The 57,671-nt window shown below is 40.6% G+C and carries 41 protein-coding genes, 2 pseudogenes and 2 CRISPR repeat arrays (1 of these 45 running past the window's edge); of the genes and pseudogenes, 18 read left to right on the top strand and 25 right to left on the bottom strand.

Going from position 1 to position 57,671, the window contains the following annotated elements:
• Positions 1-1,489 (bottom strand): energy transducer TonB (locus VB836_RS01460; protein WP_323217678.1); only part of this gene is annotated, 1,489 nt, incomplete at its 3' end.
• A gap of 331 nt (positions 1,490-1,820) precedes the next feature.
• On the opposite strand from VB836_RS01460, the gene VB836_RS01465 reads away from it, so the two are divergent.
• On the top strand, positions 1,821-3,059 hold the full coding sequence (locus VB836_RS01465; RefSeq protein ID WP_323217679.1) for an RNA-guided endonuclease InsQ/TnpB family protein: 1,239 nt from the start codon (positions 1,821-1,823) through the stop codon (positions 3,057-3,059).
• Here VB836_RS01465 and VB836_RS01470 read toward each other — a convergent pair.
• The 4 genes from VB836_RS01470 to VB836_RS01485 all read right to left on the bottom strand — a co-directional run bounded on the left by VB836_RS01470 (position 3,023) and on the right by VB836_RS01485 (position 7,267).
• Entirely contained in the window at positions 3,023-3,748 is a 726-nt protein-coding gene (locus VB836_RS01470; RefSeq protein WP_323217680.1) for a precorrin-2 C(20)-methyltransferase, read from the bottom strand. The two genes, VB836_RS01465 and VB836_RS01470, sit on opposite strands and share 37 nt — an antisense overlap.
• A gap of 301 nt (positions 3,749-4,049) precedes the next feature.
• Positions 4,050-4,994: a homoserine kinase gene (thrB, locus tag VB836_RS01475; protein ID WP_323217681.1), complete on the bottom strand. Its 945-nt coding sequence runs from the start codon at positions 4,992-4,994 to the stop codon at positions 4,050-4,052.
• Positions 4,995-5,056: 62 nt separating this feature from the next.
• On the bottom strand, positions 5,057-5,320 hold the full coding sequence (locus tag VB836_RS01480) for a DUF7219 family protein (RefSeq protein ID WP_046279923.1): 264 nt from the start codon (positions 5,318-5,320) through the stop codon (positions 5,057-5,059).
• Between the two features lie 636 nt (positions 5,321-5,956).
• Entirely contained in the window at positions 5,957-7,267 is a 1,311-nt protein-coding gene (locus VB836_RS01485; protein ID WP_323217682.1) for an aminopeptidase P N-terminal domain-containing protein, read from the bottom strand.
• A 253-nt stretch (positions 7,268-7,520) separates the two neighbouring features.
• Here VB836_RS01485 and VB836_RS01490 point away from each other — a divergent pair, with 253 nt between their 5' ends.
• Positions 7,521-7,844, top strand: a complete 324-nt coding sequence (locus VB836_RS01490; protein ID WP_323217683.1) for a hypothetical protein — start codon at positions 7,521-7,523, stop codon at positions 7,842-7,844.
• Between the two features lie 181 nt (positions 7,845-8,025).
• Here VB836_RS01490 and glyQ read toward each other — a convergent pair whose 3' ends face one another.
• Positions 8,026-8,898, bottom strand: a complete 873-nt coding sequence (gene glyQ, locus VB836_RS01495) for a glycine--tRNA ligase subunit alpha (RefSeq protein WP_046277962.1) — start codon at positions 8,896-8,898, stop codon at positions 8,026-8,028.
• A gap of 185 nt (positions 8,899-9,083) precedes the next feature.
• Between glyQ and VB836_RS01500 the strand changes: the two genes are divergently transcribed.
• Complete coding sequence (locus VB836_RS01500) at positions 9,084-10,274, top strand: RNA-guided endonuclease InsQ/TnpB family protein (RefSeq protein ID WP_323217684.1); 1,191 nt, start codon at positions 9,084-9,086, stop codon at positions 10,272-10,274.
• 169 nt (positions 10,275-10,443) lie between these two features.
• Here the strand turns inward: VB836_RS01500 and VB836_RS01505 are convergent, their stop codons facing one another.
• Positions 10,444-11,037 carry a pseudouridine synthase gene (locus tag VB836_RS01505; RefSeq protein ID WP_046281340.1) on the bottom strand — a complete coding sequence of 198 codons (594 nt, stop codon included), beginning with the start codon at positions 11,035-11,037 and terminating at the stop codon, positions 10,444-10,446.
• A gap of 512 nt (positions 11,038-11,549) precedes the next feature.
• Between VB836_RS01505 and VB836_RS01510 the strand changes: the two genes are divergently transcribed.
• The gene (locus VB836_RS01510) at positions 11,550-11,786 is read left to right on the top strand and encodes an NfeD family protein (RefSeq protein WP_046281341.1); all 237 of its coding nucleotides are present in this window, start codon (positions 11,550-11,552) and stop codon (positions 11,784-11,786) included.
• Between the two features lie 330 nt (positions 11,787-12,116).
• Positions 12,117-12,668, top strand: a complete 552-nt coding sequence (locus tag VB836_RS01515; protein ID WP_323217685.1) for a GAF domain-containing protein — start codon at positions 12,117-12,119, stop codon at positions 12,666-12,668.
• Positions 12,669-12,683: 15 nt separating this feature from the next.
• Here the strand turns inward: VB836_RS01515 and VB836_RS01520 are convergent, their stop codons facing one another.
• Both VB836_RS01520 and VB836_RS01525 read right to left on the bottom strand, forming a co-directional pair.
• A complete protein-coding gene (locus VB836_RS01520) occupies positions 12,684-18,206 on the bottom strand; it encodes a trifunctional serine/threonine-protein kinase/ATP-binding protein/sensor histidine kinase (RefSeq protein ID WP_323217686.1) in 5,523 nt (1,840 codons plus the stop codon).
• Between the two features lie 729 nt (positions 18,207-18,935).
• A complete protein-coding gene (locus VB836_RS01525; protein WP_323217687.1) occupies positions 18,936-19,976 on the bottom strand; it encodes a glycosyltransferase family 4 protein in 1,041 nt (346 codons plus the stop codon).
• Positions 19,977-20,887: 911 nt separating this feature from the next.
• Between VB836_RS01525 and VB836_RS01530 the strand changes: the two genes are divergently transcribed.
• Together VB836_RS01530 and VB836_RS01535 are read left to right on the top strand one after the other, a co-directional pair.
• Positions 20,888-21,670, top strand: a complete 783-nt coding sequence (locus tag VB836_RS01530) for a PEP-CTERM sorting domain-containing protein (protein ID WP_323217688.1) — start codon at positions 20,888-20,890, stop codon at positions 21,668-21,670.
• A gap of 467 nt (positions 21,671-22,137) precedes the next feature.
• A pseudogene (locus tag VB836_RS01535) lies at positions 22,138-22,296 on the top strand (IS701 family transposase); the annotation flags it as partial.
• A 201-nt stretch (positions 22,297-22,497) separates the two neighbouring features.
• Here VB836_RS01535 and VB836_RS01540 read toward each other — a convergent pair.
• Positions 22,498-22,692: a hypothetical protein gene (locus tag VB836_RS01540; RefSeq protein WP_323217689.1), complete on the bottom strand. Its 195-nt coding sequence runs from the start codon at positions 22,690-22,692 to the stop codon at positions 22,498-22,500.
• A 140-nt stretch (positions 22,693-22,832) separates the two neighbouring features.
• On the opposite strand from VB836_RS01540, the gene VB836_RS01545 reads away from it, so the two are divergent.
• From VB836_RS01545 to VB836_RS01580, 8 genes are all read left to right on the top strand, one after another.
• Positions 22,833-23,666, top strand: coding sequence for a LamG domain-containing protein (locus VB836_RS01545; protein ID WP_323217690.1), 834 nt, complete (start codon positions 22,833-22,835; stop codon positions 23,664-23,666).
• A gap of 483 nt (positions 23,667-24,149) precedes the next feature.
• Positions 24,150-25,748: a Cas10/Cmr2 second palm domain-containing protein gene (locus VB836_RS01550; RefSeq protein ID WP_323217691.1), complete on the top strand. Its 1,599-nt coding sequence runs from the start codon at positions 24,150-24,152 to the stop codon at positions 25,746-25,748.
• Between the two features lie 3 nt (positions 25,749-25,751).
• Complete coding sequence (locus VB836_RS01555; RefSeq protein WP_323217692.1) at positions 25,752-26,846, top strand: CRISPR-associated protein; 1,095 nt, start codon at positions 25,752-25,754, stop codon at positions 26,844-26,846.
• Complete coding sequence (locus VB836_RS01560) at positions 26,846-27,652, top strand: RAMP superfamily CRISPR-associated protein (RefSeq protein WP_323217693.1); 807 nt, start codon at positions 26,846-26,848, stop codon at positions 27,650-27,652. Before VB836_RS01555 ends, VB836_RS01560 begins: the two co-directional genes overlap by 1 nt.
• 2 nt (positions 27,653-27,654) lie before the next feature.
• Positions 27,655-28,059: a hypothetical protein gene (locus VB836_RS01565; protein WP_323217694.1), complete on the top strand. Its 405-nt coding sequence runs from the start codon at positions 27,655-27,657 to the stop codon at positions 28,057-28,059.
• Positions 28,052-29,665, top strand: coding sequence for a hypothetical protein (locus tag VB836_RS01570; RefSeq protein WP_323217695.1), 1,614 nt, complete (start codon positions 28,052-28,054; stop codon positions 29,663-29,665). The genes VB836_RS01565 and VB836_RS01570 overlap by 8 nt, the downstream gene beginning before the upstream one ends.
• A gap of 111 nt (positions 29,666-29,776) precedes the next feature.
• Entirely contained in the window at positions 29,777-31,309 is a 1,533-nt protein-coding gene (locus VB836_RS01575; RefSeq protein ID WP_323217696.1) for a hypothetical protein, read from the top strand.
• A gap of 4 nt (positions 31,310-31,313) precedes the next feature.
• A complete protein-coding gene (locus tag VB836_RS01580) occupies positions 31,314-33,374 on the top strand; it encodes a WYL domain-containing protein (RefSeq protein ID WP_323217697.1) in 2,061 nt (686 codons plus the stop codon).
• Positions 33,375-33,490: 116 nt separating this feature from the next.
• Here VB836_RS01580 and VB836_RS01585 read toward each other — a convergent pair whose 3' ends face one another.
• Complete coding sequence (locus VB836_RS01585) at positions 33,491-33,658, bottom strand: hypothetical protein (RefSeq protein ID WP_160315420.1); 168 nt, start codon at positions 33,656-33,658, stop codon at positions 33,491-33,493.
• An 83-nt stretch (positions 33,659-33,741) separates the two neighbouring features.
• A CRISPR array of direct repeats spans positions 33,742-35,123; the repeat unit is 36 nt; unit sequence GTTTCCATTAATTCCACTATTCCGAAGAATAGCGAC.
• Positions 35,124-35,455: 332 nt separating this feature from the next.
• Here VB836_RS01585 and VB836_RS01590 point away from each other — a divergent pair.
• Both VB836_RS01590 and VB836_RS01595 read left to right on the top strand, forming a co-directional pair.
• Positions 35,456-35,770, top strand: a pseudogene (locus tag VB836_RS01590) (two-partner secretion domain-containing protein); the annotation flags it as partial.
• Between the two features lie 472 nt (positions 35,771-36,242).
• On the top strand, positions 36,243-37,259 hold the full coding sequence (locus VB836_RS01595; RefSeq protein WP_323217698.1) for a transglutaminase domain-containing protein: 1,017 nt from the start codon (positions 36,243-36,245) through the stop codon (positions 37,257-37,259).
• A gap of 524 nt (positions 37,260-37,783) precedes the next feature.
• On the opposite strand, the gene VB836_RS01600 is transcribed toward VB836_RS01595, so the two are convergent.
• The 14 genes from VB836_RS01600 to VB836_RS01665 all read right to left on the bottom strand — a co-directional run bounded on the left by VB836_RS01600 (position 37,784) and on the right by VB836_RS01665 (position 56,904).
• Entirely contained in the window at positions 37,784-39,394 is a 1,611-nt protein-coding gene (locus VB836_RS01600) for a penicillin-insensitive murein endopeptidase (protein ID WP_323217699.1), read from the bottom strand.
• Between the two features lie 308 nt (positions 39,395-39,702).
• Positions 39,703-40,965: an ABC transporter substrate-binding protein gene (locus VB836_RS01605; RefSeq protein WP_323217700.1), complete on the bottom strand. Its 1,263-nt coding sequence runs from the start codon at positions 40,963-40,965 to the stop codon at positions 39,703-39,705.
• Positions 40,966-40,967: 2 nt separating this feature from the next.
• On the bottom strand, positions 40,968-45,413 hold the full coding sequence (locus VB836_RS01610; protein WP_323217701.1) for an nSTAND1 domain-containing NTPase: 4,446 nt from the start codon (positions 45,411-45,413) through the stop codon (positions 40,968-40,970).
• Positions 45,414-45,538: 125 nt separating this feature from the next.
• Entirely contained in the window at positions 45,539-47,650 is a 2,112-nt protein-coding gene (locus tag VB836_RS01615; RefSeq protein ID WP_323217702.1) for a caspase family protein, read from the bottom strand.
• A gap of 196 nt (positions 47,651-47,846) precedes the next feature.
• Positions 47,847-48,170, bottom strand: a complete 324-nt coding sequence (locus VB836_RS01620; protein ID WP_323217703.1) for a hypothetical protein — start codon at positions 48,168-48,170, stop codon at positions 47,847-47,849.
• 20 nt (positions 48,171-48,190) lie between these two features.
• The gene (locus tag VB836_RS01625; protein WP_323217704.1) at positions 48,191-48,487 is read right to left on the bottom strand and encodes an MFS transporter; all 297 of its coding nucleotides are present in this window, start codon (positions 48,485-48,487) and stop codon (positions 48,191-48,193) included.
• 81 nt (positions 48,488-48,568) lie between these two features.
• On the bottom strand, positions 48,569-51,961 hold the full coding sequence (locus VB836_RS01630) for a type 2 lanthipeptide synthetase LanM family protein (protein WP_323217705.1): 3,393 nt from the start codon (positions 51,959-51,961) through the stop codon (positions 48,569-48,571).
• 144 nt (positions 51,962-52,105) lie between these two features.
• Positions 52,106-52,384, bottom strand: a complete 279-nt coding sequence (locus tag VB836_RS01635; RefSeq protein ID WP_323217706.1) for a hypothetical protein — start codon at positions 52,382-52,384, stop codon at positions 52,106-52,108.
• Entirely contained in the window at positions 52,374-52,499 is a 126-nt protein-coding gene (locus VB836_RS01640) for a hypothetical protein (RefSeq protein ID WP_323217707.1), read from the bottom strand. Before VB836_RS01640 ends, VB836_RS01635 begins: the two co-directional genes overlap by 11 nt.
• A 49-nt stretch (positions 52,500-52,548) precedes the next feature.
• On the bottom strand, positions 52,549-52,896 hold the full coding sequence (locus VB836_RS01645; protein WP_323217708.1) for a Nif11-like leader peptide family natural product precursor: 348 nt from the start codon (positions 52,894-52,896) through the stop codon (positions 52,549-52,551).
• Between the two features lie 412 nt (positions 52,897-53,308).
• Positions 53,309-54,247, bottom strand: coding sequence for a DUF1822 family protein (locus tag VB836_RS01650; RefSeq protein WP_323217709.1), 939 nt, complete (start codon positions 54,245-54,247; stop codon positions 53,309-53,311).
• A 32-nt stretch (positions 54,248-54,279) separates the two neighbouring features.
• Positions 54,280-54,930, bottom strand: coding sequence for a sigma-70 family RNA polymerase sigma factor (locus tag VB836_RS01655; protein ID WP_323217710.1), 651 nt, complete (start codon positions 54,928-54,930; stop codon positions 54,280-54,282).
• Between the two features lie 589 nt (positions 54,931-55,519).
• Positions 55,520-56,656, bottom strand: coding sequence for a putative CRISPR-associated protein (locus tag VB836_RS01660; RefSeq protein WP_323217711.1), 1,137 nt, complete (start codon positions 56,654-56,656; stop codon positions 55,520-55,522).
• Positions 56,657-56,700: 44 nt separating this feature from the next.
• Complete coding sequence (locus VB836_RS01665) at positions 56,701-56,904, bottom strand: hypothetical protein (protein WP_046276903.1); 204 nt, start codon at positions 56,902-56,904, stop codon at positions 56,701-56,703.
• Between the two features lie 156 nt (positions 56,905-57,060).
• Here VB836_RS01665 and VB836_RS01670 point away from each other — a divergent pair, with 156 nt between their 5' ends.
• Complete coding sequence (locus VB836_RS01670) at positions 57,061-57,183, top strand: hypothetical protein (RefSeq protein ID WP_323217712.1); 123 nt, start codon at positions 57,061-57,063, stop codon at positions 57,181-57,183.
• A 114-nt stretch (positions 57,184-57,297) separates the two neighbouring features.
• A CRISPR array of direct repeats spans positions 57,298-57,671; the repeat unit is 36 nt; unit sequence GTTTCCAACTAATCCGATTTAACCCAATCGGTAGGG (it continues 97 nt past the right edge of the window).

The raw sequence follows: 57,671 nt of genomic DNA on the forward strand, positions 1-57,671 counted from the left end.
CTTCTGGGGGGAAAGATTCCTCACCTTGTTGTGATGATTCCGGTTTCACACTCTCCCCGGAAGCTTCGTCGGTCATCTGATCGCCTTCTGGGGGGAAAGATTCCTCACCTTGTTGTGATGATTCCGGGTCCGCACTCTCCCCGGAAGCTTCGTCGGTCATCTGATCGCCTTCTGGGGGGAAAGATTCCTCACCTTGTTGTGATGATTCCGGGTCCGCACTCTCCCCGGAAGCTTCGTCGGTCATCTGATCGCCTTCTTCCGGTAAACTCTCCTCGCCGCAACTTTCGCTGCTAAAGTTAAAGGCATATTGATAAGCCGTCGGATTTCCTCTTGCTAAGGATTCAGTGCTAACAAACTCCTGCACTTTTTGAATCGCCGTATCATCTAAAACCGGATATCCCGGATCTGACAACAGTTTTGGCTCTTCTAAAATCTCACCCCCAGAACCGATAACCACTACTACTAATGCTCGCCCAGTCAACTGCTGTTTGCAAGCTTCTACCGGATAAACATCAGAAATGGTGATAGGCTCAGTAGTTTTGACATCGCCATAATTTTCTGCTAAACGAAATAGCCAGTCTCCATATCTTTGTTTTTCTGGCTCTGAAAACGGTCCTTGAGGGGGTTGCTCTTGGGTAAACACCGGAGGATTCGCTGCAACATTGCTATTTTCTGCTGTTTCTGAACCTTCTTGCAAACCTTGGAGAATTGACCCTCTAGACTCTTCTGGAGGGGTTTGAGACGGTTCCTCAGTATTTTTTTCACTCGCCACACCATCATAAGGCTCTTTTGGTGGAAAACGAGGCGGTTCGCTTCCGGGTTCATCATCGGAAGTACGAGGGGGATTGAGAAAATTCGGCTCGCCAGGTGCTTCAGAGAAAGTAACACCTCCTTTAGCAAACTCTTCCTGAAACGTTTTAAACTGCTCGAATTCCTGTGAGTTCCTATCTTGAAAAGGACTATTTGGATCTGGGGGAGTATACTCAGGAATCGAACTCGGGGGAGGCGGAGTAAAGTCAGGAATATTTACCGAAGGAGGCAAAGTGCTAAACGTGTAACTCTCTGGAGAACGCGGCACAACAGGCGGTAAATTCGTTCCGGGGATTCCAGATGAGGGGTAAACTGGGATGGTATAAAACTCCTGGGGAACACTGGCAAAACTTTCAGCAGTCGGAGGAGGAGGAGCGTTCACGGGAAACTCAGGAATCGTTGGCCCGCCTCCTAAAATAGAAGCCAACGAGGGAGGAGGTGCGATTTCACTTAAACCAAATTTCGGCGGTGGCGGGGGATAGATGCCCCCAACTTGCTCGGGGGATAATTCTAGTAACTCTACACTCGGCGGAAGTTGAGCCGCTCGGGAAAATAACGAAATTTTCTCTACATTCGCTGCAAATAACCCATGAATTCCCAGGGAAGCCAACACTGCCACTGTAGCGGGTTGACGGAGTGATGCTAGTCCAGATTGGATAAAGGGTGTAGAAGAATCCATAATACTTGACTTTAGAGGTTAGAAATCGACTTGCGTCTATTGAGGCACAGGCAGAAGATGTATCACCGACCCCAGCAATTAACTTGAGTTTTGAGTTGTCTATCTTTACTGCTATGTTATAGCAAGCTAGAGTCAAATCATCAGGTGAAAATCTCTCAGACTTCACCTCTAGGTTGTGTGATCGCCCTTTTGACGGCAGCGACTCTGTACTCCTCAGTATTCCTAGTTTAACAAGATTGCCGGGAATTCCCCATCCCCTCGTGGGTGGGGCGGGAGAGGCAAGTCAATCTATCGGGCTTACCATCAATCCTTTTTGCGCTAAACTAGGGGTATGAGAAACGTTGTTCAGGTCAGAATTTATCCAACTACTGAGCAGCAGACAGCTTTATCAAAAGCTTTTGGCTGTGCTAGATGGTGGTGGAACTACGCTCTGAACCTGAACAACGAAACCTATAAAGCAACGGGGAAAGGACTGTCAAGACAGGGCTATAACGACTGTTTACCAGAACTCAAAAAAGAGTTTCCTTGGTTGACTGAGTGTTATTCTCAGGTGCTTCAGTCTGTATCCCTGAATTTATCTCAGGCGTTCATTAACTTCTTTGAGGGACGGGCTAAATACCCAAACTTCAAGAGTAAGAATAATAAGCAATCAATTCAGTATCCACAGCACGTAAAACTATTGGATGGAGCAATTAAGCTCCCTAAAATTGGTGAAGTCAAGGCAAAACTTCATCGTGTTTTTGACGGCAAGTTGAAAACCGTCACAGTTAGCATGAACAAAACTGGCAAATACTATGCTTCTTTGCTGTTTGATGATGGACTGCCAGAACCCGAAATAAGCAATCAGGGTAAAGCTGTTGGGATTGATGTAGGATTAACCCATTTTGCGATTACGTCTGACGGTTCAAAGTTTGATAACCCCAAGCCACTTAAGAAGTACGAGAAAAATCTAAAGCGTAAACAGCGCAAACTTTCACGAAAACAGAAAGGTTCAAAGCGTCGGGCTAAAGCTAGACGCATCGTAGCGCGACTACATGAGCGTATTGCTAACACTCGCAAAGACTTTCAACACAAACTCTCTCGCAAATTTGTGAACGAAAATCAAGTCATCATCGTTGAGAATTTGGCGGTCAAAAACATGGTGAAAAACCACAATCTAGCAAAAGCAATTAGTGATTGTGGTTGGTCGGAATTCACCCGACAATTGAAGTACAAGGCTGAAAAAGATGGGAAAACGTACCTTGAAATTGGTCGGTTTTTCCCGTCTAGCAAAACTTGTCATGTATGCCTCAATCAAGTGGGTAGCCTACCTCAAGATGTTCGGAGTTGGGAATGCCACAATTGCAAGACCAGGCACGACAGAGACATAAATGCGGCTATTAACATTCGAGATGAAGGCTTGCGTTTATTAGCGTTGGGAACCAGCGCTACTGCCCAAGGAGGCAATGTAAGACCAAAGCGGGGGCGTAAGTCATCCGTAGAGGCGGTTGCTGTTGAGTTGGGAAGCCCCGTCCCGCAAGTGGGCGGGGTAGTTCACCGAATCCCCTGGACAATCATTAACGAAAAATAAGATAATTGCAAGTTAGGGCGATCGCTTAACCCTGCATAAATCTGTTGCTGAGGGTGCGTCGCCCATTCCACCACGTAGGCATTTTCGAGCAAGTCTCGCTGCTGTAATAATTGCCAAACTTGCGAATAGACTGAACTCACTTTCATCAACACCACAACATCCGCCTGATCCAAAGTCTTTTCTAACTCACTCATCGTATACAATGCAGGCAATACGGCTAAACGTTGCTCTCTGATCGTGAGCGGAATTCCCAGACTGGCTACAGCCGCCAGAGGAGAACACACTCCGGGTATTGCCTCCACTTTCAGTTGAGGACGGATTTCTTGTAGGGTTTGTGCCAGGTAAGTGAAGGTACTGTAAAAACTCACATCCCCTTCACAAGCAAACGCCACATCTTTTCCTTGGGCGAGATATTCCCCAACCTGTTGGGCGGCGAGTTGCCAAGCTTCTGTTAAAATTGTCTCGTCTTGAATGTAGGGAAAGTTTAACGGTAACTGAATTTGCTGAGAATTTAGCCAAGGGCTGATAATTTTCTCTGCAATGCCAGATTTTCCTCGAATGCCCGCCGGAAACGCTACAACGGGGGCTTTTTTGAGGATATTTAACCCTTTGAGCGTAATCAGTTCGGGATCTCCAGGCCCGACGCTAACACCATACAGAATACCGGATGATTGGGGTGAGTCGTTCACAACAAATATAGCGCTTCGGCGCTAGGCAATCTTGGAAAAGGCAAAAGGCAATCATGCAAAAGGCAAAAGGCAAGAGGCAAGAGGCAAGAGGCAAAAGGCGCTCATGCAACAGGCAACAGGCAAAAACTGGTCACTGTTCACTGGTCACTGATAACTGTCCCCACTGGTCACTGGTCACTGGTCACTGATAACTGTCCCCACTGGTCACTGATAACTGTCCCCACTGGTCACTGGTCACTGTTCACTGATAACTGTCCCCACTGGTCACTGTTCACTGTAAACTGTAAACTGTAAAAGCTGTTCACTGTTCACTGTAAACTGTAAATTCCGCCCCTTGAGTATCAATTTGTAGCGATCGCACTTCTACTTTAACACTAAATTGATGCCAAGCCTCTGCCATCGCTAAAGCTACATCGGGTGCTGAAGTTGCATCACTCAGGGCGAGGAGAGTTGGCCCTGCTCCACTGATCACCAGTTCATAGGCGCCTGCGTTGATCGCAGCCAAACGTACCGCTTCATAACCGATAATCAGAGATTGACGATAGGGTTGATGAATTTTGTCTTGCATGGCGACTCGCAGCCAATTTTCCTTTCCCGTTTCTAAGCCTCGTACTAACAAGCCTAAATGAGCGGTGTTAAAAATGGCATCTGTTCGACTATACTCGGTTGGTAAGACTCGACGGGCTTCGGTTGTAGACAGTTCAAAGTTGGGAATGGCAACAATCGGAATAATACTCGGATGCCAGGGAATTTCGCATATTTCCCAATGGCTTTGGGAGGCGGCGACGGAGAGTTGACAGTTTCCCAACAACGCCGGAACTACGTTATCGGGGTGTCCTTCCATTGCGATCGCCAAGTTCATCACTTCGGTTTGACTCAGGGGTGAACCTGCAAAGGCGTTAGCCCCGACTAACCCTCCGACAATGGCGGTGGCTGAACTTCCCAAGCCTCTGGCCAGGGGAAACCCTAAGTTAATCTCCAGCTTGACTGGTGGCGGAGATTGACCGAGATGCTGGTAAAGTTTGATAAAGGCTTGATAGGCGAGATTATCTTGATCGGTTGATAGGCGTTCAGCATCCACACCTTGAACGGTGATCATCGCCTGAGTTGAGGTTTCTTCGGCTGATAAATCCTGTTCAGAGATTTTAAGGATATTGTACAAGGTTAACGCTGCACCAATACAATCAAAACCTGGCCCTAAGTTGGCTGTTGTTGCCGGAATAGTAACGGTAACGGACTTAGACATTCTTCGTTTTCAGACCCACAAAAATCAGCATAGCATTGATACTGTTGGCTGATGATATCACATTAGGGGTGAGAATTCCCGTTGTTATCCTCTGAATCTCCATCACCGATGTTGAGGTTCTTTTTAGAAGATTTTAGCTGTTTCCAAAGGCTTTTAATCCGGTAATAGGCTTCCTCTGATGTGATTTTGCCGTTGGTTTCTAAGCCACAAATATAGTTGACCTTCTGTGCAAACTCTTGCAAGTTTGAATTGAAAACCAGGTTTTCCGGCGTGAAGTCACCTCGGTAATTATTTTTCGGATATAGGAATTTATCACGTTCGTTCATATCGTTCTCCCTGTGATTACAGCTAGATTGAGTTGACAAATAGATGAGCTTGAAAAGATTGAAAAACCTGACTTTCTTTAACAATGGCAAGATTGATTTTTTGAATTAAGATAAAAAAAATTCAAGAATTTTATAGACTGAATTTTTATTCAACTCTTTACTTCTTTCTTTTAATTATAGTATAGCGTTGAGAATTGTAAATTTTATTTTCCTTTATCTAATTTAACATTTCTCCGAAACCCTTTCATCAAGGCAGTTTTTAATCCTTACTTAACTTTAGAAACAGGGAAAATTACGAATTTCAACGGTTGTGGTATGGTTGTCTAGTTATTCGGTTCGGTCTACCGATTAAATTGTTGAGATAGACTTAAATTTTTCTGTGGGAAACTTCTATATAAAGACATATTTTTCATTTTAAAAAATCAACCAAAAAAGTTTTTGTCTATTTAAAGAGTGGTTTTGCTTAAGTTTATCTCTATTTTTGAGCGGAAAGTCGCAACCCAAACTCATAAACTCTATCTAGAAATTGAATTTGAGTTGCGAAATATAAGCTTCTTTGAAAAAATAGGAATCTTGCACTTACAAATTATTGAGGACTGCTATTGTCAAAGAAAGCTTGAGAAATTCTCTTTTATTTTAGCCTTCCATCTCCTCAATAGACTTGGGTACACCCGCAGTTAAGACATCATAACCCTGGGGCGTTACTAACACATCATCTTCTATTCTTACGCCAATTCCTCGCCAACGTTGATCAACTTCTGGCTGTCCTTCTACGGGTTTAATTTCGGGTGAAATGTAAATTCCTGGTTCAACCGTTAATACTTGTCCTGGTTGTAACTCTTGAGGGTTTTCTCCCCATTGATAAACCCCAACATCATGCACATCTAACCCCAACCAATGACCGGTTCTGTGCATATAAAAAGGCTTGTATTTTTCCTCTTTTATAATCTCCTCAATGTCTCCGGTTAATAGCCCTAACTCCATCAATCCTTCAACAATTACCCGCACGGCTGAATCGTGAACTTGTTGGTAAGGATTACCAGGTTTAACTTGTTCAATGGCAGCAATTTGAGCCTTGAGAACAATCTCATAAATTGTTTTTTGTTCGGGAGTAAACTTGCCTCCAATGGGGAAAGTTCTAGTAATATCTGCGTTATAATATTTGTAGGAACATCCCGCATCAATTAATAACAAATCTCCCTCTTGAAGCTGTCGATTATTTTCGACATAATGCAGAATACAAGCATTTGCCCCTGATGCGACAATAGACGGATAAGCAGGCGTTCCTCCATTCAAGCCAAAAAGATGTTCCATTTCCGCTTGAATTTCATATTCATAGCGTCCGGCTTGGGCAAAAGTTCGAGCATGATTATGGGCTTTAACCGAAATATTTGCCGCTTTTCGCATCAACTCTAATTCAGTTTCACTCTTGAGTAAACGCATCGGATGGAGAAGAGTACCCGCATCTTGTAAGGCAATCGGGCCAGTGCCATGTTTAGGATAAACTCGCATTAATTTTTGCCAATGTTTCAGGACTTTATTATTAAACGCTTCATCTTGTCCTAAACGGTAATAGATGCGATCAGCTTTTTGCAAATATTGCGGTAATTTTTCATCAAGTTCCGCGATGGGATAAGCCTCATCCGCCCCATAAACTTCTTTGGCTTTTTCTACGCCTGTGCGATATCCTGTCCAGGTTTCTTTTTCTGGGTCTTTTGGCTGTACAAATAGCACAAATTTATGTTTTTCGTGATGGGGCGCAAGTACCGCAACGGCGTTGGGTTCGTTAAAACCTGTGAGGTAGAAAAAATCGCTATCTTGACGAAAATTATATTCGACATCATTGTGCATAACTGCCATCGGCGCACTTCTGAAAATAGCCGTTCCGGTGCCGATTTTTGCCATCAACTGTTCGCGTCGTTGCTGATATTCTACGGATGTGATCATTGAAGCTGTTTGTCAATAGGTTAAATATCAGTTTAACAAGTGAGGCGTGAGTAGGGGCGGGCTTGATTACAGTTTACAGTTATCAGCGCTTGCCTTGCGACGGGCGCGGTTTCCGGCGACACCCGATTTTCCTGAAAAAGAACTCTCTCTGGGGATAGAGGCTTTTTTTCTGATCAGACAACGCATAAGTGTCAAAACTCGAGCTATATGTACTATTGACAGATGTTAGTTCATCTGTATCCTCTGTACATTGATGGATATTCGTTCATCTCAACTCTATACCAGTCTGATGAGTCAAATGCTTGTAAACTCAATGCCGCTAGAGTGTCCAACCCTCGAATCCTGGGTGGTGAGAGAAGTTGAACTTCAACTCGGAACCCTTCCGAGCCAGATTACCCAGTCTATTGATAAAACTCAGGCGATCGCTTATGTTCTGAAGTTTGTTTCGCCGATGGGGAAAAAGTCTGAAACTGAATGGCAATGGCCATCAGAGCAAACGGGCAGAATACTGCAAGAATTGATTGCGGATGCGGCTACTCTGTCTTTGATTCGTTTAATGTCTACTCATCGAGTTTAAAATTGATCAGATGAGTTTAAAGAATGCTAAAAGTAGTTACGGAGAGAAAGGTAGAAAGCAGTAATCAGTGAATAGTTTACAGTTAACAGTTCTGTGAGTTTTGATTGCGGTTTTCGCTGCTAAGTGATCACTGTCTACTACTCTCAGCCCTCTCCTTCTGAAAAAATTTATATTCTGCCCATTAAGCAGATTTTTGCAACGGAAATCCCAAGGTTTCTCGCTGTTCTAAATAGCGTTGGGCGACTCGTCGGGCTAAGTTGCGAATTCTGCCTATATAACGAGTTCGTTCAGTCACAGCAATCACGCCTCGCGCATCTAAGAGATTAAAGCTGTGAGAACATTTTAGAACATAGTCTAAACTGGGTAAAACTAATCCTTTTTCGATTAATTGTTCGGCTTCTTGTTCGTACAAACTAAAGAGTGTAAAGAGTAATTCGGGATTAGAGGCTTCAAAATTGTAGGTACAATGTTCGACTTCGCCCTGAAGATGAATATCCCCATAATTAATAGTATCTGTCCAAGCAATTTTAGTCATGGCATCGACGTCTTGAAGATACATGGCGAGTCGTTCAAGTCCGTAGGTAATTTCTATTGAAACGGGGCGACAATCAATTCCACCGCATTGTTGAAAGTAGGTAAACTGGGTAATTTCCATTCCGTCTAACCAGACTTCCCAACCGACTCCCCAAGCGCCTAAAGTGGGAGATTCCCAGTTATCTTCGACGAACCGCACATCATGATCTTCGGGTTGAATTCCGAGCGCTCTTAGAGAGTCTAAATAAACCTCTTGAATGTTATCTGGAGAGGGTTTAATCAGGACTTGATATTGATAATAATGTTGAAAACGGTTAGGATTTTCGCCATAACGTCCATCGGTGGGACGACGACAGGGTTCAATATAAGCGACAGACCAAGGTTCAGGGCCAATCGCCCGTAGGAAGGTATGGGGACTCATGGTTCCCGCCCCTTTTTCGGTGTCGTAGGGTTGGGCGATTAAACAACCGCGATCGCTCCAAAATTGATGTAAAGTGGCAATGACGGATTGAAAGTTCACAGGATTAACTCAAGTTTAATTGTTTTTCATTTTATCAGACGTGGGGTTTGGGGAGCAATAAAACCCCGCTCTTGAGGGCGGGGATACATGGACTCCCCAAAGTCAAAAACAACCGCTCGATGTGGTTGTCTTTAACAAATCTATGCTATCATGTTCGGTATAAATTAAAAGGTAAGTAGTCCGAATTGATAGTTTTTGAGTTTAAAGCAAAAGGTAAAGATAGCCAGTATCAAGCAATTGACGAGGCGATACGCTCCTACAAGTTCATCCGAAACTCTTGTTTAAGATACTGGATGGACAACAAAATGGTGAGCAAGTACGACCTCAACAAATATTGCAAGGTGTTGGCTAAACAATATCCTTTTGCTCACAGACTTAACTCTCAAGCTAGGCAGTCTGCGGCTGAATGTACTTGGAGTGCAATTAGCAGATTCTACAACAACTGCAAGAAAAAAGTACCCGGTTTGAAGGGGTTTCCTAAGTTCAAGAAACACGCTCGTTCTGTTGAATACAAGACTTCAGGATGGAAGCTTTCAGAGAACAGGAAACATATTACTTTCACCGATAAGAACAATATCGGTAAGCTGAAGCTAAAGGGAACCTATGATCTTCATTTCTACCAACTCGAAGACATTAAGCGAGTTAGGTTAGTGAAGAGAGCCGATGGATACTATGTGCAGTTTTGTATTTCAGTTGATGTGCGAATAGAAACTGAACCAACAGGAAAAGCAATAGGCTTAGATGTTGGGATTAAATATTTCTTGGCAGATAGCTTTGGAAATACCATAGAAAATCCTCAGTTCTACAGGAAAGCTGAAAAACAGTTAAATCGAGCTAATCGCAGAAAATCCAAGAAATACATTCGTGGGGTTAAACCGCAGTCAAAAAACTACCACAAAGCCTTGTGTCGATATGCTCGGAAACATTTAAGAGTAAGTAGGCAGCGTAAAGAGTATGCAAAAAGAATTGCATACTGCGTAATCCACTCTAATGATGTGGTCGCTTATGAAGATTTGAATGTTAAAGGCATGATAAAAAATCGACACTTAGCTAAATCAATTTCAGATGTTGCCTGGTCTACTTTTCGTCATTGGTTAGAATATTTTGCAATAAAATATGGAAAGCTAACAATACCTGTAGCTCCCCATAATACATCTGCTGACTGTTCTAACTGTGGAAAAAAAGTAACAAAATCTCTATCAACAAGAACCCATGTTTGTTCATGCGGATATTGTGAAGATAGAGACGTTAACGCGGCTAAAAACATCCTGAAAAAAGCCCTAAGTACGGTCGGGCAGACCGGATCTTTAAAGCTTGGGGAGTTTGCACCTCTTTTAATGTTGGATGATTCCTGCGTTGGAAAGTGCGATCTGTGAACCAAGAATCCCCGTCATTTATGGCGGGGAGTGTCAAGATCATAAGGGATCGGTTGAAGATTCTTTCTAAAAATATAATGATTCGGGCTGACTCAATTTGTGCGATCGCTATAGATTTGATTTTCAGCTTTTATCAAACTGATTCGTTGGTTCGTCCTGTTGATCAATTTCAAAACCCTGTAATTTTGTATAAGTTTTGAACTTCAATTTGAGTTAATGAGCGCCATTGACCGGGTTCGAGTCCGTCTAACTGTAAATGAGCGATCGCGACTCTAATTAATCTCAAAGTAGGAAACCCAACGGCTGCGGTCATCCGACGAACTTGACGATTTCGCCCTTCGGTGAGGGTGATTTCTAACCAAGCGGTGGGTACTGTTTTGCGAAAACGAATCGGCGGGTCACGAGGGGGTAAAGCCGGTTCAGTTGGGAGAATTTTAACTTGAGCGGGTCGAGTTTGATAGTCCTTAATATTAACACCGGATCGCAGGGAATTCAAGGCGGTTTCATCCGGTATATTTTCCACCTGAACCCAGTAAGTTCGAGGGTGATGAAATTGGCGATGACTCAAGCGATGTTGGATTTTACCTTGATTGGTGAGAAGCAATAATCCTTCACTATCGCGGTCTAATCGTCCGACGGGATAAACCCCAGGAATCGAGATAAAATCTTTTAAGGTTTTGCGAGGGGAAGTGGTCGGATCGTTATCGGTAAATTGGCATAAAACGTCATAGGGTTTGTAAAACAAAATGTATCGTTCTGACATATTTTCAGGATAATATTTTCGCGATGGGGAACAAATTATAGAGAGTGGACAAAGGGTGAACTGACCCTAAAATAGGCCCTGTGGGGCAAATGGTGTTTGATGATCTTTTGCTAATCCTAATGTATATTGATATACATTTTAACCCCTATAATATTTTATTCATTCCGGATTTCATCTCATCTTTATAGATCCATTGCTAGTAGAGATTCCATAGAGGATGGTGATCTCAACTTTTCTAGGGTAATGTTTAGCAGGATCTCTCAAGCAGACCTCAGCCCGATCACCAGAGGAAAATCAAAGTGATGTCTTGGGTTAGAGGACATGGTTCCACTTTCGGAACCTAAACAGCTTGAATTTCTTTCATAGAATAACCAGGGTAAGGTGATAGTTAAGTAGAAGGCTATTCTAACAGACAAGAATTGCCATACAAGCCTTGCAATACCCTACAGGCTATTCAAAGCCCAAGTTTCCTCTACTGGCTGATTTTCGATTTACGCAAGGGAGATAGAACGATGTTTTTTCGCAATAAAATACACACCACGCCTTGTGAGTCTAACCCGATAAAGATTTTGGGAGAAGGAATTGTTTCTGAAGAAATCCAGCCCTATCGCCAAGGTCGAGTTAAATTTCAAGCAACTTGGTGGAATGCTCGCTGTGAGACGAATGTTAGACTAATACCAGGAACGGTTGTTCATATCGTTAAAAAAGAAAATATTACCCTGTTTGTTGTCCCTGCACCTTTTGAATGAATAGAGAGGCGATAGCAACTTGTTAAAGTCAGGGATTAATGAACAATGTTTCTGATCGCCGCATCTTCCTTTTGAGGGGATGCGATTTTTTTGTCTTTTAGCACTTTACAGGAAATGGCAAGAGCGGGTTTATTGAGGTTTTTGCTGAGAAAATATACATGGGGACAGAACCCGCCCCGACAACAGTGATAACGGTTAATACTAGGTGTATTTTCTTAGTGCTTTATAAGTTCTTGACTGGAAATTTTAATTTTTTGAAAACTATGCTACAATACCCCTTATCTTATGTAGATATACTCAGAACACGATAATTTTATCTCACTTTGTACAATGACGGCAAATCAGGAATTTCACCCCGATTTTCACCTCAATAGAGTTTTGTATCCATCTAGTGATCCCGGCTTGCGAAGGTTTATTGAACGTTTTCAAGCCCATGAGAAACGAGATGTTCTCGTACAAGAAACATTGGATCGACTGCAAAAAACGCTGCAAGTGAATCGGGTTGTACTGTATTATTTTTATCATCAATGGGAAGGACAAGTCACATTTGAGGCTTTGAGTCATCCTAAATGGTCAATTTATGGTTCAAAAGGGGCTGATGAATGTTTTAATGATGAATATGCGGCTCTATATATCGCCGGACGAACCCGAGCCATTTCAGATATAGAAAGAGAACCGATTCATTCTTGTCATCAAGATTTTCTTCGTCAAATAAAAGTTAAAGCCAATTTAGTGGTTCCCATTTTAATGAATCAACAGCAGTTATGGGGATTGTTAGTCGCTCATCATTGTGATAGTTCCCGTTTTTGGTTATCATCGGAGCTTGAACTTTTAAAAGATGCTGCTCAAATGTTAGCCGTTCAACTGGCGAATCTAGCTTAAGTTTTTTGAGCAATATCACTCCGTTGAAGACAGTCTAACAGGAATTTCAATCACAAATTCTGTCCCTTGATTGAGAGTGGAAATACAGCTTAATTGACCTTGATGACGTTCGACCACAATTTGATAGCTAATCGCTAAACCTAATCCCGTCCCTTTCCCGACTGGTTTCGTCGTAAAAAAGGGATCAAAAATTTTCTTTTGTACTTGTTCACTCATTCCTATACCATTATCGGTGATCTTAATTTTCACGGTTTGAGCTGTTGTCGCTTCGGTCGTGATGGTAATTTTTCTCTGAGGAGAACCCGTTTCTTTTCTCTTGTGTTGGAGAGCATCAATTGCATTAGAGAGAATGTTCATAAACACTTGATTGAGTTGTCCAGGGTAACACTCTATTTTAGGTAAATTGCTGTAGTTTTTCACCAATTCAATAGCAAGTTCATCTGGCTTTGCTTTCAAATGATTTTGCAGAATCATTAACGTTGAGTCAATCCCTTCGTGAATATCAACTGATTTAACTTCCGCTTCATCTAATCGAGAAAAATTCCGCAGTGATTCAACAATTTCTCGAATTCGATTGGCTCCCACATTCATCGAGCTTAACAATTTCGGTAAGTCTTCAACTAAAAACTCTAAATCCACATCTTCGATTAAATCTTGCATTGCTTCTACAGGTTCAGGATAATATTTTTGATAGGCTTGAATCACTTTTAACAAGTCTTCTGCATATTCTTGAGCATGAGCAATGTTCCCAAAAATAAAGTTAACCGGGTTATTAATTTCGTGAGCGACTCCCGCCACTAATTGTCCTAAACTAGACATTTTTTCAGTTTGAATCAATTTTGCTTGAGTCTGTTTAAGTTCTTTTAAAGTTTGAGCTAAACACTTATTTTTTGTATGTAATTGTTGAGTTCGTTCCTGAACTTTTTGCTCTAAGGTTTGATTCGTCGCTTCTAATTGAGACTTGGCGAGTGCCAAATTATCATAAAGCCGAGCATTTTCTATAGAAATTGCGGCTTGAGTTGTAATTAATTCCAGGAGTTGCAAACGTTCAGGAGTAAAAGCACCACTGACCAAATTATTTTCTAAATAAAGAACTCCAACCTGTTGACCTTGCTTGGCAACCGGAGTACAAAGGATGGATTTCGGTTGATGTTTGCTAATATAAGGATCGCTCATCCAGAAGGCATAATCAGCCGCTTCATCTAAAACTAAAGACTGTTGAGTTCGCCAAACATAGTTAATCAAAGATTGAGGTAAATCTTGACACAAATTCACGGGAATTAAAGGAAGATCAAAGGAGTCAAGAGAGGGATGAGAATCCGATTTTACATCAGTTGAAGAGGTGTGAGCGATCACTTCGAGAATTAATTGATTCTCTTTATACCAGATCAATGCACATTTTTGTGCGCCAGCATTTTCAATCGCGAGTTGTACTAAACTCGAGAGTAAATTGTTGAGTTTAATCTTGCTCGACAGTGCATGAGAAGCTTTAATCACTGTTGCTAAATCCAGTAGATTATGAGTTCCTGTGACAGAAGCAGAGGAGGGGTTCACAGAAGAATTTGTGCTGTAGTTTAGGGAGTCAATACTGTTGATTTTACGCAGCAGAATGGGAGACAGCAATTCCGGATAATCTTGTTCTAGTTGTTGGATTTTAAGGACTGCTCCCCAACGAATATAGCTGTAGTAGGCTTCAATCATGTAAGTTTGAGCAAATTTTTCTCGACCTTGAGCTAACCAGAATCGAGCGGCTTGTTCATTGGCGAGTGCTTCTTGTTGAACCCAACCCTGTTGTTTAGCTGAGGCAATTGCTTGATCATAAAAATCCAAAGCTTCCCAGTTTTTTCCTTCAATTCTTGCCTGTTCTGCGGCGATTAACAAATATTGAGACCGGAAGTTTTCAGGACAGTTTGCTGCCCAAATTTTAATTTGTTGTTGGTTGGTTTGAATCTGGATCTGATAGTTTTCTTGATTTTCTGGTGAAGCTTCAGAATCTAAATGAGATAAAATTAAAGACTCAAGAAAGTTGAGTTGTGCGGTTGAAATAAAACCCGGAATATACTGAATCAATAGCTGAGATTCTCGTAAAGTTCGTTCTGCTTCCTTCAACTTTCCAAACGTGAATAAAGCTTGAGTTTTTATAATCTCATAGAAGCAGATTCCCATTGATGTTTTATTTTCTCTGCATTGAGCAAGATACTGAGCTTCACTCAGGAGTTGCTCTCCTAGCAATTCTTCTACTTTAACTTTTCCTAAAAAGAATGTGGCACCCAAAATCAATCCCAAAATAATGTTAGTGGCGTGTTGATTACTAATTTTACGTGAAAAGACTAAATACTCAGACAATTTTTTGATGAAACTTTCTAAGTTTTCTTCACAGTAAAATAAACTCACCGCCTGGTAAGCCAAGATATAACCAGAATATTGCAACTCTCCTGCTTCTAAACCCGCCTGACATCCTTCGTAAGCGATTCTAGAGATCTCGTTCATGGGTTTGACCCAATGATTAATAACAGCGACAAAAGCCGTACAATTTCGGCATTTATAGCCCTGATCCTGAAAGCGTTCACTCAAAGCAATTGCTAACTGAACCAACTGATAACCAACCTGATAGTTTTGTGATTTTAAAATCAACAGAAGGGCATAGGTCGCATAACCAAAAGAAGATTCAGAAATATGACCATAGTTGAGAGAAATACTAACCATTTTTGTAACAATAAATGACCACAAATCTGGATTCGTAAAATAAGCACCGGGTTCGATATTGCTTAAAATTTTGATGGCGACTCGATACTCTGGCTTTTGTAGTTCTGGATGGTCAATGAGAGCAGAAATTTCTTGATGTCTAAAGCGAGACTGAACCTCTAAAAATTCGGAGTCTAAAGCTGTTTTAACTTGAGATTGAGACAGATCAAATCCTAAAAGTTTCAAGGCTGTAATTCCAACTCTAATTGCTTCTTTAAATTGAGTTCTAAAGCTATGTTGGACGATCAGTAAATTGTATATTTCTGCCTTTTCAACAACCGTTTTAGCCTTTAATAACGTCAAATAGATGAATCGTTCTGCTTGTTCAAAGTTTCCATTCAAATATTCTAATTCAGCTCGTTCTTTATGAAGTTCAAAAGCTAGATCATAATGAGACTGCCAACTGGTTTCTTCTAATAACTCTAGACCCATTCGCAAATAGTTAACTGCGGCTGCATAAGCGGTAGAAACTTTTGCTTTCCGTCCCGTGATCAGATTGAGTTCTGCGAGTTGATATTTTTCTGCTTGTTCCTGAATTAACTGCACACCTTGGTTAAAATGATTGGTGATTTCAAAGAGTTTTTCTTCTCTTTCTATTTCTGAAGTCACTCTCAATAGTAATCGCCCAATTTTTAAATGTGTTGCTTGTTTTTTATCTTGAGAAATCAAACGATAAGCTGCTTGTTGAACCCGATCATGGAGGAACTTATATCGAGTAATTTCTTTTTTAACTGTGAATTCTTCCTGAGTGGTTTCCAATTCATTTTCAGCAAAAAATTTGTACATTCCATCAACCGGAGTAATTAAGCCAGCTTTTAAAGCACTCCATAAATAATTGGCTGTTTGAGTCGGAGACTTTTCAGAAACAACAGCTAACGTTTCTAGATCAAATACATTTCCAATACAAGCCGCTAGTTTCAGAGTATTTTGAGTTTCTAAGGGTAATTTTTGTAACTGATCTGCCATGAATTCTACAACATCAGAACTCATCGTCAAACTTTCAACTTTGGCTCTATCCCACTGCCAAAAACCCAACTCTAAATTAGGAAAAATCAATCCATCTTGATGTAATGCCTTGAGAAATTGACTACTAAAGAAAGGATTACCTTGTGTTTTTTGATAAACGACTTTAGTCAAAGAATTTGCTTTAGCTAGGGGACATTTTAAACTCTCAGAAACTAAATGATTCAGGTGTTCAAACTCTAGCGGTTTCAAACTCATGTGATGTACACTTGCTCCCGCAGTGCAAATTTCATCAAGGGTTAGCGTTAAGGGATGAGCTTGACTGACTTCATTATTGCGATAAGCTCCAATTAATAATAAATAACAAGTATCTGGCTCTGTCATTAACAGTTGAATTAATTTCAGTGACGCTAAATCCGCCCATTGTAAATCATCTAAAAAAATAACTAAGGGGTGATCGGCAGTGGTAAAAACTTGAGTAAACTTACTAAATAACAATTTAAAACGATTTTCTGCTGCTGTTGCTTCGAGTTTGGGTACAGGAGGTTGAGAACCGATTAATAGTTCTAATTCAGGAATGACATCGATAATGACTTGGGCGCTTTCTCCCAATGCAGAAAGAATGCTTGCTTTCCAATGTTGAATGGCAATTTCTGTTTCACTCAAGAGTTGTTGAATCAAATTTTGAAAAGCTTGAACAAAAGCAGAAAAAGGAATATCTCGTTTAAATTGATCAAATTTACCACTGATAAAATATCCCCGTTGGCGAACAATGGGTTTATGAATTTCGTGAACAAGGGCAGATTTTCCAATTCCTGACTGTCCCCCGACTAACATCATTTCTCGACTGCCTTGAGAAACTCGTTCAAAAATAGTCAGCAAAATTTCAACTTCTTTTTCACGACCATAGAGTTTTTCAGGCAGAGAAAAAAGGTTAGAAATATCGTAATTTCCCAAAGGAAAATTGGGGATATTATGATTAATTTTCCACCGTTGTATACAGAGTTCTAAATCATGCTTCAGTCCGCTTGCACTTTGATAGCGGTCTTCTGGCATTTTTGCCATTAATTTCATTACAATATTACTGATAGTCTCCGGAATTGTAGCGATTCTCTCTTTGGGAGAAATGGGTTCACGAGCCATATGACAATGGATTAATTCCAGTGGATCATCAGAAATAAAGGGAAGCTGTCCAGTCAGAAGTTCGTAAAACATGACCCCAACTGAATAGAAATCGCTGCGATAATCAATGCCTCGATTCATGCGTCCAGTTTGTTCAGGAGAGATATAACTGACTGTCCCTTCAATTGCAGAAATATTATTGATTTCTGGAGTTTCTTTGGGAAGTTTAGAAGCATTGGCAAAGTCGATGAGTTGAATTTTTTGACTCGATGGATTAATGATAACGTTGTGGGGTTTAATGTCTTTATGAATGATTTTGTATTGATTGAGTTGTTCTAATGTTTGAGCAATTTGTTGAGCAATATTTAGAAATTTATTGATTCCTTCATCCGTCGTTTCTAGACCTCGATTGCGTTGTTTTTCAAAATGTAAATCTAGGGAAATTGCCCCGAAGTCTTCCATAATTAAGGCAAGACGTTGATCGACTTGTTGTATTGCTAACATCCGAACCACTCCAGGTAAATTCAGATTTTTGATCAAAGTATAAGCGTTGCGATATTGAGCAAGTTCGCTAAAATTGGGATAAGGATAACGAGGGAGTTTAATAATCACAGACTGCTGATCCTGTTCTCGCTGTGCGCGATAAATTAGAGTTCGAGAGCTACTATAGATTTGCTCAGAAAGGGAATAGCCGATAATGGGTTTCATAGAAACGTTTAGAGAAGGTATTGATGTGATAAAGGACTTGTTTTGAGGTTGTTTATAGCATGAAACAACATCTATTTTTTGTGGCTTGATAAAAAATGAACTCAAATCAATTTATCAAGGGTTTTCATCAAAAAGGATTAAATCTTAATTTAAGGGAGTTGAAATAATTGAACTTGTACAATCACAAGATTAGTTATAGATGATTACTTCTGTGAAGTTTGTAAACTTATGTTAATCCATTAATTTTTATTGATTAATTTAAGTTAAAGCTAATTATAGCATTTAAGGCTGTGATCAGATCTAAAAATCATTCTGAAGATAGACAGATTGGCTTGAAGACTTATTCGTTGAGGGATCGCCGAGAAGTTTCACGGCTGAGAGAGGAATAAATTCCGTAAAAGTAGCCATTCCTCTGGCTATAGACTTTAGCAAATTTGAGATGAGTGAATTTCAACAAAAAAATAGCTCAAACGAGCTAAATAAGTCTAAGATTTCAGGAGTTTTAAAAATCGAGTCAAGCCGACCACAGACTTAATTGAATCGGACTATGTTCGAGTTGATCCCAAGCTAGAGAAGGAACTGAAACTGAAAATTTTTCTTTTTAATGCCATTAATATGATCAGTGATGCCTACAAAATATCCAACTTTCAGTCTGGGTATTCGTTGCTCGGACAATTTCTAATTTTTTTTAGATCAATAGCCTTGTAACGGTTTAATACTAGACCGAATTTAGTTATTTTTTTGTCCTAAGTATTGACTCATGTAAAGCAGTAATCCGCTTGCTCCGAGGCCATAAAAAATCCCACCCGTCACCCCAATAATTACCATTGCCCAACTAGCCACTCCTAATGTTAAGCTGTAGATAAATAGCACTGTTAAGCGTTGGGATAAACCTCGATTGAGAAGTCGGTGATGTAAATGACGGCGATCTGCATAAAAGGGGGATCTTCCATCGGAAAGTCGAGCTAAAATCACGATGCACATATCTAAAATTGGCACAGCTAAAACCAAAAAGGGGAGTATCACTAGACTAAAATCTGGTGTTTTCATTAAACCAATAACAGCCAGACTCGCCAGGGTAAATCCGATAAAATAAGACCCTCCATCTCCCATAAAAATTTGAGCGGGATGAAAGTTATAGCGGAGAAATCCTATTGTTGAAGCCATCAAAGCAGCAGCAATTAAAGCGGCGGTGGGTTGATGAATCGATAGACAAACGACAAGCAGGATACTGGCAGATATTCCAGAGATTCCCGCCGCTAATCCGTCTAAACCATCCATCCAGTTAATGGCATTGACAACGCCAGCTAACCAAATAACGGTGATGGGTAAACTGAAAATACCAAGTGGAATTAATCCAAATCCTGGAATCGGAAGAAATTCTATTCTCACGCCGACTATCCAGACTAAACTCGCGACACCTAGTTGTAATATTAATCGAGTCAAGGGGGATAAATCGAATAAATCATCGGTTAATCCAATTAGAAAAAACAAGAAACTTCCGACAATTACCCCCCAAAACTCTAAAATTTTTGCTGAGGGTAAACTGGTAAAATCACTAAATAATCCAACGATTAAACAGCTAGTCAGAGTTGCCAAACAGATTGCTATTCCACCCAAACGAATAATGGGTTTGTCGTGGATTTTTCGTTCTCCTGGATGATCAAAATATCCCCTATTCAGACCGATTGTTTTGACCAGGGGTGTGCTGAAGAGAACGAGGAGGATAGAAATAATGAAGGCAACCCCATAAGGATAAAAAAATACCATAGTGTAGGGGACTGAAGATCATCAAGGTTGCGCGTTTTCCATTCCCCTATACAGCAATGTTATTTCAGATCCGGATAACCAAGTGGCTGAGAATTTCTAATTGGGGGTAACAGATTCGGAACTTTTATTGATGATTTTTGTAACCGCTTCTCAAATTGTCCATTTTTTAATCGGTTGAGCAGGATTTCCTGCATAAATGGTTATGACTTCCAGAGAATGTCCGGTTAGACTTCCTAACCCTAAAACTGCACGCTGACCCATTCTAACTCCTGGCCCGCTCACCACTCTCCTAGCAATCCAACTACTCTGTTCGATGTAGATTTCTGCTGTGATCAATTAAAAATGGTGAGAATTGCTTGAGGTTGAGGGTTTGATCATCAGCGATCGCCAGTTGGACTGGAATCAAGCCAATCAGAAATAGAATGTAGAATTGAGCAAGGCTAAATAATCCAACGCTAGGGTGATCGTTTATCCTGGAACTTTTTCATATATTTGCCATTTTACGATTATTGTAACTGATGGTAAGTTGGATGGGGGAGTTCTATTGAATCGGGGTTAGATATCTACCGAATAGGGGAAGACCAATTTACTCTATCGGAGTTATCTTTTCAACTTTACTTTGTCAATTAGGAGGTATTTTTGAGTTTTTTTTTATTTCAGTAACTTAATAATAAGTTTGTGTAACCTGATCCTATTTTGTCCTGAGAATAATGACAATTCCTGTAAAATGGACAAGACAAACTTAAGTTACGGATACAATGTAGACTCCAAGAGAGAGAAGTCGCCGATTTGCTCAAAAATCTGATTTAATGTTTTGAATTAAATCCGCTACCCCTCCTTCTGAGTCACCCGAAAAGAGATTCTTTCCGGTCGATTAAAGCTAGGATTTAACTCATGGAGAAATCAGTTTCATGTTCAATCCCATACCGTTTATTTACCACTCAACCGTAACCGCAGGTCTTGCCAGTTTAATCAGTTTTGCAACCCTGATTGGATTGGAGAGTTCGGCTCAAGCTATCGTCCTCAATGGTGGTTTTGAGACGGGTGATTTTTCTGATGGATGGATACCAATCGGCGACGCTAGAATTGTAACAGAGGCCTATGGTGTAACCCCTGTTGAGGGAAGCTTTCAAGCTTTAATTACAACCAGAAGCGGTTCAGTTCGGGATAGTTGTTCAAGATTTTATCCAGTTTGTTTGGAATCTTTTCTAGCGTTACCTTCAGGGAGTCTAGATAGTTTATTACCGGAAGGAGTTGTTGAAGGTTCAGCTCTCAAACAAACCCTGACTGTTCGAGCCGGAGATCGCCTGAGTTTTTCTTGGAATTTCCTCTCTAATGAAACCTTGTTTGATGATCAACCAACGACCTTCAATGACTTAGCTTTTGTGTCAATTGGTTCACTCCAAAAAATTGCTGATACTTTTGACTTAGTAGGTTCATCGAATACGCAGTTTGATACGGAATCTGGATATCGAACCTTTTCCTATACATTTGCCGAAGCCGGAACCTATCTCTTAGGAATTGGGGTTTTAGATGCGGAAGATAGTAACGATTTCTTCCCATCAGGTTTGTTGCTTGATAATGTGGAAATTCGCTCGGTTCCTGAACCGATAACAATTTGGGGCTATCTAGTTGTGTTAGGAATGGGTGCGCTTTTGAAAAAGCAGCATTCCAAAGACCCTGACTCAGACTAATCTCCGAGCCTCAAGAACAGCTTTAACCCCTGATCGCTTTGATTCTTCAAGAGTTGAGGTGATCGCTTTTTTTTGGGGCCAACTCAAGCTTTACAAAAGGGGGGGTTTTTTAAAGCTGAACCCTCTAACTGCTTCACAAAACCCCTAGAAATGTAAAAAACAGGGGTTGATTCCTGAAGATTTTTTAAAACTTCAGGAATCACCAATTCTACTCTTCTCAAAAAAGGGATCTCTCCGTCAAATGGGGTCAAATATAGCAGTCCGTTCCGAGTTCTGTGTAATATCTTCTTGCAATCATGCAATCATGCAATCTTGCAAGAGGCAGGAGGGAAAGTCGTTTCAGGCTTTTTATCAGCTTTTAGATTTCTCACAAATCATTTTTGATTGCTATATCCCTCTTCTGTCACTCTCCGAAATCAAGGAGGAAGAAATAGAGAGGTAAAATAGCGTAAAAGCCAGGGAACATCATGGATGTAGAGTTACAGATCTTCAAACATTTGCCTAGAGATGCCTGTCGCACCGTACCCTTCGTAGATGAGTATTGCGATCGCTACAAAGAGTTATTTCCCGAAGTGAGAAGCTATGAGTGTTTTAAACACTTGCATTGGGGTTTAATGACACCGATAACGAGTTAATTGCCGTGGTCGGTCAATTTTCCCCTTTTCTTCGCGATGGATAGCTTCAGGATTTACTACTTGTTAGTTTCGGAGAGTGACAGAAGAGGGATATTAGCCTGTCTTTTTAAATAAGCCTTGCTTATCATAAAAGGTACGGGAGATTTGAGTTGGCACTTTTCTTTATTTTTTCTTTAGGAACAGTCTCTAATTCTAACTCTTCGATGCTTTTAAGGTTGTGCCATTAACGACTTCCTTAACCTCCCAGTTTTCACTCACCGGAACGTCGGGGTCGCGGCTAGCCATGACCGTTTGATATTGGGACTGGGGACGAAAGAAAACAACTGCGGCTGCAACGCCCAAAACGGCAACGGCAACCAACATCTGAATGATTGTTTGTGGCTTCATGGCGATCGCGCTCGTTTGCGAGAAATCGGGGTTTACTCTTTCTACAGAATAGACTGACCTCGTTCGTTGTGGTGGTTAGTTTTGTTCTGCGGGAATAGTGAATACAATGGTTAATTAGCTCTCTTTGATTATCAACCATTATGACCGAAGACTTACAGAAGTGGCTACTTCTCATAATCTCTGCTGCTTTAATTAGTATGGGAATTGCTCTAATTGTTATCGGAATTGTCTTAATCACTTTAGTTAGAGCGGAAACTTCTCATAATCAAACAACAAGTTTTGCACTCTTGTTTGATGGAGTTGATGACTATGTTCAGATTCAAACCCATAATACGATTAACACAATTGGTAGTGGTGATTTTACGTTTTCAGCAATGGTTAATGGCTTAGAAAGTGAACAACGTCTTCATCCTCAAATTCTGTCTAATCGCGCTAATGAACAAAATGGATTTCTCTTTGGGTTTCATAGTCATTGGAGAGGAAGCCAGAATAAAATTCCTTTTGTTCAATATAATCGGACAAATTGGATTGACTATCCGAATCAGCCGAACCTTCTTGATAATAAATGGCATCACTTTGTGGCTCGTAAACAAGGAAATAATCTCACCTATTTTGCCGATGGAAAAATCATTGTATCTTTTACAAGGTCTATACTTGAAGACTACAATATTGCCTCTTCGCAGCCTCTCTTAATTGGTTGGGATCGGGCTAATTCATCTGCTACACATTTCAAAGGAAAAATTGATGAAGTCAGTATTTGGAATCGGGCATTAAGTGATGCAGAGATACAGTCAGAACTGCTGAAATCTATTCAAGGAAATGAATCAGGACTGCTGAGTTATTGGTCTTTTAATGAAGGTTCTGGCAATATTGTCAAGGATCACTCGGGTAATGGTAATGATGGAACTATTTTTGGAGCTACATGGACAACTGGATGGGCTTCTGAAATTAAGAATAAACAAAGTTCACAATAATTTCTTTCCTACAGCGAACGGGAACCAGGTCGCTTTTCTTGTGGGGATAGGATTATTAGTTTTGTTGTGTATGGAAGCCATTATTCTATTTTTAAAGGCATTGGGGGGATAACGTTTAATTTTTTTAGCCAAAGTGATAGCTCCAGCATGGGAGGTTTTTTTGTTGCTAACTTGGCGGGTTGCTCAAATATTTTTTTGGGGTCAGAGGTCAAGGTGGTGACTGAAACCTTGATTCTTCTTGAGTAGTACATTGAATAAACCGTGAAATTACGGAGACTGACCCAATTAATCGTACACATCAAAATTACAAAGTTCCGTAGGGTTACTGATGACTTTCTGTAAGAAAATGCTTAATCTTGAAAGTAGAGTTCTTCAAGCCGACTTGGAAAACCCACTCACGTTTCGTCATTCGCATGAAAATGTATCCTAGTTTTCAAAAGTCGAGGTAAATTAAAATTGTCTGAGCAAATATTCCATGAGTGTATGTATCAATACGCAGCAATTACTTTCTCTCCCGTTCAAGGTTTTATTGAAAAAACCCGGAAGCTGAGAGATTTGTACGGAGCATCTATTATTTTATCCTATCTCAGCCAATATATTGTTCAAGAGGCTCAAACTCTTTCAGGAATTGATGTGATTTCTCCGGGTTTAGTTAATACGGCTCAGGGAATGCCCAATAGAATTTTACTTAAAAACAATAATGGAAATTTTCGGCTCGAAGAACTCAATAAATGGGTTAGAGACACCTTATTAACAGGTTGGAAAAACATCTGCAATCATTGTAAAACCTGGATTGAAACTAAAATTCCCGAATCCAACTCCAATACATTTTATCATTGGGAGCGGGATTGGGATTTATGGAAAAATCACACTTGGGAAGTTTTTTCTGGAGTTGGGAATACCATTGTTGAAGCAATGGACAATTTAGAGAATAATAAACTTGGTCGAAATTGGACAGGAGTTAATTGGATTGGAGAGAGTTCAAGTATTACTGGAACTGATGCAATAGCTTGGCCGGGTTTGGGGAAAGGAACCCGCAATCCTAAATATTTAAAACCCGGTCAAGAAAAACAGAAAATCGCCAGTTTTTATGAAAATTTATCAAGAGTTTTAGAAGCAAAATCCGGTCAGACTTCTGAAACAATTGAAGAACCAGAAGGTAAGTTTTTAGATCCAAACGAACGCTTAAGTATTCCCGAGCTAGTCAAACGTTTAATTACACGGGATGATATTCGTAAACCCCTGAAAAATATACCTCATTTGGATCGTTTTACAGATTTGGTTAGAAAACCAAACCCAGAAACTAATACACCGGGACAATGGACGGGTTGGTTTATGGGAGATGGAGATCAAGTTGGTAAACACTTAAAAAACTTAGCTGTAAGTGAAGATGGCGATCAAGAAATTCGTAAGTTTAGCGAAGCAATGCGAAATTGGGGAAAAATTTTTATGAAAAAATTCCCCCAAGATTTTGGTCGGGTTATTTATGCGGGAGGCGATGATTTTTTAGGGGTAATTTATAGCAAAAATCCGGGCGAACCCATCAAATCTAATCAAGTTATAGATTGGTTGATGAAACTTCCCGAAGAATGGGAAACACACGGAGAAAACATTACTTTGAGTTTGGGTTTTGTTTGGGCGGGTCATAGCGTTCCCCAACGGGATATTTTACAACATTGCCGCGAGGCAGAACAGCAATCAAAATCTCTGGGACGAAATCGCCTTACCTTGCGGGTTGTTTTCAACAGTGGGCAATTTGTACAGTGGACTTGCCCCTGGAATTACTTATCTATTTTACAAAAATACTGCGATCGCGATGGGGGAAAAAATTGGGGTCATATTTACAATGACTTTGCCCAGTTAAAAGCCCGTCATGCAATTGATTTTAATCAGGCTACCGGACAAGTAGATTATCGACTTGCCTGTTCATTAATGAATATTTACTTTAATGATGAGGGAAATTATGTGTGGGAAAATCGCCGGGATATTGTTGATAAAAATGATTTGTCTGAAAATGCTTATTTAAACTGGATAAATGATTTGACCAATGTAGGTTGGCAGCTTTATTCAGAAGTTGATTAACCAATGAAAAATATTCGCTGCCAGTCTCATCAACACTCAACGAACTTTGATAAACCTCTCAAAATGTTCAAGTATTTAATTCTGATTCAGCCCCTCGGGTTTATGTACGGTAGTTCAGGAGGCTTTCTTTCTCCAGAAAACTTAGTTGGACGTTCCCGTGCGAAGTTTCCCCCGGATGCGGCAACCCTCTCAGGACTCTTTTTCAGCACCAATAAAGTCAAATCTTTTACCACTCACGAAGATTTGAACCAAGAACTTCATGTAGCCGGCCCTTTTTGGACATTAGAAAACAATTTGATGAACTTTTATGTGCCTATTCCTCGAACAAAACTTGTGACTCAAAAAGAGGTCGATGAATGGACGCTCAAAAATGGTCAATGGGAACGACAACTGCGAGAAGAAGACTTTAAGGATAGTTACAGTTGGCAACGAGTCAATAGTTGGGATTATTCGGCAAAAAAAATTAAAAGTAATAAAGATGCGGCGGGAGCTAGTCCTTGGAAATTTGTTTCAATTCTGCATCCCAACATGAAACTTGAGGAGCGCCATGTAAAAGACGAAGATGGCTTATTTCTAGAATATGCGGTACAACTACCCGATGATGTATATCTTGCTTACCTTTCAACCCATGAGCTTCCCGAAGGTTGGTATCGGTTTGGAGGAGAAAATCATGTTGTAGAAATTAAAAGCATTGAACTTCCAGAAAATCATCCAATAATTACACTACTTAAAAAAGACATTAAACAAGCTTTTGCTTTAATTACTCCTGCAATTTGGGGGTCTAATCGGTTGTCTTATCGTCATCCCCAACATCCCGATTTTCCCGAGTCTCAACTGATGCTAACCGACAAAGCAATTCCCTTTCGTTACCGTCGGGGAGCCAGCGACAATCCTCAAGATTCTAAAGAATATCGGGTGGGAGGACAGTTAGGACGGGGACGCTATGCGGTGGGGGCGGGTAGCGTGTATGTTCTCGAAAAGCCCCTGAATAAATCCTGGTGGGATTGGCCCGAAGAATGGTTTCCCCAAGAAGGATTTAGTCTCAAAAAGTTGGGCTGTGGTTTGTGTTTACCTTTAACAATTCAAGGACTAGAATAATGTACAAAAAAGCTTATGGAATTATCGAAACTCTCGCACCCCTTCATGTCGGCGCAACCGCAGGAGAAGAAAGCGGGAATTTAAACCTAATTTTCCGCGATCAATTCACTCAAACTGGTATTGTTCCGGGAAGTTCTATTCGAGGCCGTTTTCGTTCGGAAATTCGACAAGAACGGGGTGAAGAAACTGCTAATCTTTGGTATGGTGCCGAAGCCGAACCCGGACAACCGGATAGCACTAGCGAATCATTCGTAAAATTTGAGTACGCTTCCATTGTTTGGTTGCCTGTTTTTTGTCCCGGACAACCTATTGTTTGGGTCAGTAGTCCCCGTTTGTTAAAACGCTATCAACGAATTACCGGAATTTCCGATAAACTTCCCAAACCCTATACCGCTTCTCAAACGCTGAAATCCCTCAATGTTGAAGGGGATAATATGTTGTTTTTTAACTTCGGCTTTTTAACGGTTGAAAAGACTGAAGATTTAACATCCTGGTTTCCTTTGGGCGAACAGTTACCCGCTATTGTTGTCGGCGATGATGAAATTTCTATGATTCACGATATGGCATTATATCGTCAAAGTCGAGTTGCTTTGGACAAGCAAGAGAAAAAGGTTAGAAAAGGTGCGTTTTTCAATACGGAAGCCCTGCCCGAAGGAAGCTTTTTAATTTTTGCAATTGCGCTTCGCAACGATCCCAACGGAAACACTTGGCAACCTTTTAGTGAGGGCAATAACGCCGAAGTTTATTTGGGGGGTTTAGAATCAATTGGTTTCGGTCACTGTCATATTATAATTCAAGGAATCTAACGATGGCTTGGGAATCTTATAAACTCGATCAATACGCTCACGATTTGGTCTTGAAACATCGCGATAAAAAAGATGTTCTCAATCAAGGTCATAAAATGCGAATGACGGCAGCTTACGGTTTAGAACGATTTTGGGGCGAACAAATCCGCTTGGAAGGCGATCAAAAAGCTTACTGGAAAGATACCTGGGAAGCTCTGGTAAAAATCATGGCAAAAGCCAAAGTTAAAATTCCCAATGATGATGTAGGTAACGACACTGAAAAAATCAAAGCAATGGCGGAAAAACTTTGGAATTTTGACCAAAATCAACGTAAAGTTGCCCTCGCCGTTTTGATTCAACTTTGCGACAGTATGGTTTGGTGGACACAACGTTATAAAGGCAATGGAGGACGCAAAGAAAATGCCTAAACTTCGACAAGTTCCAATGATGTTTCGCGCTCAAATTGAAGGTCGTTGTCAAATTCAAAGACCCGGAGAACAAGCGGATGATTGGACACAAGAATGGGTTGATGGGGCGGCTCGAAATGTGCCTCAATTTCGAGAAAACGTTAAAACCAAAGAGTATGCTATCACCTGGCGGTTTATTACGAATAGCGGACAAGATGAAGGGGTAATTCGTCCGGTTATTGGTGCAAAAGGGTGTCCTTTTTATCCTGGTTCAAGTATGAAAGGGGCTTTTTTGCGAGTTTGTCCACAAGAAAAACAAATTGATTATTGTGGCGGAAAAGTAGGGGGTGAAACTAAACCCGGTATTCTGCGATTTCATGGCGGTTATCCCAAAGATAATACTTGGCGAGAGAAAAATTTAGTTGATGTTGTCCACCCCCAGGAAGGTTGGCAAGTTAAAGATAACAACGCAAAACATAGCGCTTTTATTCAAATTTCTCTCTATAAACCCCGATTGGTATTTGGGATTTCCAGTACAAAAGAACTTGATGATTCAGAATGGGAAGAAATTTGGAAAATTTGGGAAAAAGCAATTGGATATGGGATTGGTTCTCGCGTAAGTGCGGGCTACGGTCAACCTCAAATTAATACCGATAATACCTTGTTAAGCGTTTATTTGAAAGGTCAAGGGTTGGCTTCTCAATTAATTAACAAAACAGGTGAATTCCGCCCCAATATGTTAAAGGCGGCACTGCGCGGTCATACGTTGCGTTTGCTCGGAGGTGTCACAGATGAGTTAACGGCAGAATTTCTAACCAAACAACTTTGGGGAGGGTTTAACGGTAAAAATGGGGCAATTGTTGGACAGTTAGGCATTCGATTTCAAGGCGACTTAGAGATAGATAATTTTACTTATTCTCTGAGCAAAGATCCAATTGAAATGCCAACTTATGATTTAACACAGGGGAAACTCGACTTGGTAGCGATGCAAAATTTGTCAGAAGAAAGACAAAAAAATCTGATTATTTTTCTCAAACAACTGATTAAATTTTCTGTCATGTTTGGCGGGTTTGGTAAATCCTGGCGTCGGGTTGACCACCGTTTATTTTACCTGGATTATTTTAGACAGGCAAATAAACCGATGATTGGTTGCCATTGGGAACTTTTAAAACCGTCTCAAAACTTACGATTTCCTGTCAATGAATTAAGTGATATTACCGAGTTTTTGGACAGTTTACATAACCGGATAAAAAAATGGGTAAAACTGAACAAAAAGAGTCTGAAAGCCGATGGAAGTAACTGGCGAGAAGCATGGCATCCTAAGCGAGTACAAGTTTGGGGACGAATTGCTGAAAATTCTTTTGATAGCGATGCAGTTTATTGGTTTCATGGGAATTATCAGGGACAGAAAACCATTAAAAATTCTGACTTGACAGGCAAAATTAGCAAAATTGGTCGCATCTGGCATCGAATGTATCCTCGATATATTCTAGAGGATAACAAGCTTAAGGAAACTCAAGAATATGTGGAATTACTGACGATTTTTTCTGATGATTCTGAGACAACTAAAGACTTTTTAGCATTTTTAGATGAACGCAGTGATTTTGAATTGCTTTGGCCTAATTAAAGGAAGTGCCGACAATTGGATTTTGTGTTCAAAAAACGGACAATAATTTGATACAATTTCACCCTTTCTATTCCGTCAATCAACTCTAACAAATTTAAAGGAAATAAAACCATGAATGTTTGGATTATTACCATTGGAAACAGCGATGTTCAACTGTTAATCGAAGATAACTGGCCAACATTCCGTCGTGAGATTGCCGATGAATTAAATTACAATGATTTTCTTCCCATACCTTCAGATAATCAACATCAAGAAACTTGGGTTGCACCTGCTAGAGTTTTGGGGATGATTTATCAACGCCATTTGGATACAGACTTCGAGGATTTATACTTTCCTTTATTGGATAATTTTTATTCTTATTTTAATGATAATAAGAAAGAAACTCCTGATGAAATCGTTTATTTAATGACAGACCAAGCCAACATTTTTCCCGATTATTTATCGTTCAATCAATCTCCGTGTTGGAAAGATACCTGCACACTTCAACCTATTATTGAACATTATCTCAAGGCTAAATTTCCCAAAGCCAAATTAAAGCCTTGTATTTTGTATCCGAAAAAAAATCAATCTGAAAAACTGAAAGGAATGGATGATTGGAACAGCACGTTGGATGTAGTTCGCGAAAACTTATCCCAGTTTAATTATAACAAATCCACCACAATTTATGTCAGTCATCAGGCGGGAACGCCAGCTATTTCTTCGGCTTTACAATTTTTAAGTTTGGCACAATATGGCAAACAAGTTAAGTTTCTTGTCAGCAATGAATATGAACTTAATTCTGCCGAAATCATAGAAAGTTCTCAGTATCTACGAGGAATTAAAATCGAACAAGCAAAAAGTTTAATTTACACCTCTCCGGGTGCGGCGAAAAAAATGTTAAATGGGTTGGATAATATTGAACCCAAACGCCTAGAAGAGTTACAAAATTTTGTTGACTTTTTTAATCTTAACCGCTCCCTCGAACCCAATCAAAGTGAATTTGAGATTGAATCCGCAACTCAACGAATTGTTGATGCTTTGGATTTAATTGGGATTTTCTTTAATCAAGAAAACTACTTGCAAGGGATTACTTTATTATCTGCGGCACAGGAAACGTTTTTAAAAGTTGCTATTTTGTCTAAAGTTAGTCAACTAACAGTTACTCTATCTCAACAGTCTTTTTCGGGAACAGAAGTTTTAAAATGGAATCACGAAGGCTTGCTTTTAAGTAACCAGATGCAGCAGAAAACCATCTCAGAAAAAAATGATATTTTAAAACAGTTACTTTTCCCGGTAAAAAACCCTGTTTCGGATGATAAAAAATTCACAAAAACCAATAATAACGATAAAATGCTCGACTGGCTATGTAAACTCGAACCTAAGTTTCAACCTTGGGCGGTTCTTAAATGGTCTTGTAATTATTACAAAATCCGAGAAGATGATTTAAGAAATCAGCTTGTGCATAATTTACGAGGAATGGAAAAAAATGACGTGATTCAATATTTACTTGGATATAAACCTTCAGAAATTCAAGAAGATGTTATGAAAGTCTATAACGAGAACGTGAAAGAACCTTTTGTTAAGGCGATTAATCTGTTTAAACTCCCGTATACCAAAGAAAAACTCAGACAAACCTTGGAAAAATTGGCGGATTCTTTAAGTTAACAAAATGAATAATCGACAACTCTGCCATATAATGGTTGGCGTACCAGGGGCGGGAAAGTCAACTTTTGCGGGTAAACTTTCTGCCTTAACTGGATGTAAAATTATTGCCAACGATGCGATTCGCCTCCTACTTTACGGCGATGAAACAATTCTGGGAAATTGGGATGAAATAGAGGCGGAAATTTTTCGTCAAATACAGGAAAGTTTGGCAATTCGGAAGCCGATTATTTACGATGCAACCAACGCTAGACGTGCGTGGCGGATGGGACTTATGATGAAACTTTCTCAACAATTGACAATGGAAGTGCAGTGGATAGCTTGGTATTTGCAAACGCCTTTGGATGTTTGTTTGCAACGGAATCAACAACGACTGAGAACTGTTCCCGAACAAATTATCACCCAATTTTATCAAGCACTTCAAAGCTTTCCCCCCGTTACTGCCGAAGGGTTTGTTAAAGTTGTTTCTCTAAAAGATAGCGAGTTTGACCGCCATTTTGTTGAGGAAACCATTAATTCCTTAAGTCGAAATTGTATCAACCGCCAAAACCGGACTCAAAACTCAACGGTTCGTTTTCATTCCTATTCTCATTTATTGGATTTTGACCGTTTGCTGCACTTAATTTCGCTGTTTATTCATTATCCAGGTTTGGGAAATTTACAGGAGACTCACCCCGAACAACTTAAAGAACTCTTGAGAACTGTTCCCGTTTTTTCGGATAGTTTGGCAGAAATTACCGAAGTGATGAAGCAGGTTAAAGGAGATATCTATGCTGACCGAGAGGCTTTAGCTTATGATTTGAAATGGCTACAAACTAACGATTTAATTGGTGAGGAAGGGTTGCTAGAATTTCGAGAACCCCACCCTATTCAAGTTGAACTTTCCGATTTTACCGGGACAACTCACGCTTATTCAGACCTCAAACCATTTAAGCGTTTGATGACAACAATTCGCCTTATTCTTACAAAGCCTTTTCTTCAAAATCATGGGGAAGGAAGTTTAAGAACTCTTGCCCAAGCTATCTTTGAAGAACTGGAAACTGAAGGGGATTGTTATAATAAACTGAGAAAAGATATTGAAAATATTCTCAAGCCGTTTAAAATTTTGCCCAGTTTTTCTTTAAAAGCGGGTTATTTTGCCGGGACGGGAATTTTATCGGCACTCGAACTCAAACAGGTTTTTTCTGTCTTGCAAACTCAAGCCAACAGTATTCAAGACCCCATTAGCTTGGAAATCTATGAAACGTTTAAAGAACGCATGGCTTTTAGCGGGCTATTGGCGGAAAAACCCTATCCAACTCGTGCTATTGCCCATCGTTTGATGATAGATGAACGATTATTGCATGAGTCTACTTTATATCGTAAAATTAAACAGGTTGAAGAAGCGATCGCTAACTGCGACTTATTGGAAGTCAGCCGTTTAAAAGGGCGTGGGAAGTTTCCTGGTGATACTGAAGGAATGTTGCTAATATGGCCGTTACAAATTGTTTTTCATCATTCCGCTTGGTATCTCGGCTATGAACAGGAGGGAGGAACGGAAGCAGGACTGCTGCGGTTTGAACGTTTAGACCGTCTCGCCTGTGGTATTCTTCAACGAAAATCTCGTTCTTTGGAGGTTCAAGAGTTGGCTTTAAAACGGTTGCATCAACTTTTGGATGCAAGTGTGGGAATGTTTTTGGGGAACCATTTCTGTGAACAACAAAAGTTTCTTTCTAAATCCGAACGAAAATCAGTTGAAGTAACTGTTGAATTATGGTTTGATGATTATATTTATCCTTTTATTTGTGAAGGAACTAAACGGTTTCCTAAAGCTAAGATGAAAATGTCTCCTCCCATATCGGGAAGTTTGAACACTTCTAAGTCTCGTTTGTTTTCTCTACAAAAAACTAAAGATCCTCAGTTTCCTAATCAATTACAGGCGACTTTTCCCCGTTGGTGTTTGGATGATATTGATTTGAAGCGGTGGATTGTGGGGTTTGGGGGTCATATTAAAGTGATTCAACCCCCGGAGTTAATTGTAAAAATTCAAACAATGGGCGAAGAAATTTATAATATTTATTCTGCTTAAGTTTTGAGAGCAGTTTTCTTAATTTTTATCAAAATTTGAGCTTATAAAATTTATTAAAATCAAAACCCCCTTTCTGGAGAAGATAGGGGGAAATTAGCTATTTTTGTGGGATTTTTTTAGTCATCATAGGGACTTCCCCAGTCTACGGGTTCCTCGTTAGTTCTGCGCTTTAACTCAATACGATTCGCATAAAATCTGCGCGGAGGCGGTGAGGGTTTTGGAGGTGATGGCCAAAAGAATGACATTAATAAAACCACTGCGATCGCTAATCCTACTCCGTCCAACTTTGTTCTCCCTGATATTAGTTTTCTTATATTAGGATGAACTTTTTTTTGAGGATAGAGAAGACTTTTGATGCGAACAACGAGTTTCCATTAATTCCACTATTCCGAAGAATAGCGACGTTGCTGTTAATGCGTTTGGATTTTCCGAGACTCAACCTGTTTCCATTAATTCCACTATTCCGAAGAATAGCGACTTAAATTGAGAAAATTGGGTTGAGAAGGCATCCATTGAAAATTGTTTCCATTAATTCCACTATTCCGAAGAATAGCGACTTATGACATTGTAAACGAAGTAATTGAACCTGTTCTTGTTTCCATTAATTCCACTATTCCGAAGAATAGCGACTCGTTTGGAAAAGTCTGCCAATCGTCGGCTGCAATGGTTTCCATTAATTCCACTATTCCGAAGAATAGCGACTGCTTTCATCTTGGCTTTAGCCATTTGGTTCCAATCTGTCTGTTTCCATTAATTCCACTATTCCGAAGAATAGCGACGAGCAATATTGGAGAGAACCTCCTTTCCTGGAGTTGATTTGTTTCCATTAATTCCACTATTCCGAAGAATAGCGACTACAAACGCTTTCAAAAACTATTCAAAACCTATTCTGTATTCTGGTTGTTTCCATTAATTCCACTATTCCGAAGAATAGCGACTGTACCTAGAAAACTAAATTATGTACGATCTTCTTGTAGTTTCCATTAATTCCACTATTCCGAAGAATAGCGACTCGTATTTGTTCACCCTATGGAAAGGATGATAGATAGTTTCCATTAATTCCACTATTCCGAAGAATAGCGACAACTAAAATCCCCCACAGTAGGATTCCACCAATGCGTTTCCATTAATTCCACTATTCCGAAGAATAGCGACCAGCACAACGTCTGATCTTCTGGATGACCGCTTTCGTGTTTCCATTAATTCCACTATTCCGAAGAATAGCGACTTGTGACTCTGACTTAACTTTAGTTGCTTGGATATATCGTTTCCATTAATTCCACTATTCCGAAGAATAGCGACCAGTGGTGGCATGGTGACAGAATTCCATTTAGTTGAGAGGTTTCCATTAATTCCACTATTCCGAAGAATAGCGACCAAAGCATATTGAATGTAGCTGCCCGGATTACGGAAGCCTAGTTTCCATTAATTCCACTATTCCGAAGAATAGCGACCTCCTCTCTTAATACCCTTCAGCGTTATGTGGAAGTGTTTCCATTAATTCCACTATTCCGAAGAATAGCGACTTCAAGATTTTAAAAACGATGGATTTGAAATCACTAAATCGTGTTTCCATTAATTCCACTATTCCGAAGAATAGCGACAAAACAGAAATAAAAGTAGACCTGCGTCTAATCGCGTTTCCATTAATTCCACTATTCCGAAGAATAGCGACATGAGAAGTCAGCAAATAATTCAATCTTTAAATGTTAAGTTTCCATTAATTCCACTATTCCGAAGAATAGCGACTCCTCTCTATTAAAACCCTTATTCAGTCGGATGTCTAGAGGGGGTTTGCGAGGCTGAAGAAAATCAAGAGAATTTTTGCCTCACGTTCGCCCAAGACAATCGCTGAAACCATTACAGCGTATACTATCGAGGCTCCCAACGAAATCTCGTCAATACAGCCATTTTTCCTAAGCTTCGCTAAACACTCACGGGGAATTTCAGCAACCCGCCTCATAACGACGACTAGCCTGACAGTAAGCCGTCATTAAACGATAATTGAACGAGGAGTTTCAGCGACAGGTTGACCCACCCCCCAAGCTTCAACTTGATTCCAGGTGTGTCCAGAAAGAGGAAATTTATTTCATAGTTTTCAAGAATTTAATATTAGAGAGGGACGGGGAGCCTACTTTTCCAATCCCGATAATATTATTAATATACTGACTCGCGTTACTGGGGGAAATATCTCAGAAATTCTGGGAACGTTGGGAGTTTTGGAGAATGCAAATTTATTTTTAATTAACCCTGCGGGGATTGTATTTAGTCCGAACGCACGTTTAGATGTAGGCGGTTCATTCTTTGCCACAACAGCCGATGGAATCTTATTTTAAAATGGCTTTGAATTTGCCGCGAGTAACCCCGAAGCGCCGCTTGCGTGCCATCGGTGTCCAAGGAGGAAGAACCAACGTTGAAGTCGAACCTCCTAATCAAGCACGGGGGTTAACATCGTTGAACCCTTGAGCTTCGTAATCATACCATCTACCGAGTGAATTGAACCGTTAGAAGCGTCAGTCATGTATTCAGAAGCAGGGCTAGAAAACCGAGGGGAGCAGTTTCAGGAAAAATTGCATAAGTTCCCATAGGGTGAGAGATAAGTAAGTATGTAAGAGCCATCTGTTCATCTACCCTAATTGGAAACTCTCTATTATGTCGAACAATTTTGAAAAGAAATTTAATAAATTTTTTCAACAACAAAACCTTCGGAAAAACAAGCAACTAAAGTCAATCCGTTTAGATGCTATTTTCAAAAAAATTAAGAATTTCAGCCGGACTCAATTCAAGAATATATTAATTTTCTTGTCTATCCTGTTCCTAATCATTTTTCAATCCTATATCCCGACAAGATACAATTCATCTAGTGATTTGATTACTTACCTAGTCAATAACCCGACACCTCCGTTTGCCTCATCACCCTGGCCTTGGAAAGAACATCAAACGATTCATCCCATCATTAGTAGCCTTACACCCGATGTTGAAACAAGTATTAAATCAGTTGCTCAATATATTGCTCAACATGAAACCGATCCCTATTTGCAAGTTAAAGCTATACATGATTATGTAATCAGTAGAGTCACTTATGATTTAGATGTACTTCAAACCGGAATACGACCTTCTCAGGATGCACAAACTGTTTTTGTTACTCACAAAGCCGTCTGTGAAGGCTATGCCAATCTTTTTAAAGAACTTGGACGAGCGATAGGATTAGATGTTGTTTATATAACAGGAAAAATTCGTCAAGATTTGGCTCCTATAGATTTGATTCCCACAGCTTTTTGGTTACTCCAATCGAATTATGATTGGACACTTCATGCTTGGAATGCTGTCAAAATTGAAGGAAACTGGCAATTAGTTGATACCACATGGGATGACACAAGTTTAAAGGATTTATATAGTACGGATTATTTGATGCTTCCTCCTGAACTAATGATTATTAGTCACTTACCTTTAATACAAGGTTGGCAACTTTTACGCCATTCAAAAAATTACCAATCTTTTGAGAATAAACCCATTTTAACTCCTCAGTTTTTTTCTCAAGGCTTGACCATGATTTCCCCCGATGAGTATCAAACAACCCTTGAAAAAAATGCTGTGATTGAATTAAGATCTTTGGCTCAAGAACCCCCAAAAATAGGAGCTTTATTTTCAAAAATAAATGAATCTAGTTTTTTAGTTTGGGATTTACTATTGAGTAATTCATCCAATCAACATCAACAGCTAAAAGCCTGTCGAACTCAGACAGAGTATTCAAAGATTCGGCTTTATTGTCAATTTCCAGAACCGGGAGAATATCAAGTTTTACTGTTCAGTCTTGCTCCTGAAAATCATTCTCTTAATCGAAAAATAACTCGGATAGGTCAGCTAAAGTTTCGATCTCTATAATTGCAAGACTCAACTTTTTCCTGTACCTTGACGAGCAATCAGTCCACATCTACTCAAAATTTAATCAAACTAAAAATTGAACGATAACGGGTTCAAATTAAAAGGGGGAAAAGCAACCAATATACCCGTCAACCAGCAGAAGACTTTTATGGATAGCAACTGTCTAATGCAAGCCATACCCCTACTCGGACAACTCCTAGAAGTGTGAAGACGGTGGTTTGGGATGATGGATATGCAAATATCCGCCCTACCCCCTAACCCGATCAACATCCGTATAAATCAAACTATCTCATCACTCTGTCTTGAGTAGTGGTATACTCAAAATCAATAATTATCCCTCAAGGTATTTAGCAGTATTCAAACCTACGCAACTATAAACGAGCAATTCCCCGTTTGAAAGCTGCGATCGCCGCCTGGGTTCTATCATTGACATTCAATAGGAAGTGTTAGAGCATCGCACAACATCATCACAAAACTTCAGCTTGAATTCAAGGTTGATTGTTGAATGGCGATCGCCTAATATTCTACCCTATTTTTGTTTGCCAATTCATTGCATAACTTTGAATTTGATCTGCTTGATCAAGACCATTGATAATTTTACGCGCACTCCAGAAATCAACATGGTTATTTGAAATATAATCATCCAGTTTTACACCCGTAAAGATACCCCGTTTCATGCCATCAACTAGGATAAACAGTGAAAGATCGGGACGCATGACGAGATCGGGTTCGTTAACTAAATCCAACCCCAAAACATCCGAATATTTCCGATAATTGTAATCCCACGTTAGCTGCACATATCCCCGTCCGTAGTAGGGATAATAACGTAGGGTTTGGCGGTGATTTTCTCCTGCGGGTTCGCCCAAATAATAGGATTCTTTTACAGGTTGGAAACTCTCTGCTGTTTCATGTTGAACCGTTGCGATGATATAAGCAATTTGAGCTTGAGAGCTAATATTTTGGCGATAAGCTTCTTGGATAATTGCCTCAACTGCTGCTTGTTTATCGCCGCCTTTCCAATGGGGTAATATTCCTACACTGGGTTTAGCATCAAGTAACGCTTTAGCCGTTGTTGCTCCTAAAACATCTCCGCCACTCAGTTGACGACTGACTTTAAATTTCCTCAAAGCTGCTTGTGTTTTCGGCCCGTAAATTCCATCAACATCTTCTAACAGATGATTCGCCCGTAAAATGGTCTGAATTTCTGCACAAAATAGTTTGTCTTCAACCAACAAACCGGAGTTAATATCATCAAAAGTAATCGATAGGTTTTGGTCAATTACATCTTGAAGTGTTAGACTAGATGGTTCGTCAGAACCTCCACGAGACTGTCCAGAATTTAATTGATCGAGTTTAGTTTGGGTGACAAAACCGACAGTTCCATCAACTTGTAAACCTTGTTCAGCTTGAAATTTTCGGACGGCTGCATCGGTTTGTTTTCCAAAGATACCATCTGCTGTTATTGCAATTCCAACCTTGGCTAAATCTTCTTGAAGTTGGCGAACTCGTTCTCCCTGCATCGGAGGAATAACTAATCGCAAATTCCCGTCTTTATCGCTGCTAAAAGGGGCTGAATTAATGCCGGGAGGGAGAAAACTTACATGAAGGTGATTGTCGTGTCCAAAGTAAGATTCTACTCCTTTAATGTCCGGGTCATTAAACAGAATAACCTTCACACCCAAAATAGGATTATTGTGAATTAAATTGACTAATTGTTGAGTGCGATCGCGAGAGTATTTACTATCATACCAAGTGAGGGGAATTTCTTCGTCAGTGTTAGCAACGGGAGCAATATCAACATCAAGTCCATGCTGATGAGAACTATGAGGTTCCATTAACCCACCGTTGGGAAGGCTAATATTTCCGATGCCAATTCGAGGCTTTTTATAGAGTTTTGCCCACTCGTTACAGATGGATATAATCGCTTGAATTACTTCTGAATGACCGTAACATTTATCAGGATGTCCGTAACATTCATAGCCTTCTCCACTGGCAGGCATTTGTTGAAAAATACCTCGCGATCCCCAACTCAACTGTTCGAGTTCTTCTGCGGTAAAACCAATAGGTGCGGTGCAGGCTGTGTGGTCATGTTCTGAAGTTTCAGAGCGGTGGTTTGGGTTGATTTCTAATACCATTGTTGTCTCCTTGTTTTAGTTTTATTTGCTGTTTTAAAGACCGCTTTTAGGAAGGCGATCTTCGCCAATGCCAACGGGAAAATAACGGAATGATTAACATAACAACTCTTGACGGCTTGAGTGCGATCGAAGTGAAATCATTTTGGCGATCGCGTTTTTGAAGTCCTAATCGGGTTTACTTAGATGGATTGTCTTGTCGGCGATTACACTTACTTCTAAACTAATAATAAATAAGAGTGCGATCACCCAATTCAATTACTATAATCCCCGAAATACAGGTATTTTTTGATGGTGTACCTAGTTTAACCTTACTCAGATATAGGCTCAAAATCATACCCATATTTAGAGCGAGATTTGGAATTAGGTTGAATCTTGACAAGTTGGATGTTCTGATCGCGATCGCCGAATTGATTAAACTTAACTTCCCCTGTTTCACCCTTTGCTGTAAAGTCCTTTGAACGAAAGCTTTGAGCTAATCCTTCACGGGTGGGATTATTTTTAAGTCCTTCAATCAAAGCTATAGTAGCATCGTAAGACATTGCAGTTCGCCAGTTAACATCTGCTTTCCAAAGCTCCCTCGAAGTTTCGGGAAAATCGGTCTGGGAAGCTAAAATGTGCCACGGGACAGCAACAACCATCTCACCTGCATCTGCTCCACCATCTTTTAATGTTTTAGGTGTATAAACATCGTCACCACCCAAGAGGGGAAGTCGTTGTTTGTTTGCTTTTACGACTTTAAGGGTATCGTCTAGTTCTGCTGTATTTGGCAGTAATACTAGCACCTCAGCACCACTCTCAATAGATTGTTCTACACTTTGATCTGCATTAAAATTGGGATCGGATAAGTCAAATATTAACTTGCTTGATACTTCTCCTCCTTGTTTACGAAGAAACTTCACAAACTCCGACTTTAGGGATTCGCTATAGTCACTTTGGGAGTTATAGAAAACCGATGCGTTTTTCTTCTCTAATTGCTTCTGCATATAGTCTGCTAATGCTTTTGCTGCTACAGAATCATTGGGAACAGTACGAAAGATGTAGTCACCGGAACCTGTTAACTTAACAGAGGTACTGGTAGGGGAAACAGCCACCAGTTTTCCGGCTTGATAAACTTTTCCTGTTGCTAAGGTAACATCACTGGCATAATGTCCTACAACTCCTAGTACGTCAGGATTTTTGACTAACTCTTCAGCAATTTGCTTGGCAGTATCGGGTTTGTTGTTATCATCAGCGATTAAGATTCGCAATGGGACTTTATTAATACCCCCGGCTTCGTTAATTTCCTTTTGAGCTTGAGCGACTCCACGCAGGATTTCTAAGGAGCCGTTGACATCGCTGCTAATAGGAACTGATACTGCAATCGTGTATGGTGGTAATTGTTGATCTACTTTTTGTTGAGCTTCGACTTTAGCATTATTTAGGTAAATTCGGGCTTCTGGGTCATTCAGGTTTTCATTCAGGTAAGTGCTTAGGTCTTTTACAGCTTGCTCAAAATTACCAACCGCGATCGCTTCGACTCCAGCCAGCTTATTAGAATTTGTCAGGGTTGGTACTAGGATTTTGTCACCCATGCTCATTTCCCTTGCTTTTCAGGTTCATTAATACCGTCGCAGAGATGGCGATCGCTTGCATTTTCGGCTTTATTTTCTAGATAATCTCTTATCCAATAGCAACTTTGTTCAAGTAGTTCATCAAGTCCTCCTATCCGCCATAAATTTGCAGTACCGTTCTTGCCAAGAGTGACTATTATGCCACCATCAGCACTAAGACTTATACTATTGACTTCGCCTTGATCCTGATCTTTTAAAGTAATTAATAAATTTCCTGAAATATCCCATACAGAGATATTAGAAATATTAGAGGCTTCACCACTGTACTCATCGATATCCGCAATAGCTAATAAATTACCTTGACTATTAAGGCTGGTACTACTAAAAGAGTCATTAAAACCTTTAAACCTAACTAATTCCTTTTTCTTCCCACCCTCCAATTCATTTAAGGTTATATTGCCTGCCTCTTGAGGATAATATTCACTAGATGGTGAATTGATTACTAAAAGTTTCCCATCCGAACCAAAAGCGATACGGTTAGTTCCATCAAATTCATCATTAGGCTTTATCTTGTCTTTTAAAGTTTCCCAAGCTTTATTGTTTAAATTCAACAGATTGATAGTACCATCATTCTCCACAACAGCCAATTGCTGACCATCAGGACGAAAAATAAGCTGGCTAATTGTTTTTTCAAATTTCGGGGATTTATACAACTCTTTCCCATTTAGATCCAACAGGAGAATCGTACTATTTTTACCAACCGCAGCCAATTGCTGACCATCAGGGCTAAAAATGATTTGACTAATTTTACCTTGAAAATCTATAAATCGCTTCAACTCATTAGAATTCAAATCTAATAGACGGACAGTGCCATCTTTTTCTACAACAGCTAGTTGCTTACCATCGGGACTAATACTAATACTTATTAAGTTTGGAATTTGGTTGAACTTTGCAACTCCCTTGTTTTCTCTGTCCCACAAGCGAATGGTATTATCATTACCTAGACTAGCAAATTGTTTGCCATTCGAGTTAGAAATAATCTCTCTAATATTACCTTGATGCCCATTCATCTCAAATTGCAAACCGTTTGAAAGACTTCCGATCTCAGATGGATCATAAACACTAATAATACCATCACCCTCTTGACCAATAATCAGATTACCATTGGCATCAAAAATGATACTTGAAGCGCTGCTTATCGAGGTAAAATCATTCCATGATTTATTATCTAAACTGCCTACGCTGGCACGACTCATGTCTACTCCCTCTAAAGCTGCCAAAGATTGACCATTAGGACTAAGGACAAAATTACCTAAGATAGAGCCAAATAACACCCCAACGAAATCTTTGAACTCCGCCACCTTTTCTCCAGTCATAAAATCTGACAAGCGGAGGATATCGTCCGATTGATTTGCTACAATTAACTGGTTTTTAGAGTTAAAGTTAATACCACTGAAATTGTCTTGAGATTTTTTTAATAGCTTGGGTTGATCCCCCGATAAGTTCCATAGGTGAACAGTTTCTTCTGTCTCATCATTCTTCTTAAGTATTCCACTAACATAGGCTATAAGCTTCTTACCATCAGGACTGAAACCAATTCCACGCTCATGTACTTCGGAATAAGAAGAGTGCGGGATCAACGCTTCAAACTTTGGTGGTTCTTCCTGTGTTCCGTCCAAGTTCCACAGGCGAACAGTCCCTTGCTCGTCAATTGTTGCTAATAAGCGACTATGCTGATTAACATCAAGTTTTATTTCACCTTTATGTCCTGAGAATACTTTGGGTAATTTTTCTCCCTTCAAATTCTGTAAATGGACAATACCATCATTTCCTGCTATGGCAATCAGTAACCTACCATCAGGCGTAAAAAACATCTTTTTAAAGTCTTGAGGCACTTCTATGCGGTTACGTTCTTTAGTTACATAGAATATTTTTCGCAAAGTCTGTAACACTTGAAATTGAAGCTCACCGTCTGGCTTTACAAAAGGTATCTTACTTTCTGGCTTGAAAAAGGATAAGTATCCAGGCCAATCTTTAAGAGATTTCCCTGCTCGTAAGCTGTCAAGCAAGGCATTTAACTCTTGATTTGGTAAGTTCGCTTCTGCGGATTGTCTAGTAGCTCTGATTTGACCTATCACTATATTTCTCTGGAAGACTAAACCTGTACCTAACCCCAGCATGACTGCGATCACAATAGTCCAATTCCGACAAGTATTAAACTTTTTTCGCCCGATGCTACGTCGCACAAACTCAGCTTCTAATTTGTTAAGCCAGTTATCATTAGAATTAAGTACCTTTTTCAACAAATCCAGACGGGGGTTAGCATTCCAAAGAAACCTTGCCTGTTGCTCCCTTTGCCACTCTTCAGCCGATGGAGTCAAGCGTCGTTGCAGAAGTAAACCTTCCTCATCCTTCTGCTTCCACATCAACAACTTTTGCCACCCCCGCACCAAAGCATCATGGGCAGGTTCGACATAAATATTCCCCTCAGCATTTTGTCCTATAACCAGTAAGCGTGCTTTCGTAAAACGCTCAATTACTTCTTTAACAAAATGAGTGTTCTCTGGCGGATATTCTAATTCTGATAACGGGACTCGTCTGCGGGCTAATTCACCTGCACCAATAGCAACCATCCGCAACATCACATGACGAATAATCTGGGCATAAGCTTCATCTTCTTTCACTAACGCTTCATATTCTTCATCAGCCCTTTGAGTCAGTGATTGAATTACCCCACCCAAGTCTTCATAATCCTTTTGAGTAAGCGTCCGCTCAATGATTAGCCCCTGGTTTTGTGCCTCTCGTTGTCGCTTTAAATATTTGAGATAAAGTTCACTCAAAGCAAAAGAAAGCAGGGGTAATGCTCCTGGCATATCTGCCACTTCATCAATTAATTGGTTTACCAATTCGGGAGGCTGAAAAAACATCACCCGTGCTTCTGCGGGCTTTTGAATAGCTTCGCGCAGTTCCCCTCTGGTCATCGGGGAGACAATAAATCGTCCGCTTTGCCAACGATTTTTTAGCTCAGTATTTTTGACGCTATAGCCTTTGGGGATAAACTTAAAGCCCACATCTCTGACTTGGGGTTCAAAATCAGAACGGAGGCTTAATACAACCCGTAATTTATCCCGATGGGCATCAATGGCTGTCAATATCTGTTGGAAAAACTCTTTGCGTACATCCTCATTTTGACAGAGAGTAATAATTTCTTCGCTTTGGTCAATAAATAGTAATAACTTAGAGTTGGGATTATTTTTAGCCCAAACCTCAATGCTCCAAGCCAGGTTCTTCTCCGGTTGTTGTGGCTGAATTTCTGAAAATTGAGCATCTTTCAAAGTATTATTTAATGCTTGCAAGGGAGTCTCACCGGGACGAATAGGGGGTATAACAAACCATTTCTCAGTCTGATTTTGACGTAATTGGGGAATTAATCCTGCTTTCACTAAACTAGATTTACCCGAACCGGAAGCACCCAACACGACTGTAAGAGCATGAGTTTTGACAAAATCCTGTAACTTTTTGACCTGTTCAGTTCTGCCAAAAAACAATTCACTATGTTTCTCGTCAAAAGATTCTAAGCCTCGGTAGGGATTTTTTGAGGCATCTAATGGCGGTGCAGGTTTTAATTTCTCTGGTACAAAACCGGGTAAAGTAAAAATAAATTCGCCTCGGTCATGCTTTTGTAACGGCCAAAGTCCAGCCGTTTGCAATTCGCTATAACCATCTTGATCTATTAAACTATCCCGCAGATATAAATAAAGTTCCGGGGCTGTAATTACCCCATCTCCTGTTAAATCTGCTTTCATATCTTTCAAGCCATTAATCAAAGCTTTAGCAAAAGGAGAATGCAGAGAATCAGGATCTATTCCGCGTTCATCAGTATAGTCTAAAGCTTCTTGATTATAAGCAGCAGAGGTAATAGCTTGCCAAGCAGGATAGCGAATAAAGCGGTCATAATGCTCTCGATGAATTGTTTCTAAATCTGGAATCACATTTCTACTACTAGACCAGCGAAAATTTCCCGCAAAGCAACAATCTAACATCACCAATAAATGATGACATTCAAGTTGAGAAAGTGCTTCATTTAGCTTTTTCATGGGCAGGTAAGTTTCCCAGTTTCCCAAGTTAGCATCTTGAGGAATTAAAGCTCCTGCCGGCCCGTCTTCACTGTTGCGAGCAATGCCATGTCCGGCAAAGTAGAATAATAAGCGATCGCTCTCTGTTGGCTTAATTTTGTTGGGTAGAATATCAAACAGGAGTTGATTGAGTGCTGCCAATGTTGTTTCACCGTGTTCGGGAAATAGGCGAACGACTTTTTGATAGTTGTATTCGTTTTCTAAAAGATCTGCAACAGCTTTAGCATCATTAACTGCTGTTTTTAGTTGATGGATTCCATTTTGATAATTGTTGATACCGATAACAACAGCGATGTTGCGCTGAAAATTCGTTTGACTGAGTGACCAAACCATTACTGATTCTCCAAATGACTTAAAAACCTGAAACTTGAGGGAATATAAAAACAAAGACTTGCTTAAAGAATCAGCCGTTGAGATGCACCTTAAATTTAAACTTACGGCTGACTTACTTTCAGGTATTACAGGGAAATGCTTGCACCTTTTTTAACCACAAGTGTGATTTGTTCTGTTGTCCATTCATAACTAGCAGAAACCGCAGAATTAACATTTTTGGTTGGCGGAGCATCTTCACTAGCAAAGTAAGCTGCTAAGAATTTTGCCAGTGGAGTGGTCGCTTTTCCCGCATTTTTCTGCTGAATAGGTTTATCCAATGGGGGTAGTTCTAACCAGTCAAAGCTAGTGCCATCAACTGTAGCAAAAACTTTAAGAATATCTGACCCTTCCTGATAACCGTTAGGAAGACTGGTTTTAATTGGCCAGAGGATTTCACCTTCTTTATCTAAAGGTTGAAAAGCCGCACCAGTTGGATAGCCTTTTTGAATACTCCAATCCGGCTGAATTGCGAGTACAGTAATATTGAGAGTTTGAGAAGATTTGTTGCAAATCCGCAGGCAAGCATATCGACTAACATCAAGGGTAGGAATGTTACCTACAGCGTCAAACGGTTGTAATTCTAGTTTCTCGCCCGGTTCATAATTATCGGGTAATGCACAGAGTTCTACTGTGATTTTTCCTTTTAGTGGAGACATGGGATCGTGGTTTTCTAGGTCTATGGTGGAGCGATATTTAGACAAATGCACCAAGCGTTTTACCACAGTAACGGCAGCATTAGGATCGCCGACTTTGAGAGCGGGTCGCAAATTAGCAACGGGTTCTCCAGCACGATCCAAAATAATATACTCATCTGCTTTGATAGACACCTGATAATCAATGGATTCATCGCCAGAAACTAATTCCACCCAACCCTTACCTTCTGACATTGCCGACTCAACAGCTTGCAATGCAATTTGTGGATCTATTTCTTTTTCCTGTGGCGGTAATAAACGAATCTTACGCACAAGCTGGGTATTAGGAGACAGCAATAAAGCGCAAGCACTCGAATCAATATCCTCTATCTTTCTCTCTCCAAGCATTTCGGTAATCGTTGCCCAGGAATTTCCCCCACCGAGTTTTGTAATTTCAACTAATGCTAATCGCTGATCTATCTGGGTCAAATCTGCTGTATCGGGGTAGATAGCAAATTCTGCACCTTTACGCAAACCTTGAGCTTGACCCGCATTTAACTTAACCTGTTTATTCTCTAAATCAACCTCGATCACCGATACCGTTAAGTTGGAGGAGGCGAAGTCATTTCCGAAGAAACTGCGATCGCATAAACCTTGCAACATCGGTGTTTGTTTTTCAAACTGAGTATGGACTTTACTAAAAATGTGATTGTGAAGTCTTTTGGCACTCACTCCGGTTCCGAATTTCTTTAAAGACTCTAACAGCCAGTAAGTCAGCGCTCCACCACGTTCTCCATTAAAATCTGTCTCGTAAGCATATTCATTATCTCGACAAGCGGCGAATAAAGTGAAACCAATAGGTTCAAGCCAACCACTACTTGTAACGTTGCGAGTATTTTTATTGTTCTGTGCCAAAGTTTGCCAAGTTTGAGCCAATTCATCGGCAGATGCGACTAAACTTTCTGTGGGTCGTGGTGTTGTGTCAATACCACCCCCTTCTGCTCGACGAATATCACAATTATCTCCAATATTTCGTGCGGCACCTCCAGAATGACAGCTATCGAGTACGACTGTAACCACTAATCCCTTATCTACCATATTTTTTAGGAGTTCTGCTAACTCAAAGTCGCGGAGATAGCGAACTTCTGGGTTTCCAATATCGGTGGGAACTAATGACTCGTCAATTCCTTTCTCTCCTTTAATGTCTTTGTAATTAGTTTCTGCACGTCCCCCGTGACCGGAGTAGTGAATATATACCTGGTCTTGAGGTTGAGCTTTCTCAGTAATTTCTTTAAACTTGGCTACCATATTTTCGTAGGTTGGCCATTTGTCTTTGGGTTCTGATGGCTCAGTGGAACCTTCAACATTGGAAGCTGTTAGCTTGAGAATTTGGGTTTCCGGTACTCCTTTTTGTTTTAAAAAAGCCTCTACGTCGTTGATGTCGCGGACGCATCCCTTGAGATTTTTGTAATAACTACCATCTGGCAATTTATTGGGCAGGTAGCAATCGATTCCTATCAGTAATGCGTGGAAATTCAAACCGTTTGTAAGAGTTACGTCTGTCATATTAGTTCCAATTGATTTTTCTGGAGTTGTTGTCTTGAGAATACTGAGACAAACTGCACCGAAGCAAGTTGAAAATTTAAAGCTTCAATCCGGCTTCAGCATTGCGTTTGGGTAGTGGGGGAAGTGATTTGACTTCGGGGATTCCCCGAACTTTATTTGGGGGTCAAATCGAATAAAAGTAAAATGGGAGACTTTTTCATGCTTCAATAGCCTCGTTTACAGGGGTCGTTTCTGTTATCGAGGCTTGTGGGTTGGAAATTTCAGATTCATTAACTTTGCTTTTCCAAACTTCACAAATTGTTTCGGATGTTGCAGAGGAAATTGTTTTAATAATGAGGACAGCTAAAATTGCTGCAATGGGATAAGCTAACTGTAAGTTAGCCGCTAAAAATGGAATTAATGCTTGGGCTGCCGTCCCCCAATTCTCTTTAAATTTTCCAGCAACTTTTCCCAGATGCTCTTTTAATAAAGCTTGGGATTGAGTTTGAATGATTTGTTCATCAAACAGGTCACTACACATTAATTTGTAGGCTTTTGCATTTAACTTTTGGAAGAAGCGATCGCCACAGTAGCCAGAGCAGCACCAGAATCACTGAGAATCATAGCCCAGCGGCGGCTCCATCGGTCTACCAAGACACCAGCCAGGGGGGAAATCACAATCAGGGGTAGGGCACCTGATACAGTAATTAGGGTAAATTGCGTGATTGATCCAGTGCGCTGGTATACCCAGATGCCTAAAGCAAAATCAGTGAGGCTGGAGCCGATTAGGGAGACTAATTGTCCAAACCAGATGAGAATGAAAACTCTCATCCCAATGTGCGTGGGGTATTTGATCATATTTTTGCTGCCAAAATCATCTATCTGTCCCTATTCCAGGCAAACTCACAGACGTTTTTCTTACTGATGAATCAAGAGAATTTATTCCCAGAGCAACACTGAGGGTAGTGCTTCTGGGTGTGCCAGCCGCAGCAACTCATAGCCAATGCCAGCGCTTCCTTGAAAGAAGCCGGGGTTGAATACATGGTTGGGCAAGTTAGCAAACAATTGATAGCCTCCGGCTTGTTTGGCTCTGGCTAATACCCAAGCTGCTCTTTGTTGTGCCATTGTCAGCAATTCAGGGCGGGATAGTTTTTGTGCCCCCAGCAGCAGCACTTCGCAGCGACCTAAATTGCCACAGCAAAGATTATCTACCCCTTGCAAGCCGTACTTCTGAGTCGTCTGCAATGCCACTTCTATATCTTGATGGATTTCCGAGGTTTCTAAAATCGACAAACCACCCAACCGTCCTAAGCCAATCCCCGTAGCACCATGACACCAACTAACTGTATTAAAACCCGGTTGACCATTTTTTTGAGTAAAAGAACGGAAATCAGGCCAGTTAGCGGCAGAGGTTGAAAAGACACTGCGTTCATAAGCAATTCCATCACAGGCTGCCTCTAAATAGTTGCTGTCCTGCGTCACTGAGTAAAGTCTCAGCAGAGCGTAGGCAATTCCGGCAGCACCGTGAGAGAAGCCGGTGAGGGGTCGTTTGGCAACCGTATTCCAAGCTTTAGGCGCACCGTCTTCACTTATTTGCTGGTCGAGCAGATGTTGTCCGCAGGCGATCGCCTTCTCTAAAACCGTAGTTTCAGCCGTCGCTTCATAGAGAGACAATAATCCTAGAATTGTTCCGGCTGCCCCGCCAATAATATCCAACTGTCGATCTGCGGCAATCAGTTCTGGGGTAATCCAACTGGCAAAATGACGTGCATCAGTCAACAAGGTCCCATCTTCCAGAAATTGACTCGCCTTCACTAAGGCATAAATGATTGACCCTAAACCAGTTGCACCACCTATCCCCGTAAGCCGAGCAAAGCGTCGCTGGGCATCTGAGTCCAACATTTCTAGTTGCCGCCGCAGGGGCTGTAACACTCGCAATGCCAACTCGCTGAATCGAGGCTCCTGAGTCACCTGATACAGTCCGGCAAGGAATAAAGCCACCCCACAGCGTCCATCATAGAGGCCATCCCCCAGCACTTGTAACTGGAATCGCTCGGCTTCAGGGACAAAGCCCATGCCAATCCAATTGAGACTGCCATCAGCATCTTGAATCGCTCTGGCTTCAAGTTCAGTCGCAATCTTCCGTGCTTCTTGAATCAGTTGTTCTGAATTGAGGGGCGGCAGAGACTCTTCCTGCCGTTGTTGATGCTCATTATTAGCGGTTTGTGCGACTCTGGCAAAAAAGGCTCCTTGAATAATCGCTACTTGTCGGGTCATATCTATTTCATCCAGGGCTTGCAATTGCTCTATCACCTGTTGATAGCTGGCTTGCTTGAAATACTGGGGAATTACTGAGATACCCTTCAGAGTTAGGGCATCGCTATTCGCCCTAGCCGTAAAGAAGGGAATATCCAATTGCTCCATAGCCCGGAGTTCTGCCTGGAGAATGGGCCAGGCATTGGGTTTTTCCTGGGCAACTAGATAAGCTTGACTGAGAAGATCGATCTTAATGCTGTAGTCTGCACCATTCTTGAGATAATCTGGTGCCCAGGCCCGTTGCAAAATGGTGAAGTAGATGCGGGTAGCCCGGAAAACAAATCGTACCTGCTGATGCTGGAACACTGCTAATGGGCTATCTGACACCAGTAAGCTTTCCTTGTGAGTCATCAAAAAGCAGTACATTTGCTCAAACCCTTCACTGAGTTGCCCTTGATAATCGTTCGGAGACAGGGCAGTATCCCCTAAAAGGGGCACATTTTTCTCGATAGGCAAGGTGACTGTTTCGTTACGCAGGTGCATGTTATCGGTGTTGATAGCCTGCCACCGTGGCACTTTTTGAGGGGCTTGCTGAGAATGGGTGCTGCCCAAGCCACTGATATCGTAGGCAATGCGCTTATCCACACTAAAGTCCCAGCGGGGCAGCAGTCCTGTACGTAATACAGAGTCCAAAAACAGTTGCAGGGAATCTGTTTCCAATGCTTGGTCCGTCGGTGAATTTTCGATGGGATTGGCTTCATGGTGCAACAGGGTTTCCATATCGATCAGCACCAGGTGTTCGCCACTGGCGATCAGGTTCTCCTGGTGACAGTCAGTTCCCCGTAGGGCATAGATCAGACACAGCAACATACCCGCCCGCCGATAAAAGCGTTCGACCGCTGCTTGGTCTGTACAGGGTTGGTATTCGACATATTCAACCCAGCCGTAATCCTGCTGGTTGAGTACCTGGATTACCTTAAGCTCTAATAGTTGGCTTTGGTGATTACACCAGTGGAGAAACTGGTTCCAGGCTACTTCCAGACCCAAATCCTTGGGTTTGTAGATTAGCTTGAGTCCTGATTCCCAGGTGAGCAGGATAACAGTGCGCCCCTGATTGTGCGAATCGGAAAGGGAGGCTTTGATTTGAGAAACTTTGCCTAAAGGCTGTGGTTCTGGGTTGAACTCCCCACGTTCTGGGTTAGGGAGAGTCTCTAAGTCGCCATCCTGAGACTTGTTATTTGTAATTAAGCCAAATGTCTGCTGAATAGCATCCCGATCTTGAACCAGACGCTGAATAAATTCAGCCGTTGCTTCAACCCAAAAATCCACGGTGGTTGCGAGCAATCGACCTAAAACGGGGTAATTCTGGAAAAAGTTTGATAAACCATCCTCTAAGAGTTGATGAACAAACTGGTTGTATTTTGTCTTGCTATTGCTGGGTTCTTCTTCTAGCCCCAGCAGGTTGAGTAAATTTTGACTAAAGGGACGAACTTTAGAGAATTCAAAATTTAGGGTCTTGCTAGAGATCGTTGCCAACCGTTGTAATAAACTGTGTTCCAAGGAATGGTAAGCTTTTTCTGAAAGGATAGATAGGGGAAGTTTTGCTGAGGAAAGCTGAGAGGAACCCAAGCGCGTCAGTAAATTCTGTCTAGCAACTTTGATGGCAGGTAACAGGATATCTTCAAAGACAACGGGAGCGTCTGGTGCGGTTGGCAGTAATATTTCAGCGTTAGGATTGAAATTTGTCGCCGTTTGCATTATTTGGCGCAAGGTTTCTGCCCATGTTGGCAAAGGCTGTTCGGTTGCAAGCTGTACTGTTCCTAATCGCAGACAAACCGTGTCGAGGTCTAAATTCTCCCATTGCAAGCGTTTCTGTAAAGTTGTTAGTTTACCTTCATGAGAAACGGTTTGACACCAGCGATTGAGGCGATTCTCAATCTTTTGTTCGTTTGTCTTTTCTGTAACAACGACGAAACGTTCTCCATCAAGCCGTTCCCAAAGGAAACTGCCATTAGTAACAATCGTAGCAAGTTCGGCTTGGGTGATGTAGCGGTGTTTAACAAGCAGTTGAGACATGAGAAATTTCTTTTCTTAGATTTTGATTTGAGTTCAATGTTTAAGAAATTGCCCAAAACCAGAGGAATTTGTAGGATTCCGTCTCAGACATCGGTTTTGGGCCAACAGTTTTACGCTTTTTGGCCTAGAATGTGGATAAGCATCTTATCGCGTACAATTCGTATTAAACTTTGTATATCGTTTTCTTAGAGTTTGTGGTCCCCCCGATATAGCTAGTAAATCTTCCTCGCTCATTTCTTGGATGAATATTTCGACTTGAATGTAGGTGAGCAATTTAGTTACATCTTCTATTGTAAAATTGTCACCTTTCTCAGCAGCAGCAGTTGTCAACAGTTTAATAGCTTCATCTTGGGTCTTTGCTTCTTGAATTTGCTGACGTACCTGCTCATCTTGAAGCAGAGCTTTAATTTTGTTAATAGACATTATTTTTCTCCTTGAATGATTGAGCTTGGTTGTTGAGAAGTTGTTGACGAAAAAGCTTTCCAGGTATCGAAATTGCCCAAAGCAGGATGACTTTGTAGAAGTCCGTCTCAGACATCGGTTTTGGGCAAACGGTTTTACGCCTTTTGGCCTAGAATGTGGAAAGGCTATTCGGGACAGCTACACCAGCTTTTAGTGCCGACCGTAAGCGGTGCCAACCCTGTATTAGCCCCTCCCGATACAGTTAGTAAATCTACCTCGCTCAATTCATCTTCGGCACGCCATAAGTTACTGATCGCAGCTTCTACTGCACTAGCAGCTTGCACTTCCTGAATGCTGAAGGAGTAACCGTACTCTTCACCCAACGCAACTACGAGTTGAGAAAGGCTTTCCACATCGGTTGCTGCTTTGAGTTTGTTTTGCAGCACAGAGTTGCTCAATACTTCTTGGAAAAACTGTTCCAATTCGCTTGTGTTAGCTGTGGTTTGTGCTTGATCTAAAGTAATAGTAGTCATGTTTGTTGCCTTTGAAAAATAGAGTGTTTTGGGAAATGCAAGGTTTAGCTTTTTTGCTTGTTTCCTTTGCTTTCCATATCTACATAGTATCTAGATGCAATTAAAATGAATAGTCGCACAAATGAGTGATACAGGAAAAACTGACTGATATCAAGTTCAGTTGAATACCCATAATTAATAAATATAGCTTGGGTTGAGGTCACGGATGCTGTTGACGAATTCGTGAAACCAAGGTTTATGCTGTATCTTGCTCCCTTCTCCCAAGGTTGGGAGAGGGGCTGGGGGTGAGGGCTACAGGGATTTCTGGGTTTGTCGTCAGGGATGATAGCTTGAGATTCTGTTTGTTTTCCCTTTGGGTATTCAACCGGACTTGATCTCATAATTTATCATTCATCATTCAATTGTGTGAATTTCACAGCATAAAATTCTCGGTAACAGTAATATCTCTCCAAACTATTTTCACGCCAAAACTATCGCCGACAGCAGCGTTAAATTCCAAGGAAATTTTTTGGTTATCGTTTTTAGTTAAGGCTTCCATCACGGCAGTTTCTTCTTCATCTAAAATCATAATCCCTAGAGAGGGTGGCAGGTATTCTTGACCGTTTGTTGGGTGTAACTCTACAATAATGTTCATTTCGTCTAAGTCGTTTTCGTCCGGGCTAACCTTGACAACTATTCCGACCGATGCGCCGTTACCTTTGATTCCTAAATTAATCAATTTAGCCCGAGAAACCGAGTTTATTTCCCTTTCGTCATGGCTTCTAAATTGCCAAGCAATTTGTTGAGAAAATATGGATTCTATTGGCAACCAATTGGATTCATAAATATTCTCCAACCATTGTTTTAAGTTGGCGGTTTCTTGACGATTTAATTGATTATTTTGTAACTCTAACTGTTCGAGGTAATCTAAGAAAAACTCCAGAGGTTGTAGTTGCTCAATAGGAAACTCATCAATTGATACTTCCTTGATAAACCCCAACAAATTCGCCGATTGCAAAGATTTATTGATCTGCACAACTATATAACCAATTCGGTTGGATTGAACTTCTGGTGGCACATAGACAAACTCTGCATCTTCTAACACCGGACGACATTCTAATTTTCCGCAATTTTTCACGAATAAATCGGCGACATCCGTTAGCGTTTGTTCTGCCGGATTCCAACTTTCACTCGCTTCTAAGTCGGTTTCAAATCCCATACACTCCAGATAGAACTTTACGAAAAATACGGACAAAGTATTCAGCAGAACTTGCTGACTTTTTTCCGGCGTTGCTTGCTGTCTTGCTCTTTTTTCTGCCACCCTAACAGCTACGGTTGATATCGGTCCTGTAAATGTAGAAATCGTTAACATATTACTCCTTTGTTTTCCTCTAATTTAAAAGTTTAACCCAAATCTTCCAAGCCGCACAACTCTCTCAATTCCGGGCGAAATTTTTCTAAGTTTCGCTGATAAAAGTTACTCAAAGTCGCTACGGGGATATCGAATTCATCTGAAATCTCTTTCCAAGATATCCCCGACCATCTTTTCATCGCGATTTCCCGAAAATTGACCTCGGGATATTTTTTGATGTATGCTTGTCTAAAAATTCCTTTCGGGTCGATTTCTATATATTGTCTGATTTTTTGAAAAGCCCGGATATAATCATCTTCGTCTTCCCTCTCCTCAGTTGCCAAGTCTTCCAGATTTTCTAAAATAGAACTTTCTAGGTTAATTTCATTGGTTGTGCCAATCACTTTGGGAATGGCTTCTCGAAAAAAGCGTTTATTTAATAACATATTCACCCAAGTCATAAATTCTCCCCGTTGCGGATCATATTTGTCAATATTTTTGCAGATATACAAAAAAAGATTCTGCACGGCTTCCTGATAAATATCTTCATAGACTCCTTGAAATTGACCTTGATATGGGCGGGCAAGTTGGCGGGAACGGTAAATTGTATCAATGAGTTTTGATAAAATTATCCGTCTAGCAGTTGTACCCATTGGATGCTGTTGGACTTGCAGAGCTAGCGCTTGAAGCTGTTGCTCGTTCATACATTGATTTCTGAGAATTTTATCCTCTGATTACTATCGGATTGTTCCTGTGGCTGTTATCCAAATTCTCTAGCAAAGTTTACAAAAATTTACAATAGGCTGTTTTGTGAGCGATTACCTCTCTAAACGAGTGGCTGTTGAAGAAATGTTCCGAGACTTCAAAAGATATACTGAATGGTTTCCCCGTTGCGGAACTCAATCAAACTCTGTCGTCCGGGGATGAGAACGATTTCGGTAGTTTGTGCGATCGCAATATAATCGGCTACAGTTTCCACTGTCGGAGTTGCAGATACCCTGATCGTAGTAGACAATAGCGTTGCGATCGCACAGTCGTAAGCAATTTATCAATATCGGCAGTCGGGATATTGCATCGAGAACATTGGACGGAGTTATCGGGGGCAATTGACGCACTAAACACTGTTAAGTTGATATTCAAAGCTTCTAACTTTTTTGCTGTTTGGTTTTCGGCAAAATTGGAATGAGCAAATTAGCTAAATCTGGCTGAGAGATACTTCAGAAAACGAACTTTAACCCGGAACTCCCAAGTGGGGACAGTCGGGTTTTCCGCCTTCGGTTTGGTCTGAAATAATTAGTTAGAAAACTTTTCTTTGAGATGGATAGCAATACTGTTGGTTTCAGCTAGATTACGTCCTGTCGTTTGAATACATATTCCCAAACCTGCATCTGTCCAAGTCAATACCCATTCAACTTTTCCATCTGAATAAGTCCGTCGAATAGGATTAATTTGTTTTGGATTGAAAGGGAGAGAATTAATAACAAATTTAACATAGGAAGAACGGCAAATCTTTTCTGAAAAGACTTGTAAAATATCTTTTCCATGATCGTCTCTCAGCTTAATCACTTTTTGGTTTGGGGGCGTATCATCTTGAGGAATTTGAGAAAGAATAGCACTACTCTGCTTGGCAAATTGTAGGCGCGATCGCTCGTTGAACAAAATACCCATAGCCGAAAGACAAACATATTCCAGTTGATCTGAAGATGATTGAGTTTGATCCAAGTCTTCATTACTTGATTCGATTAAAGTGTGAAAATAAGGATTGTTTAAATCTTCTGCAACTAGCGATTTTTCGATAATTTCCTGAGCTTCTAAGGTTTCAAACAAAACATAATGATTGAGCCAAAAAGCGAGGTCAAGGGCGATAGGTTGTGGGGGAAGTTCTATCACTTCTGAAAATTTTTCAAATAGGTAATAGACGGGAATTTCGAGGGCTTGTCCGATCATACCTGCAAAGGAAATCTGAGCTTTGTATCCACCTGTAGCATTGATTGCGATCGCTTCTGAAGACCATTTATTAACTTCTGAACTAATTTCTCGCACCAGATTCTTTAAGCCTTGGGTTTTAAATGCGTAAACATCATCATCTCTTAATCCCTTTAAAACTTTGACTTCAACCTGTTCAAACTGTAAAGGATTCTGACGATTTTCATAGTAAAGTTTAAGTAATGCGCCTGTATTTCGACCATCTTCTGTGTCTGAAACTAGAAAAATTAGACGCAAATACTGAGCTAATAATCTTTTTTGGCAAATACTGGTAATAGAATTAATTTCTGCACCAGAAAGTCTATCTGTATTTTCTTTTTCTAACAGCAAAAGTGCTACTTGATGCCAATTTTTAGCCATCACTGCTGACAGGATAGATTCTTCTGAACGTTTTAAATTGTTGAGTAAGCTAGTTCCAACGGTACAGATTAATGTATTTTTCATGTTTTTGAACTTTCCGCAATCAAGTTAAACATTGAGTTGAATATTTAAGTGTGTTTCACAGGACAAGTTGAGTTAATCATAGCATCGCAGGGGACTTGATCTATGAATCGAGAACCGCCATCTTCTTGAATAGGGGGTTCAAAATTTGTTCGACTGATGTACTGAGTGATAACGGAGGGATTATTAATTTTTGCTGTAAAGATTAAGGTGATCAATACAATCAACTGAAGCAGTTTGAGGTTAGACATGATGTTGTAGGGAATAAGTGTTTTCAACTGTTTCAGTATAGTCACGCATGGAAAAGGAGCTTTCCAAAATTTCGAGGAGTGATATGAGTTTTTTCAATAATTGGCTTGGAAGAACCTGTTTCCAGATGGGGCTAGAATGATGAAACCAATGAGTTAGTGTCTCATCGGGATATTCAATCTCAGGTTTCCTATCGCCAAGCGATTCAGTTGCAAATTCGACGATATAAACGTAGTCTGTGGCGTCGAGAAGTCTATGAACCCTTTTTGAGAATGGGGTAATTGAGAATGTAGGGATTTGGAACTTTTACTGATTCTATCGATTATAACATTATTCAATATAAAGGGAGAGAAAAGTAATTCCTCTCCTTTTTTAATATTTGTCGAAAATACAATGTTTCTAACTAATCCGATTTAACCCAATCGGTAGGGAAACATGTGTAATCCGCAGCACTGTAGCAAGAAATCGTTTCCAACTAATCCGATTTAACCCAATCGGTAGGGGGTAAAAAAGACCTCTTTCTTCACGCCGAATATCTGATTTCCAACTAATCCGATTTAACCCAATCGGTAGGGAAAAAGTTAGTACAAGTCATTTCGGAGAACACTCAACGTTTCCAACTAATCCGATTTAACCCAATCGGTAGGGACAACTTTGATGACTCTATGGAGAGTCCTCCTGATGGAATGTTTCCAACTAATCCGATTTAACCCAATCGGTAGGGTGTTATTTCACACACACCTTTAATGGTGTCAATGTGGTTTCCAAC

Source organism: Limnoraphis robusta BA-68 BA1 (assembly GCF_034932365.1).
In the GTDB taxonomy this organism is placed as follows: domain Bacteria; phylum Cyanobacteriota; class Cyanobacteriia; order Cyanobacteriales; family Microcoleaceae; genus Capilliphycus; species Capilliphycus robustus.

Bases quoted from the DNA above. Each gene is read 5' to 3' on its own strand.
- VB836_RS01510 (WP_046281341.1), top strand. From the start codon at position 11,550: ATGTTTTTTCGCAATAAAATACACACCACGCCTTGTGAGTCTAACCCG.
- VB836_RS01560 (WP_323217693.1), top strand. From the start codon at position 26,846: ATGTACAAAAAAGCTTATGGAATTATCGAAACTCTCGCACCCCTTCAT.
- VB836_RS01610 (WP_323217701.1), bottom strand. From the start codon at position 45,413: ATGGTTTGGTCACTCAGTCAAACGAATTTTCAGCGCAACATCGCTGTT.
- VB836_RS01480 (WP_046279923.1), bottom strand. From the start codon at position 5,320: ATGAACGAACGTGATAAATTCCTATATCCGAAAAATAATTACCGAGGT.
- VB836_RS01465 (WP_323217679.1), top strand. From the start codon at position 1,821: ATGAGAAACGTTGTTCAGGTCAGAATTTATCCAACTACTGAGCAGCAG.
- VB836_RS01570 (WP_323217695.1), top strand. From the start codon at position 28,052: ATGCCTAAACTTCGACAAGTTCCAATGATGTTTCGCGCTCAAATTGAA.
- VB836_RS01650 (WP_323217709.1), bottom strand. From the start codon at position 54,247: ATGTTAACGATTTCTACATTTACAGGACCGATATCAACCGTAGCTGTT.
- VB836_RS01490 (WP_323217683.1), top strand. From the start codon at position 7,521: ATGGATATTCGTTCATCTCAACTCTATACCAGTCTGATGAGTCAAATG.
- VB836_RS01635 (WP_323217706.1), bottom strand. From the start codon at position 52,384: ATGTCTATTAACAAAATTAAAGCTCTGCTTCAAGATGAGCAGGTACGT.
- VB836_RS01645 (WP_323217708.1), bottom strand. From the start codon at position 52,896: ATGACTACTATTACTTTAGATCAAGCACAAACCACAGCTAACACAAGC.
- VB836_RS01540 (WP_323217689.1), bottom strand. From the start codon at position 22,692: ATGAAGCCACAAACAATCATTCAGATGTTGGTTGCCGTTGCCGTTTTG.
- VB836_RS01620 (WP_323217703.1), bottom strand. From the start codon at position 48,170: ATGTGTAGTGACCTGTTTGATGAACAAATCATTCAAACTCAATCCCAA.
- VB836_RS01485 (WP_323217682.1), bottom strand. From the start codon at position 7,267: ATGATCACATCCGTAGAATATCAGCAACGACGCGAACAGTTGATGGCA.
- VB836_RS01565 (WP_323217694.1), top strand. From the start codon at position 27,655: ATGGCTTGGGAATCTTATAAACTCGATCAATACGCTCACGATTTGGTC.
- VB836_RS01520 (WP_323217686.1), bottom strand. From the start codon at position 18,206: ATGAAACCCATTATCGGCTATTCCCTTTCTGAGCAAATCTATAGTAGC.
- VB836_RS01640 (WP_323217707.1), bottom strand. From the start codon at position 52,499: ATGTCTGAGACGGACTTCTACAAAGTCATCCTGCTTTGGGCAATTTCG.
- VB836_RS01515 (WP_323217685.1), top strand. From the start codon at position 12,117: ATGACGGCAAATCAGGAATTTCACCCCGATTTTCACCTCAATAGAGTT.
- VB836_RS01530 (WP_323217688.1), top strand. From the start codon at position 20,888: ATGTTCAATCCCATACCGTTTATTTACCACTCAACCGTAACCGCAGGT.
- VB836_RS01545 (WP_323217690.1), top strand. From the start codon at position 22,833: ATGACCGAAGACTTACAGAAGTGGCTACTTCTCATAATCTCTGCTGCT.
- VB836_RS01660 (WP_323217711.1), bottom strand. From the start codon at position 56,656: ATGAAAAATACATTAATCTGTACCGTTGGAACTAGCTTACTCAACAAT.
- VB836_RS01550 (WP_323217691.1), top strand. From the start codon at position 24,150: ATGTATCAATACGCAGCAATTACTTTCTCTCCCGTTCAAGGTTTTATT.
- VB836_RS01665 (WP_046276903.1), bottom strand. From the start codon at position 56,904: ATGTCTAACCTCAAACTGCTTCAGTTGATTGTATTGATCACCTTAATC.
- VB836_RS01525 (WP_323217687.1), bottom strand. From the start codon at position 19,976: ATGGTATTTTTTTATCCTTATGGGGTTGCCTTCATTATTTCTATCCTC.
- VB836_RS01630 (WP_323217705.1), bottom strand. From the start codon at position 51,961: ATGTCTCAACTGCTTGTTAAACACCGCTACATCACCCAAGCCGAACTT.
- VB836_RS01575 (WP_323217696.1), top strand. From the start codon at position 29,777: ATGAATGTTTGGATTATTACCATTGGAAACAGCGATGTTCAACTGTTA.
- VB836_RS01605 (WP_323217700.1), bottom strand. From the start codon at position 40,965: ATGGGTGACAAAATCCTAGTACCAACCCTGACAAATTCTAATAAGCTG.
- VB836_RS01505 (WP_046281340.1), bottom strand. From the start codon at position 11,037: ATGTCAGAACGATACATTTTGTTTTACAAACCCTATGACGTTTTATGC.
- VB836_RS01625 (WP_323217704.1), bottom strand. From the start codon at position 48,487: ATGATCAAATACCCCACGCACATTGGGATGAGAGTTTTCATTCTCATC.
- VB836_RS01600 (WP_323217699.1), bottom strand. From the start codon at position 39,394: ATGGTATTAGAAATCAACCCAAACCACCGCTCTGAAACTTCAGAACAT.
- thrB (WP_323217681.1), bottom strand. From the start codon at position 4,994: ATGTCTAAGTCCGTTACCGTTACTATTCCGGCAACAACAGCCAACTTA.
- VB836_RS01555 (WP_323217692.1), top strand. From the start codon at position 25,752: ATGAAAAATATTCGCTGCCAGTCTCATCAACACTCAACGAACTTTGAT.
- VB836_RS01580 (WP_323217697.1), top strand. From the start codon at position 31,314: ATGAATAATCGACAACTCTGCCATATAATGGTTGGCGTACCAGGGGCG.
- VB836_RS01655 (WP_323217710.1), bottom strand. From the start codon at position 54,930: ATGAACGAGCAACAGCTTCAAGCGCTAGCTCTGCAAGTCCAACAGCAT.
- VB836_RS01615 (WP_323217702.1), bottom strand. From the start codon at position 47,650: ATGACAGACGTAACTCTTACAAACGGTTTGAATTTCCACGCATTACTG.